Here is a 57,011-nt window from a genome sequence, read left to right as displayed (position 1 = left end):
AGACCGGCATGGCGTTCCCGGCGGCACTCACCGCCACGGTGCTCATCAGCTTCTTCGGCAGTTGTGCGATGGGGCTCTACGCCCGCAATCCGGTGCTGGTCGCGCCGGGCATGGGGCTCAACGCGCTATTCGCCTTCACGATGGTGCACGGCGTCGGCATGCCGTGGCAGACGGCACTGGGCTGCGTGTTCTGGTCGGGCATCCTCTTCGCGTTGCTCGCCGCGCTCAACGCCCGGCGCTTCGTCGTCGACGCCATTCCGGCGAACCTGCGTTATGCCATCTCATGCGGCATCGGCCTGTTCATCACGGTGATCGGCCTGGTCAATGCCAAGCTGGTGATCGGCGATCCGGTCACTGTCGTGCGTCTGGCGCACTTGTCGCCGCCGACCGTCACGTTCCTCATCGGGCTGGCGCTCACGACCGTGCTTGTCGCACGCCGCGTGAACGGTGCGTTGATGATCGGCATCGTGGTCACCACGCTCATGGCCATCCCCGTCGGCCGTTTGTGGGGCGACGGTACCGCATATTTCCCCAAGGAGATCGCCACCGCGACGCTGGTGAACTTCCACGGCTTCTTCGCCGCGCCCGACTTCTCGGGTATCGGCCAGCTCGACCTGCTGGGCGCGCTGAAGGTGGCTTACCTGCCGTTCGTCTTCGTGATGCTCTTCACAGCGTTCTTTGATACGCTCTCGACCTTCATGAGCATTGCCGAAGCCGGTAACATGAAGGATCGCGACGGCAATCCGCGCAACATGCGTCAGGCCATGATCGTCGATTCGTTCTCGGTGCTGATTTCCGGCCCGCTCGGCACGAGCCCGGCGAACGCCTATATCGAATCGGCCGCCGGCATCGCACAAGGCGGACGCACCGGACTGACCGCACTGGTCTGCGCGCTGTTGTTCCTGCCGTTCCTGTTTCTGTCGCCGATGCTCTCGCTGGTGCCCGCCATCGCGACGGCCCCGGCGCTGATTCTGGTCGGTGTGTTTATGATGGAATCCGTGGCGCGCATCGAATGGCACCGCCTGGACGAAGCCATCCCGAGCTTCATTGCGGTGGTGATGATTCCGATTTCGTACTCGATCACCGACGGTATCGCCTACAGCTTCCTCGCGTTCGTCGTGCTCAAGCTGTTCACCGGGCGGGTGAAAGAGATCAAGCCGGCGATGTGGATCGTCGCCGCGCTGGCAGTGCTGCTGCTCACGCAAATGTAACGATAGAAGGCTCCTGCACATGTCCATCACAAACCAAGCCCTGCAAGGCACACATGCGGTACGCGCTCAACTGGTCTACTTCACGCACGATCCCGCGCGGGCCTATCTCGACGGCGCGCCCGGCACCGTGCACCATACCGACGGCATCGTCGCCTTCGAGAACGGCCGCATCGCCGCCGTGGGCGACTACGCCAAGGTTGCCCCCACGCTGCCCGCCGGCACGCCTATCGAAGATTTACGCGACAAGCTCGTCACGCCCGGCTTCATCGACACGCACATTCACTATCCGCAGACGGACATGATCGCGTCGCCCGCACCGGGGCTGCTGCCGTGGCTGGAGAAGTACACTTTCCCGACCGAGCGGCGTTTCGAGAATCCGGAGTACGCGGCCGATGTCGCCCAGTTCTTCCTCGACGAACTGCTGCGCGGCGGCACCACGAGCGCGCTGGTGTACTGCACGGTGCATCCGGGCTCGGTCGACGCCTTCTTCAAGGCCAGCGACGCGCGCGACCTGCGCATGATCGCAGGCAAGGTGATGATGGATCGCAACTGCCCGGAATTCCTGCGCGACACGGCCGAAAGCGGCGCGCGCGACAGCGAGGCGCTGATTCAGCGCTGGCACAACAAGGGGCGCCAGCTCTACGCGCTCACACCGCGCTTCGCGCCGACATCGACCGAAGCGCAACTGGGCGTATGCGGCGAACTCGCCGGGCAATATCAGGACGTATTCATTCAAAGCCACGTGGCCGAGAACACCGACGAAGTCGAATGGGTGCGCTCGCTGTTCCCAGGCCATCGCAGCTATCTCGACGTGTACGACCACTACAAGCTGCTGCGCAAGCGTGCCGTGTATGGCCACTGCATCTGGCTCGACGAGCATGACCGCCGCCGCATGTTCGAAACGGGCAGCGTCGCCGCGCACTGCCCGACGTCGAATCAATTCCTGGGCAGCGGCCTGTTCGACTTTGCCGCCGCCGAAGCGACCCGCATGCCGGTGACGCTCGCGACCGACGTCGGTGGCGGCTCGACTTTCTCGATGTTGCAAACGATGAACGAAGCGCACAAGGTCGCGCGTCTGTCGGGCTATCACCTCTCGGCCGAACGCATGTTCTATCTGGCCACCGAAGGCGCTGCACACGCCCTTGATCTGCACGGCACCATCGGCACGCTGGCCGTGGGGGCCGAGGCCGATTTCGTGGTGCTCGACCCGAAGGCCACGCCGCTGCTCGCGCGCCGCACGGCACTGGCCGAATCGCTCGAAGAACTCCTGTTCGCGTTCGCCATGCTCGGCGACGATCGCGCCATCGCCACCACCTACGCCGCAGGCAAGCCGGTGCATCGCCGCGCAGCACACTAAGTCATCGAAGCATTGACCTGCTGTCTCAGCGCGGCAACGTGAGGCAGTGCTTTCGCGGGGAAATGGATGCCGTCGCTCCGGCACGGCGTACGTTCCCTCGCGATCACCGGCCGTGCGCAAGGGGCATGCGGCCGGGGATCTCCCTGGGCGGCCTGTCGGCTGCCCTTTTTTTGCCTGGCCATGTCCCACGAGCCCACTTCATTTCGACACGGCGAATATGCTATGATCCGTTTCCTCATTGGGGAGTAGCCGCCCTGTCATAGACATCAGTCTTCGGCAGGGGCGTACGTCAACAGACTTGGCCGGTTCCGGCTATGGCGTGCGCAGCCTTCAGGCCTGGCGAGACCGATGACGATGCTTCCGCCAACCGGGCCGGGATGCATTGTCATTGGTTCGCATCGACACGGCCCGGCGGAGAAATTACAAGGTGTCCCCATTCCTCATCTCGACCGGCGTCGTCGGTCTTGCCGAAATCGGCGACAAAACCCAACTGCTGGCCCTCATACTCGCTGCGCGCTTCAAGAAGCCCGTGCCGATCATTCTGGGCATTCTCGTCGCCACGCTGGTCAATCACGGCTTTGCCGGGGCACTCGGTGAATGGCTGTCCACGGCCATCAGCCCGGCAATCATGAAGTGGGCCATCGTCGCGTCGTTCCTCGGCATGGCGATCTGGATTCTGATCCCCGACAAGGTCGACGACGAAGACACCACCACGAAACGTAAGCTTGGCGTGTTCGCCACCACGGTGCTCACGTTCTTCATTGCCGAGATGGGCGACAAGACGCAGATCGCCACGGTCATGCTCGCCGCGCGCTATCAGGACTTATTCGGTGTGGTGGCAGGCACAACGCTCGGCATGATGCTCGCCAACGTGCCAGCCGTGCTCGTGGGCCACAAGTTCGCCGGCCGTCTGCCGACGAAGGCCGTGCATGCGGTCGCCGCCATCATCTTCGCCATCCTCGGCATCGTCACGCTGATGCAGTAAGCGAAAAAACGCCGGAGCGAAGCGCGCGTCCCGGTGACGCATCGCTTCGCTCCGGCGTGGTACGACGGCCGGCCGCGACTTGCCGCCCGCCCTACTGTCCGACCTTCTGCTGCACGTTGAACGTGCGTCCGCTCGGGAACGGCAACTGCTTGAGCGCGGCGTCGATCAGGAACGGCATCGCTGAGGCGAGCGACGTGCCGCCGTCACTGGTATTGGCCTGCACACGGTACACCTCCTTGCCGCTCGCGCGGTCCGTGAAGCGCAACTGCAAGCCGGCAAGCGCATACGGATAATCACGCTCGATGTAGGCCGGCGGCGCACCGTACGGATAACCGTACCAGCCCCACGGACGTCCCCACGGCCCCCACGGGCCCGGCGCGAACATCGGGTCATACGCCGGTTCCGCCACACGCATCATCTGTTGGGTGATGCCGTAATTCATGCCGATCAGGTAGTGCGCGCTCGACGGGCTTTGCTCGCTGAAACCGTCCCCGGCCAGACGCGTGCGCAGCCATCGCTCGTAAGTCGCGTGTTCCTGATTGTTCTGCTGTTCGGCAGTACGCGTGAGCGCATAGGTTCGCGGGCCTTCAAAGCCCGGCGAATCGCCGAACGCGGTCACCTGACTCGTGACCGTGCTGGCACAGCCTGCCAGCAAGACGCTGGCGACGGCCAACGTTGCCATTGCCCATCGTTTCCACATGATTGACTGCTCCCGAGAAAGGCTCGGCGCGCCGATGCGCACCGCTCGCGCCGATTTAAGCATAGGAGGGCGGCTTCGCGCACCTCCGACACGTTTGACGGATGCGTTGAAGCAAAATTCAGCAAATTTCTCGCAAGAACGCGAAGGTGCCGCCACTCCGTTACAATTTAGAGATTCTTGGCCGTCCGCAAAACACCGTCCATGCTCAGAACCGACCTCGCAGGTGTCATCCAACGCTCCGACTATACGCCCCCGGCGTATCTGATCGACACCGTCCAACTCGACTTCGACCTCGCCCCCGATGTCACCACGGTCACCAGCCGGCTGCGCGTACGCCGTAACCCGGCCGGCCCCGGCGGCAACCTGGAACTGGTGGGTCAGGGTCTGCAACTGGTGAGCCTCGAACTCGACGGCAAACCCTGGGCCGGTTACCGCGCGGGCGAAGAATCGCTCACCGTCGAAGCCCCGCCCGACGCCTTCGAACTCACGCTCGTCACCCGCTGCCGTCCGCAGGAGAACACGTCGCTCATGGGACTATACGTCTCGGGCGGCAACTTCTTCACGCAGTGCGAAGCCGAGGGGTTTCGCAAGATCACCTACTTCCTCGACCGTCCGGACGTGATGGCCACGTACACCGTTACGCTGCGCGCCGACCGCGAAGCGTATCCGGTGCTGCTGGCCAACGGCAACCTGATCGACAAGGGCGACCTGCCCGATGGCCGTCACTTCGCCATCTGGGACGACCCGTTCAAGAAGCCCAGCTACCTGTTCGCTCTGGTCGCCGGCCGTCTGGTGTGCCGTGAGGAACGCCTCGTCGCCGGCGATGGCCGCGAGAAGCTCCTTCAGGTCTGGGTACAGCCCCAGGATCTGGAAAAGACCGAACACGCCATGCACTCGCTCGTCAACTCGATCCGCTGGGACGAGGAACGCTTCGGACGCGTGCTCGATCTCGACCGTTTCATGATCGTGGCCGTAAGCGACTTCAACATGGGCGCCATGGAGAACAAGGGCCTGAACATTTTCAATACGAAATATGTGCTGGCCGACGCCGCCACCGCCACCGACGACGACTTCGGCAACATCGAAGCCGTGGTGGGGCACGAGTACTTCCACAACTGGACGGGCAATCGCGTGACCTGCCGCGACTGGTTCCAGTTGAGTCTGAAGGAAGGCCTGACGGTGTTCCGCGATCAGGAATTCTCTGCCGACATGATGGGCTCCGAGTCGGGCCGCGCGGTCAAACGCGTCGACGACGTGCGCGTGCTGCGTCAGGCACAGTTCCCCGAAGACGCTGGCCCGATGGCGCATCCGGTGCGCCCCGAGAGCTACGTCGAAATCAACAACTTCTACACGGTCACTGTCTACGAGAAAGGCGCCGAAGTCGTGCGCATGTATCAGACGCTGCTGGGACGTGAGGGCTTCCGCCGCGGCATGGACCTGTACTTCGAGCGCCACGACGGTCAGGCCGTGACGTGCGACGACTTCCGTGCCGCCATGGCCGATGCCAATCATCGCGACCTGACGCAGTTCGGCCGCTGGTACAGCCAGGCCGGCACGCCGCGCGTGACGGTCGACGCCGCCTACGACGAAGCCGCACGCACCTACACCCTCACGCTCACCCAGCGCTGCCCGAAGGTCGGCGTCGAGTTGCAGGACAACCAACTCGTCAAACAGCCGTTCCATATCCCGTTCGCCGTCGGCCTGCTCGATCGCGACGGCCGCGATCTGGCGCTGCGTCTGGCGGGGGAAGCCAGCGACGCGCCCGGCGCCACCACGCGAGTGCTCGACTTCACGCAGGAGCGTCAGAGCTTCACGTTCGTGGACGTGCCGCACAACCCGATGCCGTCGCTGTTGCGCGGTTTCTCGGCTCCGGTGATCGTCGAGCACGAGTACACCATCGACGAACTCGCGTTCCTGATGGCGCACGACAGCGACCCGTTCAACCGCTGGGAAGCCGGTCAGCGTCTGGCCACGCGTCAGTTGCTCGCGCTCGTCGAATCCATTCAGATGGGCCAGTTACCGAGCGTGGACAGCTACGTGCTCGAAGCCTTCCGGCAAGTGCTGCGTGACGAGACGCTCGACCCGGCGTTCCGCGCACAAGCGCTCACGTTGCCGGCCGAGTCGTATCTCGGCGAGCAGATGACGGAAATCGATCCGGCGGCCATTCACGCCGCGCGTCAGTATCTGCGCCAGCGTCTGGCAGCCTCGTTGCATACCGAATGGCTTGCTGCGTATCACAATCATCGCGTGCCGGGCGCGTACCGCCCGGACGCCGCCTCGGCAGGCGAGCGCGCGCTGAAGAACCTTGCGCTGTCGTATCTCATGGAGCTGTCGGATGCCGGCGTGGCGCAAACCGCCCGCACGCAGTACGACGCGTCCGACAACATGACGGATCGTTTCGCCGCGCTCACCGCGCTCGTGCAACGCGGCGGCGCCGCCCGCGAAGGCGGCACGGCGCACGGGCAGAACCACGCGGCCGAAGCGCTGGAGGACTTCTATCAACGCTTCGAGCACGAGCCGCTAGCCATCGACAAGTGGTTCGCGCTGCAAGCCATGCAACGCGGCGACGGCAGCCATTGCGTGATCGACGCCGTGCGTGCGCTCATGCGTCATCCCGCCTTCACGCTGAAGAACCCGAACCGCGCGCGCTCGCTGATTTTCAGCTTCTGTGGCGGCAACCCTGCGCAGTTCCACGCAACCGACGGCTCCGGCTACCGGTTCTGGGCCGAACAGGTGCTCGCGCTCGACGCGCTCAACCCTCAGGTCGCCGCGCGTCTGGCTCGCGTACTCGATCGCTGGCGCAAGTACACGCCGTCCTTGCGCGAGCACATGCACAGCGCATTGCAGAGCGTGGCGGAACACAAGGCACTGTCGAAGGACGTTCGCGAGATCGTCGAAAAAGCACTCGCCTGAACGATCTTTCGCCGCCCCGCGAAAACAAAACGCCGCCGATGCGCAAAAGCATCGGCGGCGTTCTTTCGTCGGCGCCTATCTATGCCAACGCACCGGCATGCGAGCGTCAGGCAGCCTGCGCCCGCACTCGCACGTGAGTGCCCGCGAGACGCTCACGCACGGCATTGGCGGCAGCGACCATGTTGGTCAGCGCACCGTCGACCTGCGCCCAGTCGCGCGTCTTCAACCCGCAGTCTGGGTTGACCCACAGACGCTCGGCCGGAATTCGCGCGAGCGCGGCCTCGATCAGATGCTCCATCTCTGCCTGCGACGGCACGCGCGGCGAGTGAATGTCGTACACGCCCGGGCCGATCTCGTTCGGATACTCGAAGGCTTCGAAGGCACCCAACAGTTCCATATCGGAGCGCGTGGTCTCGATCGAGATCACGTCGGCGTCGAGCGCGGCAATCGACGGCAGAATGTCGTGGAATTCCGAATAGCACATATGCGTGTGGATCTGCGTATCGTCGGCCACCCCCGACGAGCACACACGGAACGCGCGAACCGCCCAGTCGAGATACGACGGCCAATCCCCTTCACGCAACGGCAGCCCCTCACGCAGCGCAGGTTCGTCGATCTGAATCACCCGCACGCCCGCCTTCTCCAGCGCCGCCACTTCCTCGCGCAACGCCAGCGCAATCTGCAACGCCGTGAGTTCGCGCGGCTGATCGTCGCGCACGAACGACCATTGCAGCATCGTCACCGGGCCGGTCAGCATGCCCTTGACCGGCTTGTCGGTCAGTTGCTGCGCGTAGGCGCTCCATGTGACGGTCATCGGCTCGGGCAGATACACGTCGCCATAGATCACGGGCGGCTTTACGCAACGCGAGCCGTAGCTCTGCACCCAGCCATGCTCGGTAATCATGAAGCCCCAGAGCAGATCGCCGAAGTACTCGACCATATCGTTGCGCTCGGCCTCGCCATGCACCAGCACGTCGAGCCCATAGGCTTCCTGCTTTTCGATAGCCAGACGTATCTGTGCACGCATCGTCTCCAGATAGTCCAGATGTGACATGACGCGGCGTTTGAAGTCGGCGCGTGCCGTGCGAATGGCCGCCGTCTGGGGGAACGACCCAATGGTCGTGGTCGGCAGCGCAGGCAGCTTGAGCCACGCCCGCTGGGCGCGGGCACGCACCGAATACTCGGACGTACGGCGCGTGTCGGCGTCGGTGAGCGCCGCCAGACGCTTCTGCACTACGCGGTTGTGAATGCGCGCCGACGTATGGCGCGCGGCTTGTGCAGCGGCATCGGCAACGAAGGCGGCCTGCACGTCGGCCATGGCGAATCCGGCGGCGTCGAGCGAACGGCGAAGCAGCGCCACCTCGCCCAGCTTTTGCACGGCAAACGCGAGCCACGTGCGCACCTCCTTGTCCGGTCGCACCTCGCTTGCGAGATCGACCGGGCAATGCATCAGCGAGCAGCTCGACGCCACCCACAGCCGGTCGCCAAGCGTCTGCGCCAGCGGCATGAGCAACGCGCGGACGCGCGTCAGGTCGCAGCGCCAGACGTTGCGCCCATCGACCACGCCGGCAGACAGCACCTTGTCCTGCGGCCATTGCGCCGCGAACGCATCGAGTTGTTGCGGTGCACGCACACCGTCGACATGCACCCCGGCCACGGGCAGCGCCGCCAGCAGGGCCGCGTGCTCGCTGACGTCGCCAAAGTACGTGGCAAGCAGCACCGACGGCGCAACGAGCGCGAGACGCCGGTAGACAGGCGTGAAGGCATCGCGCCACCGCTCGGGCAGGTCGAGCGCGAGAATCGGCTCGTCGATCTGCACCCATGTCACGCCCTGCGCCTTTAGCCGCGCCAGCACGCGCTCATATTGGGCGAGCAGTTCGGGCAGCAACGAGAGACGGTCTGCGAGACCGCCCTTCTCCTTGCCGAGATACAACAGCGAGAGCGGCCCAAGCAACACCGGCTTGACCTTCACGCCCTCCGCCAGCGCTTCCGCGACATCGTCGAACAGCCATTGCGTGCCCGGGCCGAAGCGCGTCTGCGGCGAGTATTCCGGCACGAGATAGTGGTAGTTCGTGTCGAACCACTTCGTCATTTCCATAGCGCTTTGCTGCGCATTGCCACGCGCGGCGGCGAAGTAGTCCGCGAGCGTGAGAGCAGCGGGCGCCGCGCCGAAGCGTTCCGGCAGCCCGCCCACAAGCGCTAGCGTGGAGAGCACCTGATCGTACCAATGGAAGTCACCGACGGTGATCCAGTCGAGCCCTGCCTCGCGCTGCGCGAGGCGGTTGGCCGCACGAATGCGCCGGCCGGTGTCCTGCAAGGACTGCTCGTTCACGTCACCGCGCCAGAAGGCCTCGACGGCGAATTTGAGTTCACGTTGTGCGCCAATGCGCGGCAATCCGAGTACGTGGGCCTGAGCCATGAGCGTTGTCCTTTCGGGAGCTTGCGTAACCGCAAAGTCGTTGTCTGCGGACAATGTCCGCCCAGGCTGGCAGTATCCCGGCCACACGTGTATTATTCAAACGAAAGTTTTTGCTATTTATTATTAATTTTATTCATGCAACGCACACCTATAGAACTCCGCCATCTGCAAACGTTGCTCGCGCTGCGCGACACCGGCAGCGTTTCGCGCGCGGCGTTGTGGCTGCATTTGACGCAGTCCGCCCTGTCGCATCAGATCAAAGCGCTGGAAGATTTCTATGGCCTGCCATTGTTCGTGCGCAAGTCGTCGCCGCTGGTTTTCACTCCTGCGGGCAAGCGTTTGCTCGCGTTGGCCGAGGAAGTCGTGCCGGCGGTCGACGAAGCCGGCCGCGACCTCACACGGCTCGCGCAAGGCACGCAGGGCACGCTGCGCATCGCGGTGGAATGTCACACGTGTTTCGATTGGCTGATGCCGGCGATGGACGCCTTTCGCATCCGTTGGCCGGAAGTCGAACTCGATATCGTGTCGGGCTTTCACGCCGACCCCATTGGGCTGTTGCATCAGGACCGCGCCGATCTGGCGATCATTTCCGAACGTGAGGAAGGCGAGGCGGTCGACTTCCACCCGCTGTTCCGCTTCCAGATGATGGCGCTCATGGCGAACGATCATCCGCTCGCCGGCAAGCCGTATCTCGACGCCGAGGACTTCCGTGACGAAACGCTCATCACCTATCCCGTGCCCGACGACATGCTCGATATCGTGCGTCAGGTGCTGCGTCCCGCGGGAATCGAACCGACGCGCCGCACCACCGAGTTGACAGTGGCGATTCTGCAACTGGTCGCCAGCCGGCGCGGGCTGGCCGCCCTGCCGCTCTGGGCCGTCACGGGGTATCTCGAGCGACGCTATGTGAGCGCGCGCCCGATCACGCCGCAGGGGCTCACCGCCGAACTCTGGGCGGCGACGTTGCCGGCGATCACGGCGCGTCCCTATATCGGCGAATTCGTCTCGCTCATGCGCGAGACAAGCCTGCTCACGCTACCGGAAATCGAATTGCTCTGACGCGGCGTCGTGCAGTCGATGGCCATGCCCGGTGTCAGGCCGGGCGGCGCACGACCAGACGGCACACTCGCCTACCGGAACTGGCGCTGGTGACGTCCTCCTCGTGCAGGACAACGCCGTCGTGAAGCGCAGCGCGCACCACGTCGGGCGAGAAGGCGCTATAGAGGCGCCCGTCCTTATGGCGAAGATCGTCACCCTCGGTGACACGCCACGAGACGTAAAGCACGCCCCCCGGACGCACGAGCGTCCAGAGCCGGTCGGCCGCCTGCGGCACTTCGTCCGCGGGCAGATGCATCAGCACGGTCTCGCAAACCACGTTATCGAACTGCGCCTTCACGTCTTCCAGTCCCGGGAGGCGGCCGACGTGAAACGTCACCCACGGGAACGATTCACGCGCCAGTTCGACGAGTGCGGGCGAACTGTCGTAGCCGACCACATCGAAACCTTGCTGCGCGAGCCAGGCGGCATCGCGTCCGTTGCCGCAGCCCACATCGATCGTGCGTCCGCCGGGGACGAAATGGCGCATCAGCAGTGCGTACATGTCGTCCGGCGGCGGCTGGTTGCGCCAGTCCTCGTTGTAACGAACAGCGTTGGCCTCGTAGGCCGCTTCGGTTTGCAGATCTGCCATGATCGGAGTCTCCGGAAGAACGCGGGGAATGACCGCGTCGGCGCGCGGCCCTATGCCTTACTGCGAGATCTTCTCCAGCGCGATGTCGCGCGTACGCGGTCCCATCAGTCCAATGGCGAGCATGACGACCAGCATGGCGCACGAGATGAATGCGAACACGCCCGTCACCCCGAACTTGCGCAGCACCGACGCGATCAGGAACGCGGTGAAGATTGCCGAGAAACGGCTCCACGAATAGACGAAACCGACGGCGCGCGCCCGAATGCCCGTGGGGAACAGTTCCGTCTGATACGCGTGATAGCTGTACGACATGATGTTGTTCGCAAGGGTGAGGCCAATCCCCATGGCGATGAGCAGGAACGACGACGTGACCTGCGAGAACACCAGACCGCACACGATACCGACACCGGCCGTCCACACGATAGCGTGCTTGCGCTCGACCTTGTCGGCCATCCACAGACCGATGAGCGGGCCGACGGGCGCCGCGAGCGCAATTACGCTGGAATACGCGAGGCTCGTGGTCACGGTAACGCCCTGTTTGATGAGTAGCGTCGGCACCCAGTTGGCGAAGCCGTAGAAGCCGACCGTCTGAAAGATGTTGAACAAAATCATCATGATCGCGCGCTTGCGATACGGCGGCACCCACATCTCGCGAAACGCGCGCTTCGGCGCCATGGGCTCCGGCTCGCCCGGCGGCGGCAGCGGTTTGCCGTATTCGCGCGAGACCTTCGCCTCCAGTTCGCGCAGCACACGATCCGCCTCGTCGAGACGCCCCTTCTGGGCGAGCCAGCGCGGACTCTCAGGGAGTGCACGGCGAATCCACCAGACGAACACTGCGCCATGCGCGCCGATGAGCACCACCCAGCGCCAGCCCTCCAGACCGAGGAATTCGCGCGGCACGAGCCAATAGGCAAGCAATGCGACGACTGGCACAGCGGTGAAACCGACCGCCTGCTCACACGCGAACGCCCGGCCGCGAATCTGTTTGGGCACGAGTTCGGCGATATAGGTGCCGATCGTCACCAGTTCCACACCGATGCCGAGCCCCACCACGAAGCGCCAGAAGTTCACGCCCGTGGCCGTCTCCTGAAACGCCATGATGACGTTCGCCACTGTGTACCAGAGCAACGAGCCGGTGAACACGGCACGGCGGCCGAACCGGTCGGCAAGAAAGCCACACGCGATAGTGCCAATGAACAGCCCGGCGAACAACGCCGCGATGAAGCTCGCCACGCCGGTCGTGCCGAACAGGCCCGGTGTCGTCGGCGTCAGAATGCCGCTCTTCACCAGGCCCGGTGCGATGTATCCCGTGTAGAGCAGATCGTAGAGCTCGAAGAAGAAGCCGAGACTGAGGAGTACGACCAGTTTCCAGACAGTGCGGGTCGGAGGCAATCGGTCGAGGCGGGCGGAAATGTCGCCGGCGCTCAGGCGGGTTGCCGCAGCGCGGGCTTGAGTGGCCTGACTTGGGGAAGGCATGGAAGGCATTGAAACATCGGGGGATGGCATGGAAATCGTCTCCGGGCCGGTTCGGTCATGGCCGAACTGCTCATTTGCCGACGTCTCTTAAGCCACCTGCCAGCATTTGCCATGCATTTGCCATGCGGTAGCAGGATACGTCGGGTACACCATGAATCGACAGGCTCGGGGCCGAGATTATGCCACGAATGGCGCCGCACCTGTCACCTTTGCCACGTACTACGAAAAATTGCGATATTCGTCAATGACGGCACAGCATCGCTGCGAAACGTCTGCCCCACAGCATGGCGCGCCGCACAGCTCGCGCCTGTCGGCATCCTCAGTTTTCGCCAACATTGCCCGCGGGCTCCGGCGAGTGCGCGAGTTACCGCCCCTCTGCCGCGACAGACGCGCTTAGTTCGTCAAAACCGACGATGCGCCCCGCCAGTGCGCTCGCAGCCACCGTATACGGACTCGCGAGCCACACGCTGCCCGGCCCGGAACGTCCGGGGAAATTGCGGTTGATCGCGCTGATCGTGACCTGTTCGGCTGACGTCGACTGGCCCGGCCCACAGTTCGCGCAAGCGCCGCAGCCCGGCATGACGAGTGTCACGCCGGCCGCTTCGAACGTCTCGAGATAGCCCTTCTCCTCACAATAGGCACGCACATCCATCGTGCCGAACTGCAAGAACAACGAGCAGCGCTGCGCGACGCGCAGGCCATGCGCGACGCCCCAGGCAAGCACGTCGTGATAGGCGTCGAAGTCGTCGCGTTTGCCTGCCGTGCACGAGCCACCATAGGCGATATCGATGGCGACGGGAGACGCCAGGTCCGCGAGCGCCACGCCGTTGCCGGGGTCGCCGGGACGCGCCAGCATCGGCGTGAGCGAGCCCGCATCGATGCGGATCACGTCGCGATAACGCGCCCCCTCGTCGCTCGTCATCCAGGGTTCGACGACGAAGTCGACGCCGCGGCGCGTCTTCAGGAAAGCCACAGTTTTCTCGTCCGGCGCCACGATGCCGGTGAAGCCACCCAGCTCGGCGACCATGTTGGTGAGCGTTGCGCGCTCGTCGATCGACATCGCCCGCACCGCGCTGCCCGCATATTCGAAGACGAGGCCGATGGCGTCGCCGCGGCGAATCGTGTCGAGCCGCAGCAGATGGAGCACGACGTCCTTGGCCGTCACGCCGGGGGCGAGCGTCCCCTCGATCTCGATGCGCAGCGTCTGCGGCACCTTGCAGCGGACATAGCCGGTCACCCAACTGTTTGCGATGTCGGTCGCCCCCGCGCCGAACGCCAGGCAGCCGAGTGCGCCCGCGTGCGGCGTATGCGAGTCGGTGCCGATCACGATTTGCCCTGGCAACGCATAACGTTCGGCCATCAGCGCGTGGCAGATGCCGTCCGCGCCGTCGCCGCCCGTCGCCAGTTCACCGTGGGCGAGCACGGGATAACGCGACACGAAATCGCGATGTCCGGTCGTCAGATGGGCCACACCGGGCAGCAGCCCCTGCGAGACGTGCGGGTGGCTGTGCGCGGCGAGCACAAGATGATCCTGAAACGCGATGATGCGCGCCGGGTCGTGCAGCGCTGCCGGTTCGCCAAACGCGCGATGCATCAGATGCGCGCACATGCCCGTGAAGTAATCGTGCGAGAAGCGCCAGTCGACGCGCACGAACACGCCGTCGCCGTGCTCGACGCCGGGCGTGGCCGGATGCAGACGCCGCGCCATGATCTTCTCGACCAGCGTGCGCGGCGGCGTGGCGGTGGCATTCGGCCCGTCGGCGTGCGCCACGGGCGCCGGCCAATCGGCGAACTTGCTGAATGCAAGCAGACCGCCGCTGCGGATGATTTGCTGCGTGAGGGCGTCGCGTCCCTTGAGGAATTCCGTGATCGGGATGGCTTCGCCGGCTTGAATACGCCCGAGTACGCCAAAGTCAGTGGTCGTCAGAATGCCGATGTTGTCGCAGTTCTGCTGGTAGATGCGCTCGAAGCTCTCGGCGACGATCAGCCGGATGCCGGCCGAGCGTTCCGCGAGCGGGCTCGACTCGCGCGACGACCCTTTGCCGTAGCGCTTGCCTGCCACCGTGATCTGAAAGCCGCCGCGGCGCACGTCGTGCTCGCCAATGGGCGTTTCGTTTCCCGCCTTGAAACCGACGTAGGGATAGCGCCCGAGCCGCTCGTCGTAGGTGAGCATGACAGTGACGGGCGTGATTTCGTCAGTCGAAACGTTATCGCGCAACGCGCCGGCCTCGGCGCGGGTGACGGACTCGCCCGCCAACTGACGGCGCACGATGGCCGGGTCTTCGGACAGGAACAACATGCGGCCGTCGAAACGAATGGTGTCTTCCATGCGAGGGAACCTCCTCGCGAAGAGCATAGCCGTGGACACTCGGCCCCGTCGTGCCGTCTGAGCAAGGTCGCCGTGACAGATTGCGATGGCTGTCGCGAACCAATCCATGCCTGCCAGTCATACGCCCCGATCCAACGCACCCAACGTATTTTGGGAAAATTCCTAAATATCGATGTTACAAATCGCGCGAACGCGCATGCCACCGGGAAACGGCCACGCGCCCCACAACAGGGCACGTTGGGACAACTAAATTGCAAGGACGTCATCGGTGAGGGCAATCGAATGCCGATGACGTACGTGCGACATGCGGACTACCTGCCGACCACGGGGGGTAACAGATTCGCATTGCGTATGTGGTTGCCTCCATCTCGGCGCGTACGCTGCCCGCTAGCGGCGATTACGCGTCATTTCCAGAGGAGAAGTGCCATGGCGTTCAACAATGTAGGGCCGCTGACATTCCTAAACCCCAACCAGTCTGCTTACTGGTGGTATGTCCGCAACGGCGGTGAAGACTTCGGCACGCAGTTTGCAAGCGCCGACGTCAAAACGCCGAATTCCGGGGGTGTTCATCGCGCCGACAATCAGCGCAAGGAGAAGGACAACAACGGCCATACGACGTACTACGTCACTATCACGAATCTTGGGCCGGGCGGTGCCTGGCATAACTTGCAAGGTGGGGGGGTGGTATGAAAATGATCGTCATCGTCAACAAGCAAGGGGAGCTTGTCGCTGCGCAGCAGAGTGACGGCGGCAGACGCGGTCAAGTGGCCGGAATCGCTGCTGGTCCCGATCAGCAGGCGCATATCGTCGACGTACCGGATGACGTGATCAAACTGGCCGAGCCCGAGGCGTTCGCTGCACGCATCAGATCGCTCGTGCCACGCGTTTGAAGCAGCATCGCTAACGGCAACGCCTTGCCGCTCCTCGAGTATCAAGCAGCTTTTTCGGGGAGCGGCAGGTTGCGGATAGGCGAACCGGGCATTTCAGCGCCGGATCATTCCTTCTGCGCCAGGAAATTCACGACCGCCGACGCCGTGGCACTCAATTGCTCACGTGACGGGAACACGAGCCAGAGCTGGCGATGCGCCCATTCGTCCGTCAGCGGGCGCACAACCACGTCGAGCTTGCCGACATATAACTGGCCGACTTGCTCGGGCGCGATGGCAATGCCGAGACCCGCGTGCGCCATGCGGCACAGTGCGTCCAGACTGGACACGCGAATCTTGATCCGCAGCGACGCCCCCACCGCACTCGCCTGCTGGCGCAGCAACTGCGTAAGCGCGCTGTTTCCCTGAAGGCCCACCAGCGTCTCGCCGACACATGCAGAGAACGGGATCTCACCCGTACGCGCCGCCAGCGGATGACCGACGGGCAAAATCACGGCAAGCCGGTCGCGCCGGTACGGCACCATCGTGAAAGCCTCGATCCCCTCAACGGCGTTACAGATACCCACATCCACCGCCCGCTCGCTCACGCGCTGAAGCACTTCATTGCTGTGCTGTTCGTCGAGTTCGACGTCCACAGCGGAAAACACGCGGCCAAAGGCGGCGAGATCCTCCGGCAGGAACTGGACGATGGCCGACAGGTTCGCCGCCATGCGCACGCTGCCGCGCGCGCCTTCGTGGAACTGAGACAACTCTGCGCCCAACGATTCGATGGTGCCGAGAATGCGTTCGGCGTAGCGACGCACCGTCTCGCCGACCGGCGTGACGGTGATACCGCGCTGATGACGCTGAATAAGGGGGAGTCCGACGATCGCCTCGATGTCGGCAATGCGCCGGCTGATGGCCGAGGGCGCGATGAATTCACGCTCGGCGGCACGCGCCATGCTCCGCTCCTGGCACACGGCCACGAAAAGGCGCAAAGAGGTGAGATCTAGCTTGCGGAGAAGGTTTTCCATACCCGTACGGCAATACACCGGAAATGCCGGAAACGCCCGGCTGGCGCGGCCCCACGCGGGGCACGTCTTTTGCTGGACAAACAACGAATCGACGCCTATTATACGCATCGCGTACACAGCCCTGCCGACCCGACCATGAGTGCACAGCAGACTTTCCTGCGCGACGCGATGCGCCGCCTGAACATGACCCGCGACAGCTTCGCCGAGCGCATCGGCGTTCGCCGGCGCGCCCTTGACACCTGGCTGCTACCTGAAGATTCGAGCGAATATCGCACGATGCCGAGCATCGTGGAGAAATTCGTCGGTGAAATCCTCGGTCGCGAAGCACCGTCCGCAGAATCTACGCAAAGCGCACACAAACCGTTGCGCGAACGCATGGGCCTCGACGGCAAGCCGCATCTGATCTCGGTCGACCAGTTCTCGCGCGACTCGCTCGAAGAGCTGTTCCACATCGCCGATATCATGCAACCGATCGCTCGCCGCCAGAAGATCTCGCGCGTGCTCGAAGGCGCCGTGCTCGGCAATCTGTTCTTCGAAGCCAGCACCCGGACCCGCGTGAGCTTCGGCGCCGCCTTCTGCCGTCTTGGCGGTTCGGTGTGCGACACCACCGGCTTCACGTTCTCGTCGATGGCCAAGGGCGAATCGATCTACGACACGAGCCGCGTGATGAGCGGTTACGTCGACGCGCTCGTCGTGCGCCACCCGGAAAAGGGCTCTGTCGCGGAATTCGCGCGCGCCACGAACATTCCCGTCATCAACGGCGGCGACGGTCCGGGTGAGCACCCGAGCCAGGCGATTCTCGACCTGTACACCATCGGCCGCGAGTTCTCCCGGCTGGGCAAACTGGTCGACGGCGCCCACGTCGCGATGGTTGGCGATCTGCGCTACGGCCGCACGGTGCACTCGCTCATCAAACTGCTTGCGTTGTATCGCGGCCTGAAGTTCACGTTGATCTCGCCGCCGTCGCTCGAAATGCCGACGTACATTCTCGACCAGATCTCGCAGAACGGTCACGTGATCGTGCAGAGCAACTCGCTTGCCGATCTGGCCGGTGCCGATGTGGTCTACGCCACGCGCATTCAGAAAGAGCGTTTTGCCGACGAAGCCATCGAAGGTTATACGCCGGACTTCCAGATCAACGAAGCGCTCATCAATCAGTATTGCGACGCGCGCACGATCATCATGCATCCGCTGCCGCGAGACAGTCGGCCGGGCGCCAACGATCTGTCGACGGATCTGAATCACGACCCGCGACTGGCCATCTTCCGCCAGACGGACAATGGCATTCCAGTACGCATGGCGATCTTCTCGATTCTGCTGGGCGTGGACAAGCAGGTGCAGCACAGCATGCGCGACGCCACTTGGCGCGCACCGTCGCACATCGGTCCGGACGACGCGCTGTTCGACGGTCTCGACTGACCGGCTATCTCTCGGAAAACACCGAGACCTACCTCAGCCACACCTGAAATTGCGCTGCCCCCAGGGATTTTTCGCGGGGGCAGCGTGCCATTACGAGTAAAATTGCGACCAAATCGAATCGGTACGCTTTTTTTGCTTTCCCGGAGGCCCACATGCGGCGCAAGACCCTTACCCAATATCTCATCGAACAGCAGCGAGAGTTCAACAACATTCCTGCCGAGCTGCGCCTGCTGATCGAAGTTGTTGCTCGCGCGTGCAAGTCGATCAGCCATGCCGTGTCCAAGGGGGCGCTGGGTGGCGTGCTGGGCAGTGCGGGCAGTGAGAACGTGCAGGGGGAAGTCCAGAAGAAGCTTGACGTGATCTCCAACGAGATCATGCTCGAAGCGAACGAATGGGGGGGGCATCTGGCGGCCATGGCGTCTGAAGAGATGGAAGACGTCTTCCACATTCCGAACCGCTATCCCCAGGGCGAATATCTGTTGATGTTCGATCCGCTCGACGGTTCGTCGAACATTGACGTGAACGTGTCGATCGGCACGATCTTCTCGGTGCTGCGTTGCCCGGAAGGCGTGACGGACCCCACGGAGAAGGACTTCCTGCAACCGGGCACGCAACAGGTCGCGGCCGGTTATGCGGTGTATGGTCCGCAAACGGTGCTGGTGCTCACGACGGGGCATGGCGTGAACTGCTTCACGCTCGATCGCGAAATGGGTTCGTGGGTGCTCACGCAGGAAGGCATGCGCATCCCGGAGGACACGAAGGAGTTCGCGATCAACATGTCGAACGAGCGGCATTGGTATCCGCCGGTGCAACGCTATGTCAGCGAGCTGCTGCAAGGCAAGGAAGGCGTGCGCGGCAAGGACTTCAACATGCGCTGGATCGCCTCGATGGTGGCGGACGTGCATCGCATTCTCACGCGCGGCGGCGTGTTCATGTACCCGGCCGACAAGCGCGATCCGGACAAGCCGGGCAAGCTGCGCATCATGTATGAAGCCAACCCGATGAGCCTTCTGGTGGAACAGGCGGGCGGCGCGGCAACGAACGGCATGCAGCGCATTCTGGATGTCCAGCCGCAGAAGCTGCACGAGCGGGTGGCCGTGTTCCTCGGTTCGAAGAACGAAGTCGACCGTGTGACTGCCTATCATCGAGAAGACAGCGCGAAGTAAGATCACGAGAACGTCGTCGTGCCGGCGAATACGTCGCGACAACGAAAGCGCAGGATTTCTGCAATTTCAAGGATTTACGCGTAACTCACGCATAGACAGCAAAAAATCTTTGAAAAAATTCGTGACAAACGTGAAAATTCTGCTATTATCTCACTTCTTCGCAGCGCCGGAGTAGCTCAGTCGGTAGAGCAGCTCATTCGTAATGAGAAGGTCGGGGGTTCGATTCCTCTCTCCGGCACCAGCGACTTAAATCGTTGGGTATGACGAAGTCCTAAAAACCCGCATAAGCATTAGCTTTGCGGGTTTTTTGTTTTCTCGCGAGGTGCCATGCAATGTCCCCTAATCTCGACCAATCCGGGGGCATTTTGGGGGGCATAACCGCGACTCCCGCGACCGATGCCCTCAACAGGCATGGCGTCGCAATCATGGCACTTACGGACGCCGAAGTTCGCACAGCGAAACCAGAACATAAAACGTATCGACTTGCCAACGCCAATGGCATGTAGTTGCGCATTCCCGTGAACGACGCGTGGCCGGCCGATTGCGGCGTTGGAAGTCGTTGAAGTGCTGGATGCTCTACGTCGCGCGGAGAAGCGCAACAAGCAGGGCCTCACGATCCTGAACGAGCCGCACGCCTTCGCGCAGAACCTCACGCTTCGGACCGCGGCGTCCCGTCGCCACCCGCTCGGCGATGTAGCTCTGGGACGAGGCGGCGGGAGACATCAGGCGTGCCCATGTGTCCGACCCTGAGCACACCATTGACTTCGAGACGTTCGCGGAAGCGATGGTGGCAACGGATAGGTTGATGGGTCCTCGCGTTATCCTTCACACGTCGAAGCGAGGCGAGAAACCGCGATTGGTGCGGTAGGTTAGCCGTCAACAAAAAAGCCGCCCGAATAATGTCGTGCGGCTTTTTTTGTTTTGGCCTGGCATCGTCTCACTCCCCTGCCCGGCCTCGCGCCTCGTCCGCGCCATCCACGGCGTTGTCGTTCGCCCCCTCGTCATCTGCCGCAGGCTGCGCCATCCAGGCGTGATAACCCGCCACGCCCATCTTGCGCATCAGCGCCTCGTTACGTTCAAAGATCGTCTCGGCTTCCGGAAACGCCTCCACCGCGCGATCGAGGCTCGACTCACGCAGCAAATGCAGAATCGGATAGGGCGAGCGGTTCGTGTAGTTCTCCACGTCGTCTGGCGCCGTGCCTTCAAATTGGTATTCCGGGTGAAAGCTCGCAATCTGTAACTCGCCTTCGAGATGCAACTGCTTGAGCATGCGCTCTGCGAAAAACAGGGCGTCGTTGTACTCGTGAAAATCGAGCAACGCATGCGGCAAGATCAGTAGTGTGGTGTCGACGGCTTGCGGATCGGCCTCGGCCAGCCGCCGCAACTCGCGCTCCAGATCAAGCAACGCGCCTTCCATATCGCTGGCCGCGCTCACGGCATAGCGAATCTGATCCTTGACGTGCACCGCCTTCGCGAACGGGCAGAGATTCAGCCCGATCACCGCGCGCGTGAGCCAATGGCGCGTCGCCGCAATCACGGCCTCATGGTCCTGACGTGGCAACGATTGAGGCGTGGCATCAGTCACTGGGAAGGTTTTCTCCGGCATACGAAATGGGGCAGTCACTCATGAATACCGCATTGTAATTCCCCGTCGGCCCGCACCGGCATGCCCGCCTTCGAGAACCTCCATGTGCGAATACCAAAACCGGCTCGAAGTATCTGGGTAACCATGCGCCTTCCCTACCGCACGCACCCGACACCTCCAACGCCTATGCTCGGCTCAACCCCCGCCCTGTCTCCCGTAGCAAGTACCTCCGAGCGCCTATCACTCCGCCTCGCCCCCACCGGGACGGACCTGGGTCGCCGCGCCTACCGCACGCACACCGCTCCTTTGGAGGCGATGTCACTGCCCCAATTGCTCGACGCCCAGAATTCCCGCCTCTATCGCCCGCAAGATATCTGGCATGCACTGGTCAATGCGCAGACCTATGCGAGCCGTGAGTTGCGAGCGATCTGCGAGCGCGCCTCGCCAAACGGGCCGCTGTTCGGTGAAATGGTGACGCTGCTCACGACAAAGGAAGAAGATCGTTCGTTGGATCGATTGTCCGATGCCGGCATCTTTCTGGCCCCAACGCGCGCCCATCAGTTGCTCGCCGAAGACGCCGCGCTATTGCGAAGCAACGAGGGGCTGAAACTCTGGCTAGAGTACGCCGCAGCACCCGCGAGCTATCTGAACGTGTTCGACGGATCGGATATCTTCAGCGAAACTATCGCGGAAGACCGTTCACGCATCGACAGAATCCTCCGTGTGCTGGTCGCGTGCGGCCGCGACCGAACGGACGCGCCGCCATTGAATCCGAGCGACACGATGCCCCGAAATCCACTGGCGCATCTGTGCAGCCAGATCGCACCGCAATGGCTGCGCCGATTGCTCGAACTCGGCGCCAAACCGGAGCAGACCAACAGCCGTGGCATGCCGTTGACGGTCGTCGCCATGAGAGCGCAAGCGCTTCGCCTTTACGTAGCCGGTCACGATCCGCTGGCCCCGCACGACTCGCTACGTCAGCTCGCACGACTACTCAAGCGGCGAGGCGCAGACCTGATGCAACCGGACCGCGAAGGCATGCCGTCCGTCACATTACTCACGCTTCACGGTCTTTGTGGCGCAGCCGAAGCCCTGCTGGCGACAGGGGCCGATCCCAACACGCCCGATCGGGGCGGCAACACACTCATGCACCATCTTGCCTACGTCGTGCATTTGCGCGACGACCCGGCAAAGGCCGATTGCGCCCACCTCGCGTACCTCGCCCATTACGTTCTCATCATCGCTTCACGCTATGGCGGCGACCTGACCCGGGTCAACCATGCAGGTCAATCCCCTCGCGCATGGCTGCCTGAATCCTTCACCCCGGCCCCGCAAATCGGCCAGACGTTCCTCGACACGGTTCGCAAGACGGCACTTCGGCGCATTCGATCACTCGTGTGACGGCAAGGTTGCATGGCACCCGCCACCGACCGGTGGGGTGGAACCACTCGCTATCGCTCGACATGACCGGCGGCGATCATGCCATCCGCCTGCACCATCTCACGCGCACACGTGAATTTCCCTTCCTCGATTCCCCATGCCTCAATCTCCTATCACTGCACAACCCGCGCTCTCAAGCGTCGCCTCCTCCTTCCACCCGGCGCAGGCTTCCGGGCCAGAACCCCCTCCCCACACGTCTGCCGCCAGTCTTCCCCCCCTGTCCGACATGACACTCAGTCGGCTGCTCCTGGCAAAACGAGACGGGCAATGCGCGTCGAAAGACGTCTGGGAAATGCTGATAAACGTGAACACGACAGCGGGCCGCGAGCTACTCGACAGTTGCCGGATTGCGGCCGAAACGCATCACCAGGCCATGGCGTTTACCATGGCCACCCTGTTCTGCTCCCCCGCGCAAGAGAGAACCCTCGCCAGACTGGACGAGGCAGGTATCTTCATCGACCCGACGCGAAGGGAACATCTGCGTCCATCAGACGCCGCCCTCCTCATGAGCGATGAGGGATTGCAGCTTTGGCTTCGCTTCGCGGCGTCACCGTCGGCCTATCCCAGCGTCTTTGTCGACTCGATTCTGAACGAGACGACTTCCACGGAACCAGAAGGGCCGCTCGCTTCAGCCCTCAGGGTGCTGGTCGTCAGCGGCCGCGACAAGACCAACGATGTGGCCGTATCGGAAATCCCGGGGAATTTTCATCTCCCGCTTTCTCATTTGTGCTGTCGGGTCGCGCCACAATGGCTGCCTTCACTGCTCGAATTCGGCACCGACCCCAATCAGCTCACCGCAAACGGTGTTCCACTGGTGGCGACCGCAATGGCCGCACAAGCCGAACGTCTGCGTTTGACCGGCCACGATTTGCTGACCCCGCATGTGTCGCTTTATCAGCTCGCCTCAATGCTCCGATCGCATGGCGCCCGCCTCTCGCAATACGGTCGCACGCGGTCGCCGCCGGCCATGTTGCTCGCGCTCAATGGCTATTGTGCGGCGGCGGAAGCGCTTCTCTCGACCGGAGCGGACTGTAATGTGACGGCGGACAACATGAAAGGCAACACACTCATGCACTCTCTCGCCGCAGCAACCCATCTCGGGCCACATTCCTTCTCCGCATTCTTCCTGCTCACGCTGGCGCTGCGCTACGGCGGCGATCTCGACCGGCCGAACCACGATGGTGTCAAGGCACGCGCACTGGTCTCCAAAAGTCTCGCGCAGTACCTGCAGGTCAGCCAAACGATGGTCGCGTCTACGCGCGAACGGGCACGATGCTGCATATCCAACGCGCCAAGGCCCCTTTCACGCAACGCCAGCCGGGACGTTCCCCCTTTCATCGCCACCTTTGCAGCGGAAGCCGGTCGGCTGTGCGCGCGCGGCCACGACCCGCTGCTTCCCCACGAATCCCTGTTTCAATTGGGGATGTCGCTCCAGCGCAACGGTGCAGATCTCGGGCAACGGCATGCCGACGGCATTCCCCCGGTGTTGTGGCTGACCCGACGTGGATATTGCGGGGCCGCAGAGGTTCTGCTGGCGCTATGTCCGAATGCCAATGTCCCCGGACGAGAAGGCCATACGCTGATGCACGCGCTTGCTGCCGCGACCCGCGCGCCGGACGGTGCCACGCTCGCCGACTACATGCTGACGACGGCATTACGCTACGGTGGCGACCCAACCCTGACCAATCGGTCCGGAATAACCGCCCTGTCTTTCCTGTCGGCCGATCAAAGCCGCTTTGTACGTGCGGGCTTCGCCTTGATCACCGCCACCCGCAAAAGGGCGCACGAAACGGTCGCCCGCCGCCACCAGCCCATCGTCCAGCCAGCAGACGAACCCATGCGACATTCCGCCGCATTCATATAATATGCATTTAATTTGCATCTTATAATCCCCTCGCCGGTACCCCGAAGTTGTCGTCGTGTTGTGAGCCCATGGGGCACCGGCAACCGAATGCCGCACCGCGAATCTCCGTACACGGGGATCGCGCGGTGCCCACGAAATACCCACAAGTGCGCCCATAAAGATGCATTTTATTGGCATCTTATAAATTCAGGAGTCTTGCCATGCTTTCCGCCGCTTCCCGCCCCTATATCGACGCGAGCGTTCCTGTTCTGCGCGAACACGGTCTTGCGATCACGCGTCACTTCTACGCGAGCATGTTCGAAGCGCATCCGGAGTTGCGCAATCTCTTCAATATGGGAAATCAGGCCAGCGGCGCACAGCAACAATCGCTCGCCTCGGCCGTGTTCGCGTACGCCGCGAACATCGACAACGCTGCGACGCTCGGGCCGGTGCTCGAGCGTATCGTGCACAAGCACGTCTCGGTGGGCATTACACCGTCGCACTATCCGATCGTCGGCCGCCATCTGCTGCGCGCCATCAAGGACGTGCTGGGCGACGCCGCCACGCCTGAACTGATCGCCGCATGGGACGAAGCGTACTGGCTGCTCGCCGGCGAACTGATTGCGGCGGAAGCGCGTCTGTCCGAACGCACGCACGCGCCGCTGGGGTCGCTGCGCGAACTGGTCGTGGCCGACGTCGACCGCGAAACGGAGCACATCGTCTCGTACTACCTGCACACGCCCGAGGGCGGATCGCCCGGTGAATTCGCGCCCGGACAATACGTGAGCGTGTCGGTCACGCTGCCCGACGGTCTGGAACAACGCCGTCAATACAGCTTGTCCGACGCGCCCGACGCACCGCACTGGCGCATTACGGTCAAGCGTGAAGACGCAGCGGATGCCAAGCCTGCCGGTCAGATTTCGAACTGGCTGCATGCCAACCTGAAGGCCGGCGATCGCATTCTCGTGAGCCCGCCCTACGGTGAGTTCACGACCACGCTCGATGCAGCACGCCCGCTCGTGCTGCTTAGCGCAGGCGTCGGCATCACACCGATGATGTCGATGATCGCCGCACTGGCCGCCAAGGGGTCGCGCCGCGAGATCCTGTTCGCGCACGCAGCCCGCAACGGCTCGCACGTCGCGTTACGCCGCCATCTGGTCCATGCCACCACGCAGTTGCCGCACCTGCGTGTGGCGACGTTCCTCGAGACGCCGACAGGCGCCGAACGCGAAGGCACTGGCGAGACGTTCGCCGGCCGGATGGATATTTCGCGTCTGACACTGCCTGCTGACGCCGATTACCTGCTGTGCGGCCCCGTGCCGTTCATGCAGACCCAATGGCGCGCCCTGCGCGACGCCGGTGTGCCTGCCGAGCGTCTGCACCGTGAAGTCTTCGGCCCCGACGCACTCGACCACCTGCTCTGATCTGCAACCCGAGCGGTAAACAACACGAGGCCCCCAATCGGAGGCCTCGTCGCTTCTCGATGCTCAGTCGATCAAGGTGCCCGAAGCGTCGTAGAACGGGTGTGCGCCACCCGCATCGTCCACGAACGCGAGATGCGAGACGAGGCCCGTCTCCGGTGTGAAACGGTGCAGTTGGAACGACGGCGGATCGAGCACCCATGCCGACGGCCCGCCCTCGCGCAAATCCAGGGCCACCTGATGCGCCGGTGACGGACACACGCTCGCGACAGTACCGGCAAAGCGCGTATGAATGGGCCGGTGCACGTGCCCGCAAATCACTCGCTCGATATTGTCGAAACGACGCACGACGGCCGCGAGCTTCGCGGCACCGTTGGCGTCGAGCGCCTGAATGTCCATGTGCTCGATGCCGCAGGCAAACGGCGGATGATGCATGGCGATGACAGTCGGCGTCGCGGTATCGCTCGCGAGCGTCGCCTCCAGCCATTCGAGACGTGCGTCGCACAGCTTGCCGCCGCCATTGGGCGGGTCTTGCGTATCGAGCGCCACGAGTCGCAGCGCGCCGAACATTGCCGTGTACTGCACGAACCCGCCCGGTTTGCCGAGATACGTGTGCTCCGGAAACACGTCGCGCAGCGCGTCGCGCCCGTCGTGATTACCGATCACGAGGTAGTACGGAATTTGCAGCGGCGTGAGCAACCGGCGCAGGTGTTCATATTCCTCTCGTGCGCCGAAGTCAACGAGATCGCCCGTCAGGACAACGAAGTCGGGACGCGGCGCCAGCGTATTCAGGCGCGCCACGCAGCGCTCGAGATAGGCGGCGGTATCCACGCGCCGATAGGCCAGCTTGCCGGGCCGTTTGATGTGAAGGTCGCTGATTTGCGCGAACAGCATGAGCGGATTATCCGTGAAGCGAAAAGACATGGGCGGCGGGCAGCGACAGGCCCACCCGATCGCCGACGCGGCACTCGCGACGGCTGGAGACTTCGACCAGCACCGGGCCTGCGACGGACACGCCGCTGAGCGTCAGGCGCGTGCGGTCGCCGAGAAACTGCACGTCGTCGACATGGCCGACGAGCGGCGCGTCGCCGGCGGGCACCACGATGGCATCTTCCGGGCGGAAGTACAGCTCTTGCACGTCGGCACGCACCTCCGGGCAGGCAACGCGACCGCCCTCCAGATGGAAATGACCGTCGCGCCACACACCAGCCAGGCGGTTGAGCGTGCCGACGAAATTCGCCACATGGCGCGAAGCCGGTTGGTAGTAGATGTCGCGCGGCGCACCGATCTGCTCGATGCGGCCCGCACTCATCACCACGATGCGGTCGCCCAGCGCCATCGCTTCGCCCTGATCATGCGTGACATACACCGTCGTCACCCCGAGCCCGCGCAGCAGACGATCCATATCTGCACGCACCGTCTCGCGCAGCTTGGCGTCGAGCGCGGTGAGCGGCTCGTCGAGCAACAACACACGCGGCTCCGGCGCGAGCGCGCGCGCCAATGCCACGCGCTGCTTCTGACCGCCCGAGAGTTGTGCGATGGCGCGATCGGCGAAAGGCGTGAGATGCACGAGATCGAGCAGTTCGTTCACGCGCTTGTCGATCTGGGCCGATGGCAGTCCGCGCAGCTTCAGGCCGTACGCGACGTTGCCGCGCACGGTGAAGTTCGGAAACAGGGCGTAATTCTGGAACACCATGCCCACACGGCGCTTTTCGATGGGCAGGCGCGTGACGTCCTCGTCGCCGAAGCGCACACGGCCGCCCGCGTCAGGGCGTTCGAGGCCTGCGATCATGCGCAGGGTCGTGGTTTTGCCGCAACCGGACGGGCCGAGCAGCACCAACGTCTCGCCCGCGCCGATCGTCAGATCGAGCGGTTGCAGTACGGTGTTGCCGTGAAACGTCTTGGCACAGCGTTCGAGATGAATCGGGATGGAAGTCAGTTTCATCGTCATATCCTTGGCATTCGGTAGGCGTGCAATGCAGCCACTTGATCAGGTACGGCCTTTGGCATTGCGCACCTTCGCCCGCTGGGCCGTCATCTGCATGACGATGAGCAGCGGCACGATCAACACGAAAAACACCGCCGTGTACGCGCTGCCGATCTCCAGACGCAGCGACGCGTAGGCGTCCGCCAGCCCCACGGGCAGCGTCTTGGTATCGGGCGTGTGCAACATCCACGTCAGGTTGAATTCGCCGAGCGAGAGCGTTACCACGATGAGGGCGGCCGCCACGATCTCGCTGCGGATGTTGGGCAGCACCACGGTCGTGAAGCGTCGCAGGAAGTTCGCGCCGAGGCTCGCTGCGCCCTCCTCCATCAGCTTGATACGCGAGTCGGCGCACGCGGCCGCAACGGCACGCACCATGAACGGCAGCGTGAAGATCACGTGCCCGACCACGATGAACGCCAGGCTTTCGCGAAAACCGCGCATGCCGCCATACACGCTGATCAGCGCGAGCGCACTCGCCAGCCCCGGCAGCGCGATGGGCAACGTCAGCAACTCTTCGATCCAGCGCGCCATGCGGCTCTGCCAGCGCGCGAGCACGTAACCGGCCGGCACGCCGAGCAGCGCGACCAGCACCAGCGTGGCGCCGCCGACATACAGCGAATTCAGAATGGCGTCGTGATAGTCCTGCCAGACCTGAATCACCCACTTGAAGGTAAGGCCAGCCGACGGACCACGGAAGTAATTCACCGACAGCCCCGCGAGAACCGACATGCCCACGGGAATCAGCAGGAACGCACACATCAGCAGCGTGAGCAGCAGTTGCAGCGTGAAAAGGGTTTTCTTGAGCATGCGAATCAACCTCCGGCGGCGACGCCCTGCCCCGTGAAATTACGGGCGAGCATGAGCACCGCCCACGTCACGATGCCGAGAATTACCGAGAGCGCCGCCGCCGTCGCCACATTGGCATTGAGCGTGAACTCGGTGTAGATAGTCATCGGCAGCACATCGATGTCGGTAGCCAGCGTGAAGGCCGTGCCGAACGCACCGACCGAGGTCGCGAAACACATCGCTCCCGAAGCGATCAGCGCGGGAGCGAGCGCTGGCAACGTCACGTCACGGGCAATGGCGAACGGCCCCGCGCCGAGCGACGCCGCCGCTTCCGTGAGCGAATGATCGAGCGATTCCGCTGCCGCCATCACGGCGAGGATCACGCGCGGAATCGAGAAATACAGGTAGCCGAGGAACAGGCCCGCGAGCGAATACGCGAACACGAGCTTGTGGCCAATGAGCTTGGTCGACAAGTCGCCGATCAGGCCCTGACGTCCCGCGAGCATGATGACCATGAAACCGACCACCACGCCGGGGAACGCCAGCGGCAGGGTAAGCATCGACACGAGGATCGATTTACCCGGGAAGTCGTGACGGGTGAGGAAGAGGCCCGCCACAAGCGACAACGCCAGGGTGGCAAGGGTGACCAGCGCCGAGAGCACGACGGTCTGCCACAGGCTATCGAGATAACGTGCATTGGTGAGAATGGCGCGATAGGTCTCGAACGCGTGACCGTCGCCGCTCACTTGCACAAGGGCGGCCATCGGCAATAGCCAGAACGCCAGAAAAACCGCCAGCGCCGGTAGCAGAAGTGCCACGCGCCAGCCGCGCGGCAGGGTCAGGTCACGCATCGCTTGCTTTGCTCCTCTTCCTCGTTGGACGTGACCGTGCTTAGCGCACGTTCTTCAGATACTGCTGACCGAACGCGTCCTGCTGTGCGGCAAGCTTCTGCAGATCAACCGGCTTCACACGGGCATAGTCGGACGCGGGGAGGAATTTGGCAGCCACGTCGGCCGGCATCGTGCTCGCACGCACCGGACGCAGGAAGGCTTGCGCCCAATGCGCCTGGCCCTTGTCGGACAGCGTGTAGTCGATCACCTTCTTGCCGTTGTCGGCGTGCGGCGCGTTCTTCACGAGCGCGATCACATACGGCAGCGACACCGAGCCTTCCATCGGGATCACGAACTGCACGTTTGCGCGGTCCTTGTAGATGGCGCGATACGCATTGAAGTCGAAGTCGATCAGGATGGGAATCTCACCCGAGAGCACGCGGGCATACGCCGTTTGCTTGGGCACGATCGGCGCGTTGGCCTTGAGCTTCTGGAAGTAGCCGATGGCCGGGCCGAAGTTGTCCATCGAACCGCCGAGGGCCTGATTGGCGGCAATCGCGGCGGCATAGCCGGCGAATGCGCTGCTCGGGTCCAGATACCCCACCATGCCGCGGTATTCCGGCTTGAGCAGATCGGCCCACGAACGCGGCACCGGCTTGCCTTCCAGGGCGTCGCGATTCACGAAGAAACCGACCGTGCCCGAGTGGATCGTCGTCCACATGCCGTTCGGATCCTTCATGGTGGCCGGCACCTGATCCCAGTTCGCCGGCTTGTACGGGGCGAGCAGGCCCTTCTTGGCGGCTTCGATGGCCGAGGTAATGCCGAGGTACACGATGTCGGCCACCGGCGCCTTCTGTTCCGCGATCATCTGCGCGACAGCCTGGCCGGAGTTCTTGTTATCGAGCGGCACGCGAATGCCGGTGTCCTGTGCAATGGCCTTGACCTGACCGGCCCAGTCCGCCCATTCCGGCGGGCAGTTGTAACAGATGGCGGTCTGCTGGGCATGCGCGGCGCCAGCGCCGAGCAAGGTGAAAAGCGCCAGCGTGCGGGCGGCGCGGGTGATCCAAAGCTTCATTTCTGTGGGCTCCTGAATGTCTGAGCATTGGCGGCACGATGTGCTGCCGGATAAGTGCGGGCCTCACGCCCGGATGCCTGATTGCCTCGGCCGGCGCTGCACTCTCTTTTTCGGAGCCAGTCGTCAGCCAGTTTCCTTGCTACTGCTTTTCCTTCAAATCCGTTTCGACATCGCGTCAATGTCGATCTTTCTTTCGCGGCGGTGCCGCCACCGTGCCGCCGCGACGAATCTCGTGCGGCAAGATCAGAGCGTGGCCGAGCGATGCGTCGGCCGGCGCGGTCGCCGCACCGGTACGGCCATCACGTCCATCGATCTGTGCAAGCAAACGCTGCGCCGCGTGACGGCCGATCTCCACGCTAGGCTGTACGACAGTGGCGAGCGTCGGCGAGAGCAACTCGCCCACGGCCAGCCCGTCGAAGCCGAGCACCGACATGTCGTCGGGCACGCGCAAACCGGCTTCGCGCAGCGCACGCATCACGCCTAGGGCCAGCAGATCGTTGGAGCAGAACAGGGCCGTGGGACGTGCGCCGTCGCGCTCGCGCTGCGCCAACCATTCGCGAACTCGCTCGCCGCGAGCCCCGCTGTTGAAGTCGATTTCAAAGGCCGGCAGCGGCGTCAGGCCGGCGGCCTGCATGGCGTCGCAATAGCCGAGATAGCGGCGCTTGGCGCGGTCAGACGCGTGCAATGCCCCGGTCACCATGACGATGTCGCGGTGCCCCGCCTCGATTAGCATGGCCACACCCTGCGCGGCGGCGGCCCGGTTGTCCACCGACACGCAGGGACGCTGCGGCGCATCGTTGTAGACAAGCTGACACGCCACCCCCTCGGCTGCGAGATCGTCGACAAGCGCACTGTGCTCGGCGTCGGCCAGTGTCAGCAGCAGCCCGTCCACACGTTGTTGCAGCAAGGTCTCGATGGCGTTGCGCTCACGCTCCGGGTCGTATTGGGTGGTAACAAGCAGCAGGCGGCGTCCCGTGCCGTCGATGGCGGCTTCGATCCCCTCCAGACAATCGGCAAAGACCGGGTTGCCCAGCGTCGGCAGCATCACGCCAATCAGGCCCGTGCGCTCTCCGCGCAACTGACGGCCCAGCGCATTGGGACGGAATTTCAGCTCGGCGGCGGCCGCTTGCACGCGGGCAAGCGTCTCGGGGCGCACCAGTTGCGGCGAATTGAGTGCGCGCGACACTGTCGCAATCGAGCACCCCGCGCGCTGCGCCACGTCCCGTATGTCTGCCACGCCCCTCTCCTTGTTATGAGCCGTCAAAATTCGAAGTTGACGGATTTTACGCAAATGTAAACGTTTACGAAAACGTTTTCACTCCGGGATTCTATGGAGGCATTGTGATGAATTCATGACAGCGAGGAAAGTCCGGCCAATTCGCTATCCGATTCATCGGCAGCGCTGACGAAAGTCATCGAAGCGGGCGAGGTGTTCGGCGACCGCCGAAGGCCGGTATGCCGCCTATACTGAAATTCCCCCCTCGCGCCGGGGCATAACGGCACCCCTTCCTCGACTACCGACTACCGGGATCGGCCATGAACGAATATCACTTCCTCACCTTGTGGCGGCTGACCGCACCGCTGGACGAAGTCTGGGACACGATTCGCGACGTCGACCATTGGGCTCGCTGGTGGCCGTGCGTGCGCAACGTGCGCACCCTGGAACCGGGCGACGCCGATGGCGTGGGCACCGTGCGCGAACTGACCTGGCATGGTGCGTTGCCCTACTCGCTCACGTTCGAGACCCGCATCACGCACATCGATCCGATGCGCGAGGTGCGCGGCGTGGCGACGGGCGAGGTGGAAGGCACCGGCGTCTGGCGCTTCGACACGGAAGGCTCGATCACCGTCGTGCGCTACGCCTGGGACGTACACATGAAGCGCGGCTGGATGAACAAACTCTCCCCCATCGCCGAGCCACTGTTCCGCTGGAATCACAACTACGTCATGCGACGCGGCGGCGAAGGCCTGGCAGCAGTGCTCAACGCCCATCTGGTCGAGTGTCTCGATACCGACCTGCCGCCGGCGGCCATCGGCGAGGAACGCAACCCGCGCGACCTACGCGAAGCCCGCTCGCGAATGAGTCACCACTCCCATCACTGACCACCTCAGCTATTCCATTAAGGAATAGACAACCCGGTATATTTCATTATTTTTTATGGAGCCGGATGCTTAGACTCGAAGGCATCCGGCGGTGGACCTATGGCGTTCCAACGATCGCCGCCGCCCCCGCAGAACATACTGCTCCAGGAGACCCTCGTGAGCCTTGCGACTCCGCCGCTGCTGCGGCACTACGTGGACGGTGCATTTGTCGCCACCGATCGCCAGTTCGATAATGTGAGCCCCGTCGACGGACGGCTTGTCGCAAAAGTCTGCGAAGCCGACGCGGCGACGGTCGACCGGGCGGTGAGCGCCGCCCGTCGCGCCCTGCGCGATGGGCCGTGGGGCAAGACCACGCCCGCCGAGCGCGCCGCCGTGCTGCACCGCATTGCCGACGGCATTCAGGCGCGCTTCGACGAGTTCGTCGCGGCCGAAGTCGCCGACACCGGTCGTCCCGCCGAGCAGGCTCGCACGCTGGACATTGCGCGCGGCATCGCCAACTTCCGCATGTTCGCCGACCTCATCAAGACAGCGGGCAGCGAAATGTACGAAATGCGCGCGGCCGATGGCGGCGACGTGATGAACTACGTGACGCGCAAACCCCTCGGGGTGATCGGCATCATCTCGCCGTGGAACCTGCCGTTGCTGTTGTTCACGTGGAAGGTGGCGCCCGCGCTGGCGATGGGCAACTGCGTGGTCGCCAAGCCGTCGGAAGAAACACCCTCGTCCGCGACGCTGCTCGCCGAAGTGATGGACGCCGCCGGCGTACCGCCCGGCGTCTTCAACCTGATACACGGCTTCGGCCCCGGCTCGGCGGGGGAATTCCTGACGAAGCATCCTGACGTGGCCGCAATCACCTTTACGGGCGAGTCGCGCACCGGCAGCGCCATCATGAAAGCCGTGGCCGACGGCGTGAAGGAAATCTCGTTCGAACTTGGCGGCAAGAATGCCGCCGTGGTGTTCGCCGACGCCGACTTCGACAAGGCGCTCGACGGCGTGGTCCGCTCGTCGTTCACCAACGCCGGTCAAGTGTGCCTGTGCTCGGAGCGTGTCTACGTCGAGCGGCCGATTTTCGAGCGCTTCGTCGCCGCACTGGCCGAACGCGCCGCCGCGCTGCGCATCGACGCCCCCGATGCTCCCCGCGTGCAGATGGGTCCGCTCGTGTCGCGCAAGCATCGCGAGAAGGTGCTCTCGTACTATCGGCTGGCGGTCGAAGAAGGCGCAACGGTTGTTACCGGCGGTGGTGTACCCGCCTTCGGCGACGCGCGTGACGATGGCGCCTTCGTGCAACCGACGGTCTGGACCGGCCTGCCCGACACGGCACGCTGCGTGCGCGAGGAAATCTTCGGCCCGGTGTGTCACGTCGCCCCGTTCGACAGCGAAGACGAAGTGATCCGCCGCGTGAACGATAGCGACTATGGCCTCGCCGGCTGTGTCTGGACGACGAACCTGTCGCGCGCGCATCGCGTCGCACGTCAGTTCCAGACCGGGCTCGTATGGGTGAACACCTGGTTCCTGAGAGACCTGCGCACACCTTTCGGCGGCGTGAAACTCTCCGGGCTGGGCCGCGAAGGCGGACGCCATTCACTCGACTTCTATTCCGAAATCACCAATATCTGCATCAAACTGTGAGGCGACGGTGCGGCGATATCGATGGGGGTCGAGACGGCCGCACCCGTGCGCCATCCCATCAAAATAACAACGGAGACTGACGACACATGAGCGCATCGCAAGACACGCAGGCCCGCGTGGTGGCTGGCAAGGCCAAACCGCGCGGCAAGTTCCCGCACATCAAACGCGCCGGCGACTTCCTGTTCGTCTCGGGCACCAGTTCGCGCCGTCCGGACAACACATACGCAGGTGCGCAAGCCGATGCGCTGGGCGTGACGCAGCTCGACATCCGCGAACAGACGCGCGCCGTCATCGAGAACATTCGCGACATTCTCGCGAGCGAGGGCGCTACGCTGGCCGACGTGGTCGAAGTCGGCTCGTTCCTCGTGAACATGAACGACTTCGGCGGCTACAACGAGGTATACGGCGAGTACTTCGACGAGAACGGTCCGACGCGCACGACGGTGGCAGTGCACCAGTTGCCGCATCCGCTGTTGCTTATCGAAATCAAGTGTGTGGCCTACGCGCCACGTTCGCGCTGAAGACAGAGACCTCACCTGACGCGGCTGACGCTGCATGCCCCGGGAGACAGCATGTTGACATATGGCAAACCTTTCAATTTCCAGCGCTGGACCGACGATCACGCGCATCTGCTCAAGCCGCCTGTCGGCAACCAGCAGATCTGGCAGGACAGCGATTTCATCGTGACGGTCGTGGGTGGACCGAACCACCGCACCGACTACCACGACGATCCGCTCGAGGAGTTTTTCTATCAATTCAAGGGCAACGCGTGGATCAATCTCTGGATCGACGGCCGCCCCGAGCGCATCGACCTCAGGGAAGGCGACATCTTTCTGCTGCCGCCGCACGTGCGTCACTCGCCGCAACGGCCCGAAGCCGGAAGCCTGTGCCTTGTCGTCGAACGCCAGCGCCCGCCCGGTCTGCTCGACGGCTTCGAGTGGTACTGCCTCAAATGCGGCTCGCAGGTGCACCGCGTGGAAGTGCAACTCAAGAGCATCGTGACGGACCTGCCGCCGCTGTTCGAAGCGTTTTACGGCGCCGAATCGCTGCGCCGGTGTCCGAGTTGCGGCGAGATCCACCCGGGCCGCGCGGCAAAACCCAAGACCACCGCACCGGCGTCTGCCTGACCCGCGACACCGCTCACAGAACATCACACGTCACGTCATGAAGAAAATCGACATGCACGCCCACTTCTTCCCGCGCATCTCGCAGGAGGAAGCGGCCCGTCTCGACCCCGCCACCGCACCGTGGCTGCGCATCGACGCAAGCGGCGAGACCGGCAACATCATGCTCGACAACCGCGCTTTCCGTCCCGTCTACCGCGCGCTGTGGGACCCCGCGCTGCGCGTTGAAGAACTCGACCGTCATGGTATCGACCTGCAAGTGGTCTGCGCCACACCGATCATGTTCGGCTACCGCCACGACGGGCACGCGGTCATGGACTGGGTTCGGCGCATGAACGATCTGGCGCTGGCGCATTGCGCCTACGCCCCGACCCGGCTCAAGCCCATGGCGCAGGTACCGCTGCAGGACCTCGATCTGGCCTGCGCGGAAGCGTCGCGCGCCAAGGCCAGCGGTCATATCGGCGTGCAGATCGGCAATCACCTCGGCGACAAGGATCTGGACGACGAACCGCTCGTGGCGTTTTTGCGGCACTGCGGCAACGAACATATCCCCGTGCTCGTGCATCCGTGGGACATGATGACCGACGGCCGCATGAAGAAGTGGATGATGCCGTGGCTCGTGGCCATGCCCGCCGAGACGCAGCTCTCGATTCTCTCGCTGATCCTCTCGGGCGCATTCGAGCGTCTGCCCCGCTCACTCAAGCTGTGTTTTGCGCACGGCGGCGGCGCCTTTCCGTATCTGCTGGGCCGCGCCGAGAACGCGTGGCATTGCCGCGACATCGTGCGCGCCGACAGTCCGCACCCGCCGTCCCATTATCTGGACCGTTTCTATGTGGACAGCGCCGTGTTCGACCCGCGCGCCTTGCGCCTGCTGGTCGACACCATGGGCGTAGAGCGCATCATGCTCGGCTCGGACCACCCGTTCCCCCTCGGTGAGCAGGACATCGGCCGTCTGGTGGCCGAACAACCGGGGCTGGACGACGCCGCCCGGCACCGCATTCTGGCCGCGAACGCCCTCGAGTTCTTCGGTCTGTAACTGGTGCTTTCCCGAGGTGTTTTTGAAATTGCTTGCCTACGCAAAAGGCGTCGTTTAGGCTGGGCACTGAAATATTTGATGCTTAAACAATTTAGCTAGCCTGACGCGCCTGGGCCTGCCTTTGCTGCCTGCGGACGAGGTGAAGAAGCGGTCAAGTATTCCAGCGCGAGTCCTTCGGCTGACAATGTTTACCAGTACCGCCAACCTAGTTTGGAGACCATGATGACGGGAACGAAGACCATACAACGCAAAGCCATCGCTGTGTTGGGCGCCGTCGCTGCTGCGGCGGCGATGTTGGCATCGAACGGTGCACACGCCCAGGTGAAGATCGGCTTCATCGGCACACTCTCCGGCCCCGGCGGCGCGCTCGGCCAGGACCAGTACGACGCCTTCATGCTCGCCATCGAGCAAAAGGGCGGCAAGCTGGGCGGCGTGCCCGTGCAGGTCATCAAGGAAGACGATCAACTCAAGCCCGACGTGGGCGTGCAGGCTGCGCAAAAGCTGGTGGAGCGCGACAAGGTGTCGCTCATCACCGGCGTGACGTTCTCGAACGTGATGATGGCCATCCACAAGAACGTGACCAACGCGGGGGTGGTGATGGTCGGCTCGAACGCCGGCCCGACCCCGATTGCCGGGGCGCAATGCTCGCCGAACTTCTTCTCAACGTCATGGGATAACGACGAACTGCACGAAGCCGGCGGTCAGCTCTCGACCGATCTGGGCTACAAGAAGATGTATGTCATGGCCCCGAACTATCAGGCCGGGCGCGACGCCGTGAACGGTTTCAAGCGCGACTATAAAGGCCAGATCGTCGACGAGGTCTACACGCAGGTCAACCAGCCCGACTACTCGGCTGAAATCGCCCAGTTGCAAGCCGCCAAACCCGACGCCGTCTACGTCTTCTATCCGGGCGGCATGGGCGTGAACTTCGTCAAGCAATACCGTCAAGCCGGGCTGCTCGGCAAGATTCCGCTGATCTCCGTGTCGACCATCGACGGCTCGACCCTGCCCGCGCTCAAGGAACTGGCCGTCGGCGCCATCACCAGCGCGCCGTACTCGCCGGATCTCGACAACGCACAGAACAAGCAATTCGTCGCGGCCTTCCAGAAGAAATACAACCGTATGCCGTCGATGTATGCCGCCCAGTCGTACGACGCCGCCAACCTGATCGACTCGGCGCTCGCGAAGACCAAGGGCAGCGTGGCGGATCGTGAAGCCCTGCGCGCCGCCCTCAAGGCGGCCGACTTCTCGTCCGTGCGCGGGCCGTTCAAGTTCGCCAGCAACCAGTTCCCCGTGGCGCAGTTCTATCGCGTGGATGTCGTGAAGGACGCCAACGGCGCGGCGTTCGCGACCAAGGGACAAATTCAGATCAAGACACGTGCCGATCTGGCCGCGCAGTGCAAGATCAAGTCGTAACCTGACGCCCGTAACGCCCGTAAAGCACGTAAAGCCCCGGCATCGCGGCGCTCCCGCGATGCCGATGGACCGATTTACCGCAAGCCGCACACGCGCGCGAGGTCTCGCGTGTGCGCTGCCCGCTGTTGCTGACGTGCTCCGGTGTCCCGCACCGGCGGCACTGCCGTTGCACGACCCGAGCCGTACCTGAGCACTATCGAGGGTTTATGAAGCGCTACCGTAATTTCGACGAAGCCGAGCTGGACGTTCAGTACAATGCTCGCGCCACCACACCCAATGTTCTCGACATCCTGACGCAGTACGCCGCCGAGAGCGCACACGCCCGCGCGACCACGCCCTGCGTGCTCGATGTCGCCTACGGGGACCACCCCGACGAAACACTGGACATCTTCCCCGCCGCCGCGCCCGGCGCGCCCGTTTTCTTCTTCGTGCACGGGGGCTACTGGCGTGCGCTCAGCAAGAACGATTCGAGCAACATGGCGCCCGCCTTCACGCGCGCCGGCGCCACGGTCGTCACGATCAACTACTCGCTCGCGCCCGGCGCCTCGCTCGATACCATCGTCGACCAGACGCGCCGCGCGCTGGCCTGGGTGCATCGCCACATCGGCGAGCATCAGGGCGACGCGCGCCGCATTCATGTGTGCGGAAGCTCCGCCGGCGGCCACCTCGCGGGCATGCTGCTCGCGCAGGGCTGGCACGCCCGATACGGTGTGCCGGAAGACGTCGTCGCCGGCGCCGCGCCGCTCTCGGGCCTGTTCGATCTCACGCCGATTCCGTTCACGCACATCAACGAATGGATGAAGCTCTCGGAAGACGACGCACGCCGCAACAGCCCTCAATTTCATCTGCCCGCACGCGGCTGCCCGATCGTGGCGTCGTACGGCGAGACCGAGACGGCCGAGTTCAAGCGGCAGACCGACGACTATCTCGCGGCGTGGCGTGCGCGGGGCTTCGCGGGTGAGTACGTGCCGATGCCCGGCACCAATCACTTCGACATCGTGCTCACACTCAACGACGCCGCCAGCCCGCTCACGCAAGCCATCTTCCGCCAGATGGGTCTGCCCCGGGAGGCCGCATGAGCCTGACGCTCCTTATCATGCAGTGCCTGAACGGGCTGCAACTCGGGGTGCTGCTGTTCCTGATGGCGGCCGGCCTCACGCTGGTGTTCGGCATCATGAACTTCGTCAACCTCGCCCATGGCTCGCTCTACATGATGGGGGCGTTCATCGCCGCCACCGTGTACAACCACACGGGATCGTTCGCGCTCGCCGCGATTGCCATCGTCCCCGCGATGCTGCTGCTCGGTCTGATCGTCGAGTTCGTCGCGCTCAAGACGCTCTACGACCGCGACCACCTCGATCAGGTACTGGCTACCTTCGGCCTGATCCTGTTCTTCAACGAACTGGCGCGTATGATCTGGGGGCCCTCGCCGTACTACATGGAAGTGCCCGAGTGGCTTTCCGGCACGGTGGACCTGTTCGGGCTGGCGTACCCCGCCTATCGCTTCCTCATCATCGTGGTGGGGCTCGCGGTGGCGCTCGGCTGCTACTTGCTCATCCACCGCACGCGCATTGGCATGTTGATTCGCGCCGGATCGACACACCGCCAGATGGTCGGTGCGCTCGGCGTAAACATCGTGTTGCTCAACTCGCTGCTGTTCGGTCTCGGCGCGATTCTCGCGGGGATTGCCGGGCTCATGGCCGGCCCCATCCTCTCAGTGCAGCCGGGCATGGGGGAACCGATCCTGATTCTGACGATGGTCGTGATCGTGATCGGCGGCATCGGCTCGGTACGCGGCGCATTTCTCGCCGCACTGATCGTCGGTGTGGTCGATACGGTGGGACGCACCGCGTTGCCCACGCTGCTGCGCAGTCTGCTGGAGCGCAGCACCGCCGACACCGCCGGGCCTGCCCTCGCGTCGATGCTCATCTACCTTGTCATGGCCGCAGTGCTCGCTGTGCGTCCGCAAGGCCTCTTCCCGGTCAAACACGGTTGACGATGGAAATGAAACTCAATCTTCGCACCGCCGTGCCGTTGCTGTTGCTGGCCGTGCTGGCGCTGGTGCCCCTTTACGCGACGTTTGCCCAGCAACCGTTCTATCTCACCCTGTTCGGACGCATCGTGGTGTTCGCCATCGCGGCCGTCTCGCTCGATCTGATTCTCGGCTACGGTGGCATGGTCAGTTTCGGCCACGCGCTGTATCTGGGTCTCGGCGCGTATGCCGTTGGCATTCTCAGCTATCACGGCGTGGATAACGGCTTCGTGCATCTGGGCGCGACACTGCTGCTGTGCGCCATCGTCGGCGCCGTCACCGGCCTGCTCTCGCTGCGCACGACAGGCATCGCCTTCATTATGATTACGCTGGCGTTCGCCCAGATGTTCTACTTCCTCGCCGTCAGTCTGAAGCAATACGGCGGCGACGACGGTCTGCCCGTGTCTGCCGGCAGCCGCTTTGGCAGCGTAACGCTCGACGACCCGGCAACGCTGTACTACACGGCGTTCGCGGTGCTGTGCCTGTGCGTGTGGGCAGGCCGCCGGCTGGTCGACGCCCGCTTCGGCATGGTGATTCGCGGTGCGCGTCAGAACGACCGCCGCATGCGCGCGCTCGGCTACCCGACGCTGCGCTACAAGCTCGTGGCCTACATCATCAGCGCCATGACCTGCGGCGTAGCGGGCATGCTCTATGCCAATCTCACACACTTCGTCTCTCCGGCGTATATGGCATGGACGGCCTCGGGCGAACTGATCGTGATGGTCGTGCTCGGCGGGCTGGGATCGTTCTTCGGCCCGGTGCTGGGCAGCGCCGCCATGCTGCTGATCGAGGAATGGCTCAAGGGCATGACTGAGCACTGGATGATCATCTTCGGGCCGCTCATCGTCGTTGCGGTTCTCGTCTCGCGCCGCGGCCTGTACGGCCTGCTCGGCGACCTGCAAGTGCGGCTCTCCCGCCGCAGCCGCACCGCGGAGGGCAAAGCATGAGCCTGCTTCACGTCGACCAACTGGTCAAACGCTATGGCGGCCTGACCGCCACCGATCACTTCTGTCTCGATGTCGCGCCCGGCGAGCTGCATGCCATCATCGGCCCGAACGGCGCAGGCAAGAGCACGCTCATCGGCCAACTGGCAGGCGAGCTGCGCTCCGACGAAGGCAGCATTCGTTTCGACGGCCGCGACATCACGGCCGTACCGATCGAACAGCGCGCCCGCGCGGGACTCGCACGCTCTTACCAGATCACGTCCGTATTCCGCGAATTCACCGCGCTGGAAAACGTGCTCGTGGCCGTGCAGGCGATGCAGGGACATAGCTTCGGCTTCTGGCGGCCAGCCATTCGCGAGGCTGCGCTGGTCGAACCGGCACGCGAAATTCTGGCACGCACCGGTCTGGCCGCACGCATGAACGTACCCGCCAGCGCCCTCGCCCACGGCGAACATCGTCAGCTCGAACTGGCCATGGCGCTCGCGGGCCGTCCGAAGCTGCTGCTGCTCGACGAACCGATGGCCGGCATGTCGCAAGCCGAGTCCGAACAAATGACGCATCTGCTCGCCGACCTCAAGGGCGACTATGCCATCGTGCTCGTGGAACATGACATGGACGCCGTCTTTGCACTCGCCGACCGCATTACCGTGCTGGTCTATGGGCGCGCCATCGCCTGTGGCGACGCCGACACCATCCGAAACGACGCGGGGGTACGCGAAGCCTATCTCGGGGACGAAACCCGCAACGAAATGCTGGGAGCCACCGCATGAGCCCCTTGTTGTCTTTGTCTGGTGTCGAGTCGTACTACGGCGCAAGTCAGGCGCTGTTCGGGATGCATCTGGAAATCGAGCGCGGCGCGTTCGTCACGCTGCTCGGCCGCAACGGCATGGGCAAGTCGACCACGGTCAAATCGATGACCGGTCTCATGCGCCCGGCGCGCGGCGAGATCGTATTCGACGGACAACCGGTGCATGCCAGTCCGTCACATCGCATCGCGCGCGCCGGCATGGGACTTGTTCCCGAGGGACGCCAGATATTTCCCACGCTGACGGTGCGCGAGAACCTCGTGGCCACTGCAAGCAACCGTCATGGCGCCAGTTCGCCGTGGACGCTCGAGCGCATCTACGACCTGTTTCCGCGTCTGCGTGAACGGGAGAAAAATTTGGGAAGTAACCTCTCCGGCGGCGAACAACAGATGCTTGCGATCGGCCGCGCACTGATGACGAATCCGAAATTACTCATTCTTGACGAAGCGACCGAGGGGTTGGCGCCGCTCATTCGCGGTGAAATCTGGCAGTGCCTGAAGCAACTTAAAGGTAGCGGTTTGTCGATCCTTTGCATCGACAAGAACCTAGCCCCGATGCTCGAACTCGGCGACCGTCACTACATCGTCGACAAGGGCCGTGTGGCTTGGCAGGGCGACTCGCCGAGCCTGCGTCGGGCGCTGCCGGAATTGCAGACTTATCTGGGCGTTTAAGGCGTACGGCACACTGCGTACCTCACGTTTCTGCGTACACTCTACGGCACCTCTGACCATGAGGTGCGTAGTCCTCGATAGGTGTCAGACGCGAAAATCCGGTGTGTTTTGTGAAAGCACCCAGTGGAACTATGTGGTGCAATCGATTCCGCTTGATCGACTTCGCAAGCGCCTTCTTCTCACCACTTATCGACACCCGGGTAGGACTATGGCTTACTCCAATACGCCTTCGAATCCCTTCCGCTGGCTGCTATCGCAGGACACTGGTGCGCCGCAGCCCACCGAGCCGGCGCACGTCAAGAACGGCCTTCCCGCGGATCTTCCGCTCAACATCAAGGAGCTACCTCGCACGCCGCTCCCCAAACTGGAAATATTTCCTGATGAGTTGCTGGCGTTGCGCAAGCATCTGGGCATGTCGCGCAATGTCTTCGCCCATTACCTTCGTACCAATCCGCGTACGCTCGAGAACTGGGAACAGGGACGCGCGCGTCCCAACGCTCAGGCTGCCTGCCTGATTCGGCTCGTGCAACAGAACCCAGGGCTCGTCTCATCGCTCGCCCGCCTCTGAAACCCATGAAAAGGGCGGCTTGCCAGTACATCGGCATGCCGCCCTGATCGCATTCCGAATCACGCGAAAGCGTGGATAGCGGGTTACGGCTTGAGGCCGCAGACCTCGCGAAGACAGGCAACGAAACGCTCACACGCCGGACTCGGTTGCTTGTCGCTACGCAGTGAATACCCAACGTCGCCAAAGCTGCCCGGCATGGTATCGGCCAACACTCGCAGCAGTCCTGCCTCCACGAACGGCGTTGCGGCCACGCGCGGCATCAGCGCGACACGCGGTGTCTCCAGCATCAGTCCGATGTTGGTGAGCACAGAGAGCGATTCGACAACGTCTTCGGGCAACGCGAGCCCCGCGTCGTGGAACAGACGCTCGGCAGCCAGCCGCGACGGCGACTCGGGCACCGGCAGAATCCATGCCCCCTCACGTAACTCCGCAAGCGGCACGCGCTCGGGGGGCTGCGTCCAGTGGCGCTTGCCGCCGACCACGCACAGCGATTCGTTGAAGAGAATTTCGTGAGTCAGCGCAAAGGCCTTGGCAACCGGCAGCGCACGCTCGGGCAAACGGCCCACGACGATATCCAGGTCTCCGCTGGCCAGCGCCGGGAAGAGTTGCGCAGTGGTCGCTTCTCGCACGGTGACAAGCACACCCGGGGTTTGTGACTTCAGCAAGGCAATCGTGCGCGGCAGCAGATCGGCCGAAGCCGAAATGAGCGTGCCGACAATCACGTGTCCGCTGGTGCCCGCGCTGAACGCATTCACTTCGTCCGTCAGATAACGCAACTCCGCCATCAGCGATTTCACGCGATGGCCAAGCAGTTCTCCCAGCTCCGTGGGCTGCACGCCGCGATTACTGCGCACGAAGAGCGGCCCTTCAAAGCAGGCTTCCATCTCGTGCACGATCTTGCTCACGGCCGGCTGCGTGAGGCCGGTCTCGTTGGCGGCGCGCACGAGCGAACCCGTCTCGAGCACGCGATCAAACACCTGAAGTTGATGGAACTTGAGCTTTCGGCCGAGATTGAGGGCTGTCCAGGGAAGTGAGCGCATCGGCGTCCTGTTCAGGCCGCCGCCGCAGAGCCGGACGGTATGGCCGGCTCCGCTCCCTGCGGCATAGCTGCCGAGTCCGCCGGTTCCCCCGACAGGAAGGCCGCAACGAATTCTTCGAGCATGGCGACATCCGGCAGCGACGCCGGATTGACATGGTGATTGACGAGGCACCCGTCGAACGTCAGCACGAGTATGTCCACCAGGCGAGCGCGCCGCACGCCGTCACGCGCGAGGCTGGGCGCACAGGCCGCCAGCATGCTCGAGAGGCGTTCGCGAAACCACTGCAACAGTGACGAATCGTAAGGATCACCAGGGGTGACGGTGGCCAGCGCCTGCACCAGATTGTGCGAGAAGCCGTTGTCGAGTCTCGGTGTCTGAACCAAAAGGCCACCAAGCAGCGTGCGCATGCGCGCGTGAGCGCCATGGGCTGCCATCACGTCGGATTCCAGCACCGTGATGCGCGCCTTGAACCACTTCTCATAGACGCAGAAGAAAACCTGCAGCTTCGCGGTGAAGTAACTGTAAATGTTCGCGTGCGAAATACCTGCGCGCTTGGCGATCTGCACCATCGTCGTGTCGACGTAGCCCTTTTCCAAAAACAGGGCGTGCGACGCTTCGAGGATGGCCAGACGAATGTCTTCTTTCTTGACTTGTGGCATGTGTAAGCCTGCGCGGATAGGCCGAGCACCTCAATCGAATTTTCTCAACGGCCGCTGAATTCAATACCGAACATCAGCGGGCACAGTATGCCAGCGCAAACGCAGCTTGCGGCGAAAACTAAGCGCAAACACTCCCCCGGACTTTCCCGATATTTCAACGCATTCAACGTGGATTGCGATGACAGACATCGCGTAATGCGCCGTGTTGTCGCGCAATAGGCGCGGCAGCTTCCAGACGATGCGACGCGGTGCATGACCCACTAGATATTTCAAAAATGAACAATTTCGATGTCATGTTTTCAAGGCACGAGATGCGATAGGCATTGCAGAGGCATTCATATATGAGAGCGAATATGGGAACGCATACGAACGCAGTCAGGAGATGACGCATTTTGCGTACACACTGTCAGCGCATTCCTACATTATTTAGGACTACGTTATATACGTAGCCATCGATATGCACTGCAATAGCCACACAAGATCCCCACCGGCAAGCACTGCCTTGGAGGATTACAAAGTCTTACAAGATCTAGCGATCCAATTCCCGCAAATTGCGTCTAACGTAAGTCGATCCATGACGACGAACGGGGGCAATCACCGCTCTCACAAGGAGGTCATGTTGAGAACGAATGCTACGAACCGTACACCGGCAAGCCTCGCAAAGGCACGCACTGCCAAGGCAGCCGCCGCGACCGGGCTGGCTGCCGCGCTGCTGACGCTGGCCGGATGCGCCTATGAGCCGCCGCCGCAACCGCGTCTGCCGTACCGAGGCGACGAAACGACGAATCCGGCCTATCAGCCGAACTGTGGGCCGCCGCCCTATGCGGCCGGTACGCCATGCAGTCCGTACGCGGCACCGGCGACAGATGCCTATGGGCGTCCCTACCCGCCAACTGACCGCTACGGCCGGCCGTACCCGCCTGCGCCGCTTCCCCCGACGTATCAGGAGACGTATCCGGGCAATGGGGCTGGCGCACCGACACCGGGCGCCGAAACCGCCCATTAGTGCATATGCATAAGCATCGCGCAGTGCCCCCGAACCGGCGGCACTGCGCGCCAGTTTCGGAAGCCGCTGCTTTTGTCGAATAGCAGGCAGAGCCTCGATGCCCGGCCTGCGCATCCCTTGGGGCTTAACGCCCCCTTGAAGGAGCCATACGTCATGAAAACCACACAACGATGGATCTCGCCCATCTCACATCTCTCGCGTTCGGCAGCCCCGATTCTCGTTGGCGCAGCGCTGATCGGCACGCTGACGGGCTGCGGCGGCATGACGCCCCGCGAATCGCGTAATACGGCAGTCGGTGCCGGTGTCGGCGCGCTCGGCGGCGCCCTCATCTCCGGTGGTGACCTCGGCGCGACCGTGGGTGGCGCCGTTGTCGGCGGCGTGATCGGTAACGTCATTACCGACGACCGCCGCCACCGTCACTAATCGCGACGAATCGCCCTCGTCGCTCCCGGTATCGTTCTCGGGCGGCATTCGCCTCGCGTGGCATTGCGCACGCGGACCACGTGTCGCCGTCATTGCTCAAGGAATCAGGAGAAGCGCGACATGACACACCAAGACACACTCCGCGAACGGACGCTTCGAACCCTCACGACACGACGCCTCGGACGCCGGGCGCTCGCCGCGGCCGACAAGGATGGCGACGGCTATCTGAGCCGCGACGAAGTGGCCACCGCAGAACCGTTCCTCTATCAGCATTTCGATGAGATCGACGTCAATCACGACGGCAAGCTCTCGCCGGCCGAAATTCGCGCCTACTTCCGCCGCTACCATCAGGAACGTACACAGGCCGACGCCGCGGCCACCAAGCCCTGATTGAAGGATCTGGCCACACAAACAAATACGCCACGGCATGCCGTGGCGTATTTGTTTTCCGAGCCAGTGCGCTGCGTGTCACCGCCGCGCACACCGGACACGCGTTACACGTGGAAGAACTCGGCGATGATCGCGGCACCGAGGAACGTACCGGCGTTCGCGAGGAACGACACGATCACAATGCGCCAGCCGAGGCGGCGGAAGGCAGGAACGTCCTTGGCGACCGACAGACCCGCGTAGGTCAGCATCGGCGTGACCAGTGCGAGGAAGTTGATCTTGCCCGTGAACTGCTCGACGACCGGTGCGAACGGGAAGGCCGGCGACGTCAGGAACATGGCGATCAGCGAAACCCAGCACACCGCCGGCACCTTGCGACGCGTGACGTAGTACAGCGCTTCACCGACGAGCACGGCACCGATGATGATGAGCATGCCCGGTACACCGTCGAGGAACGGCGTCTTGAAGGCCAGGCTGTTACCGATAAGCGCCAACGCGCCCGAGAACACCCAGGCGAACAGACGCGCGCCGAAATTCATTTCGACGGTGTGCGCCTTGCTGGCTTGCTTCAGTTCCTTGGCGGCTTCGGCATCGGCCACGGCAGCGGCTTCCGCGTTGGCACGGCCGCGGCGGCTCATGCGGCCGAGCACCGGCTCCATCACGCGATAGCCCCACACGGCGAGCGGCAGCGAGATGAACAGCGTGAAATACGTGCCGATGGTCGTCGTGATCAGGTTCGATGCCGCCGCGAACGTGGCGACTTCCTTGGCGACTTCCGGCGTTTGCTGTGCCGCGATGGCACCGGCTGCGGCGGCCATCATCGAGCCCGAGCCCACGCCGGCGCCCATGGCGAGCGAATGCGGATGGAACAGGTTCAGGCTGGCGACGAAACCGGCAAACAGCGAAATGAACACAGCGCCAAAGATCGTGCCCGTCAGGTACTCGGCAAGCACGCCGCGGCCTTCCGGCGAGTCGAAGCCGTACTTTTCGCCGATGATGGCGAGGCTCGGCTCACGGCCGACCGAGAAGGTCGCGCCGATGGCTTCGCGCTTGATGCCGAGCATCAGCGCTACCGGCAGACCCAGGATGATCGTGCCCACGAAGTGGCCGAATTCCTGGAACACGAGCGCCCAACCCGCAGCGACGAGCTTGGGCAGCGAGCCACCCACGAGCAGCCCCAGCTTTGCCACGAAGAGCAGCAGCGCCGGTTGCAGAATGGCGGCAGCACGGTGCTGCATCGGCAGGTCGATCTGTGCGAAGCGCGGCAACCGCGCCTGCGACAGACCCAACGCCGCGCCGAGCAGCAACGCCCAGACCATCGGCAACAGCACGATCTTGCCGTGACCGGCCTTGATGCTGATCGCCCCGATCAGCTCCGCGATCACGAGAATCACGATCGCCCAAACATACAGGCGCACGCCATCGCTGAAGGCGCCCCCTTGCGGCTTGGCCGCGTTTTGTTCCATGACTGCCATCTGGGTCTCCACTGCATTTGCTATTGAACCGGTCCGGTGCCCTCCGGTGCCCCGGAAAAGACGCGAACATTTCGGTGGTTAAGGAAATTCGGCGCATTGCCCGCCCGGTCGCAAAACCCGCGGACTTCTCTCCCCATGATGCCCGAACGAGCGCCACGTTGACACGCCTCGGTGACAGCAACAGCTTTGCGCGCCGAACCACCCGAGGGCGGCATTATACGCGGTCAAAATAGCCGTTCCGGCCCCAGGTCTCGCAGGCTGAAACGGTTGCGTACCGGACGGGGTCTCACGACCTTCGTCCAGCACACAATTCACACGATTACGTCACGTTCCCTACGACAGAACGCTTGATGGCAGCACATTCGCGCGGATGGCTTCATCCGGCTCGCCGCACGATCAGACGTAGCCGAACGGCGTGGCCGGATTCGCTGCGGTCTCGACCCACACGCTCTTCGTCTGCGTGTACTCGTAGAGCGCTTCCACGCCGCTGGAGCGGCCGTAACCGCTGTGGTTGTACCCTCCGAACGGCGACGCCACGTTAATCGTCTTGTAACCGTTGATCCAGAACGTTCCGGCGTTGACCTGCGCGGCCACACGGTGAGCGCGCGCAACATCCCGCGTCCACACGGCCCCCGCCAGACCGAACTCGCTGTCGTTGGCGATCGCCAGCGCTTCCTCTTCCGTGTCGAAGGGAATCGCCACGACGACCGGGCCGAAGATTTCGGTGCGAGCCACGCCCATCGTGTTGTTCGCGTCGGCCAGTACGGTCGGACGCACAAAGAAGCCGCCGTCGCTGCGCTGCTGCGTGCCGGCCGCCAGACGCGCGCCGCCTTCCACGCCTGCGTCGATCATGTTCATCACGTGCTGATACTGCGTGCGGTTGCAGATCGGGCCGACTTCGGTGGTGTCGTCCAGCGGCGCGCCCACGCGAATCTTCTCCGCGCCGCGCGCCAGCATCTCGATCATCAGGTCGTACACGCCGCGCTGAACCAGCAGACGCGAGCCCGCCACGCAGCTTTGGCCTGCGCTCGAGAAGATGGCGGCCTGGGCGCCAAGGCAGGCGCGCTTCAGATCGGCATCGTCGAACACGATATTGGCGGACTTGCCGCCCAGTTCGAGCACGCTCGGCAGCAGACGCTGCGCGGCGGCCGTGGCGATCTTGCTGCCCGTGGCCGGCGAGCCGACAAACACGACCTTCTTGATGACCGGATGCGAGATCGCTGCCTGACCGGTGGTGTGACCGAAGCCGGCGAGCACGTTGACGAGGCCGCGCGGCACGCCCGCCTGCTCGGCCAGCGCGGCCACCACGAGCGAGCTGGCCGGCGTGAGTTCCGACGGCTTGAGCAGCACACCGTTACCCATCGCGATGGCCGGGGCGAGTTGCCAGCCGCAGGTGAAAACCGGGGCGTTCCACGGCGTGATCTGCAACACCACGCCCATCGCTTCGCGGCGCGTGTAGTTCAGGTGTGTGCTCGGCACCGGGATCACGTCGCCGAAGAACTTGTCGGTCCAGCCGGCGTAGTACTCGAACATCTCCGCCACCTTGCCGACTTCACCACGGCAATCGCGGATCGGCTTGCCTGCGCCGATCGATTCGAGTTGCGCGAGCGCTTCGGCGTTTTCGCGGATCTTGCTGCCAACGGCCTGCATCACGCGGCCTCGCGCCGCGTGGGTCAGCGCCCACCAGGTTTTCTGCGCCGTTTGCGCGGCTTCGGCGGCCCGCGCCACGACAGCGGCACCCGCGTCGCGGTAAGTCAGCACCGTCTGGCCAGTCGCCGGATTGACGATATCGATGGTTGCCTCCCCCGCGCCTTCGACCAGTTCGCCGTTCACGAACGAGCCAATCGTGGTGGCGTTGGGGAAGAACTTTGCGAATGCGCCGAGCAAGGCGGCGGCTTGTTGGTCTGCCATGAGAAAACTCCGTACGATGCGCCGTCCGGGGCGCATCCTGTCGTCAAACAAAATAGAAATATCGAATGCGAACGTGTGGGGCCAGCGGCCGCCCGGCAACGATTACGCGCGGCCCGGTTCGATGAACTGCACGATACGGTTGAAGTCCTCGTCATCGCCCACCGTTGCGGCGCTCGCCGCCCACAGACGGCCGACTTCGGCCGAGAGCGGTCCCGTGGCCAGCGTGCCCGTCTGCTCCGCGAGCGCCATCGCTAGGCGCACGTCCTTGCGCATGAGCTTCATCGTGAAGCCCGAGTCGAACGCGTTGTTCAGAATCCACGTCGGGTAATTGGTCTGCGTCACGCCGCTGCGGCCCGAACCGGCATTCAGGCCCTCGAGCACTTGCTCGGGCGCCACACCGGCGGCCTTCGCCAGACGCATCGCTTCGCCCGCCACGACCAGATGGGCCGCGCACATCAGGTTGTTGATGAGCTTGGTCACATGACCCGCGCCCACGTCGCCGATGTGAACGCGCTTGGCCGACATGGCAGCAAGCACCGGCTCGACACGGGCGATGTCGTCTGCCGAGCCGCCCAGCACCATCGTGAGCGCACCGTTCAGTGCGCCCTTCGGGCCGCCGGAGACCGGTGCGTCGACCAGTGCGATACCCTTCTCGCGCAGCGTGGCTGCGAGGGCGCGCGTGCTTTCCGGGTCGGCCGTTGACGTGTCGACGACGATCAACCCCTCACGGCCGTTCGCGGCAATGCCGTCGGCGCCGTTCACCACGGCCTCGACCACTTGCGACGTCGGCAGCGACAGCACCAGTGCGTCGGCTTCGCGGGCGAGTTCGCCGACCGAAGCCCGCAGGCCGATGCCGGCCTCGGCCAAGGCGCTACCGGCAGCCGGCGACGGATCGAACCCAAGCACCGTGAAACCGCCGCGCTGCAACGACAGCGCCATGCCGCGTCCCATATTGCCCAGTCCGACCACTCCGATGATTTTCATGTTGACTCCAGATTGACTGCGAAGATGACGCCACCGCCACGGGCGACGCCGCGTTGCTCCGCCGGCCGGATCGTCCGGCCGCCGTTTGGAAATTTCAGGGGACGTCAGTGCGGGTGGTTGACGAACTCCAGCACGACGTTGCCCGCAAACTCGGGCTCCACTACCAGCCCGTGCTCGTTGTAGCCGTAGGGCACGCCGTGTTCGCGCCACAACGCCTCGACGTGAGCCAGATCCGGGGCCAGCAGCGTGATCGCCACGGCATGCGTACGGGTGGCCTGCGCCATCGGCAAACCAACGGCCGCATAACGCACTTCGGCACGCTGCGGCGAGAGCACCCGCAAGTGGCCGCAGCCGGTGTCGGCCACGGCCCCGCCCTCATAGAGATCGACGTGACGCTCGCCATATATCTGCTGCCAGCGCGCGGCGAGCGCGCGCAGGGAAAGGGTGTCCGGCGCTACGTAAGTCACGCCGATGATGTTGCTCACGCCGTTCGCATGCCTCTGCCACTCGGGCGCCCGGATCAACTCGGGCCGATGCTGCTGACAGATGACATTCGACACATCGCCCAGCGAGTCGTCGATGAACAGGCCCAGCGAGACGACGGCCTGGCCGGACGAGCCGTTCGGTTTGCCCATCGTCCGGCGGAAATCGATGATGCCTTGTGTCTCGAGACCCGCCTGCACGAGGCGAGCGTGATCGGCGCGTACGTCCTTGCTGTGAAGGGCAATCAGCGAAACGCCTTCTTCGCGCGCCAGAAAACTGCCGAGATAACGTCCGAAACAGAAGTCTCCGATCGCATGCGTGCCGAACTTGCGGGCGTCGTCCACACCGATCAATTCGATGAAGTTGTCGCCGAACATCATGAGCGAGGTGAGCGTGCCCCATGGGTGATACGACACCGGCGACGGAGAAAAGCCCATGCGCTCGTAATGCGTCAAGCGCCGCGGGTGGTCATGCACCGTGACGAGCGGATGATCGACGCCAAATCGCGTGTTGCGCGGAGGAATCATCTGGTGTCTCCGATCTGACCCGGTGCCAATCCTGGCGGCCCGAGGACGCTCGCCCCCATTATCCCTGTGCGGGCCGGTGGCGATGAAACTGGCGCGGAATCGGACCACCTCCACCAGGCCTCGCCTGGGTTCGTTGCCCAGCAGAGGGGCCGATCCGCATGCTTCGCAGTGTGGATTGAAAAAAAACGACGCTCAATGACAACGCTTGAAGATTTTTGTTCTAAAAATTAGTCTTTAGGGTATGACACCTGCCATCACTGAAAGCCGCTTGGCGTATCTGTTCGAAGCCGTCCAATGCGGTACCGTGCGCGCCGCCGCCGACAGACTCGACATCGCCCCCTCCGCCGTCAGCCGCCAGATCGCCTTACTGGAGGCCGAACTGGCGCTACCGCTCATCGAACGCCACAAGCGCGGCGTCCACCTGACGCAGGCCGGACGGCTGCTCATGGAGTACTACCGGGAGCAGCGTGCGCACCAGGAGGACTTGCTTGCCAAGTTGCAGGAAGTCCGCGGGCTGCGGCGCGGCCATATCCGGCTGGCTGTCGGCGAGGGATTCGTCAGCGACCTGATGGGCGCGCCGCTACAGTACTTCTGCAAGCGCTATCCCGGCATCACGCTAACGCTCGATCTGGCGGGCACCAACGAGGTCATGCGACGCGTGGCCGAGGACGATGCGGACATCGGGCTCGTCTACAACCCGCCGGCCGAACCCAAGATCGTGTCGCGCGCGCAGATGCGTCAGCCGGTGCACGCCATCGTCGCGCCCGACTCCCCACTGGTCGAGCAGGTGGACGAGGCGGGAGCGCTTCGGCTCGACGCGCTCTACGACGTGCCACTCGCCCTCATGCACGGGGCTTACGGCACGCGCCAACTGATGGAGCTGGCCGAGCAGTCGGAAAAGCATCGGCTCACGCCCACGGTTACGACCAACTCGATTTCCGTCCTCAAGCACTTCGTGCGTGCGGGACTGGGCGCGACATTCCTGCCCGCGTTTGCCGTGTCGCAGGAGATCGAGGCCGGCCTGTTGCGTGCGCTGCCTGTCGATCACCCGATTCTCAATAGGGCAGAGGCGCACCTCGTCACCCGCGCTGGCCGGCGGCTGTCGGGTGCCGCCAACCGGTTGCTGACACACCTGGCGAGCAAGATGGAAGCGTTCGGCACACCGGACTGAAATGGCCTTCTGAAGTGGCGCAACTCGAACTTGTCTCGTCGTTCAAGCCGTTTCGGTTGCGGTTAAGCAACAATCGGGCGACTAAGCCTTTCCCCGATGTTGCATGCCGGGGAAATCGGATATAACGGGAGCCATCCGGGTGATGGGTGCCCGTTGCGTCACACTACGGCATATGCGACGCTGCGCCGGCCCCTCGCCAGCCGATCCCGGTCGCACGGCCGCGCGCAAGACAGTCTGTGTTTGCGCCACGCTGTCGCAGCCCCTACGCCGGTGGACTGCCATGACAACGATCTCTGAAGACCAGAGCGTGACGGCATCACTCGCAACCGCCCGCACTTCCTCATGCGGCGCCCGTTGCCCAGGCGTTCCCGCTTGCCTATTCCTCGCCACTCGTAACGAGATTTCAGGTTTTCCCGCCGGCCTCTCGCATCGCCCCCGCTTGGGCACCGCGCGACGACGACGGACATAACCACGCAAGGAAGGGGCGGGGCGAAACGCAATCTGGGAGTAGACCATGAAAATGAAGCTCATAGCAGCAAGCTTGCTTTGCGGCATCGGCACGTTTGCGCACGCGCAATCGAGTGTGCAGCTTTATGGCCGCGTCGATGGCGGCTTTCAGTTCATGAACAACCTGCAGGACGGTAAGGGCGGCACCGCATCGCGCTGGAGTGCGCAAGGCGGTGACTACGGCACCAGCCTGTTCGGCCTGCGCGGCTATGAAGATCTCGGGCAGGGATTGCATGCCGTATTCAATCTGGAAGGTGGGTTCCAGTTGATGAACGGCTTCAACAACAACGGCTCGGGATCGATCTTCGACCGGCGAGCACTGGTCGGCCTCAACTCCCGCTCATGGGGGCAACTGACGCTCGGCCGCAATCTGTTCATCAGCAACGGGGTCTGGGACTTCGATCCGTTCCAACAGCAGGCGTTCTCCTCAGCGTCGCTCGTGCGAGGACGTAATTGGCCGCAGGCGAGCAATACCGTCAACTATCAAAGCCCGAACTGGTATGGCTTCGATGTCGCGGGTCAGTACGCGTTCTCGAACATCGCCGGGCAGTTCAATAACGGCCGAGGCATGGGAGCACAGTTGACGTACACGCATGACCGGTTCCAGTTGCGGGCGTTGTACGACGAAATTCGCGACACCAACGGACGCTTCACCGATGTCTTCGCCACGTCGCGCGAATACTTCGCGGGCGCGAACGTGTTCCTGAACCGCTTCACGATTTCGCTGGGCTACACCCATATGTCCGCCCCGGACGCCCCGGCCCCCGACTTCGCGACGCGCGCCGATCACTATTGGGCGGGCGTGAAATATCAGGCGACCCAGGCGTGGGCCGCAAATGCGGCGGTGTATCACGTGAATGTGCCGGGGGGCTTCGGACACGCCACGATGTTCGAGCTGGGCACGACGTATAACCTGTCGAAGCGCACGTTCCTGTACGGCACGGTCGCTTATGTCAAGAACAGCGCGAATCAGAGCTTCTCCGTCGCGGCTATTCCGAGCGACTCGCTCGATAACCCGCCCGCAGGCAAGAGCCAGACCGGTGCTTATATCGGGGTGTCGCACTCGTTCTGATCGCCTATGAGGTAAGCGCGCATCGCAGAGACGGAAAAAAGCCGTCCGGCATATTGCCGGACGGCTTTTCCTTTACTGCGACTGCGGTCACTGCTGCCGTGACTGCTACTGCTACTGCTGTTACTGCTACTGCAACTCCCTCGCGAAGTTGGCGCCGGCGCAAGCCGGCGCCTCTCACACCTGGATTACCAGACGTACTTGAGCGAACCGGCCACACCAGCTTGCGTTTGACCTTGGCGCACACTGCCGTTCACGCCACCGCGAAGCGAGAGCTTCTTGCCGAGCTTCACGTCGACGGCGGCTTCCGCGCCCACGATGTCGCGGCCCAACTTGTTGCCCGTGACGGTCATCGTGCCGGCATTCGCGGCGTTGGCGAGTGCCACGTCCATCGACGGTGCGGCATGCGCCAGTTCGCGCTCATAAGAAATACGCAGCGACGGCGTGACGCTGTGCGCCTCGTCGCCGAACGCTTTCCACAGACGTGCGCCCATGCCCACACGTGCCGAGTTGAAGTTGCTGCCGTCGACCTTGAGACCGGCATCGCCGTTTTCGGTGAAGCCCTTCACCGAGGTGTTTGACACCTTGAGGGTGATGCTCGGATCGATGTTCACGGCACGCGTGACAATGTGCTTGCCGAACTGCGCAAAGCCGCCCACGGTCGTGGCGTTCGTCTTGCCGCTCAGGCCATAGACTTCGCCACCCAGTTTCGCCGCACGCTGGCTCTTGATGCTGTGCGCGCTATACGACACGCCACCGTTAGCGAACCAGCCATCGACTTCGTGGGCGCCATACAGACCAACGCTATACGTGCTCACCTTCGACGAGGCCTTCTGGCTGCTCTCGCCGTTCGCATCGACGCTCGCATCGCCGTAACCGACGGCAATACCGACACGCGTGTTGTTCTTCTTGGCGTCAACGCCCACCACCATGCCCGCACCGCGCAGCGAAAAACCGGGAACAGCGTCACGCCCCCTGCCGGTCGTCTGAGCGCCCATCGCCTGCGCCCAGGTGGAGATACCGGCCGTCGTCGAGCCGATGTCCGTCGGTTGCATGAAGGCGTCGTCACCCGACAGACGGTCTTGCATGCCCTTGCGGAACAGTTCCGCGTTCTGTTGCGCGGCGTTGGCCATTTGGGTCAGGACGACGCCCGACGCCATGGCTTGTTCGGCCGAGAGAGTGGGCTGCGTTACCTCTTCTGCATCTGTTTCCGTTTCCGTCAACTCCACTGGCGGCTCAACAGCGGCAGGCTCTTCGGCGTCGCCGTCACTGACTTCATCGAGATTGCCATCATCGCCCTTGTCACCATCGTCACCCTCGTTACGCTTCGCCCGGTCAGATTCCTTACCGAGATTTTCGATGACCCCGCTCAGGACTTCGCGAGTCGTCTCCTTTTCCTTGTCAGTCGCGTGCTCGCTCAACTCGACAATTTCCGCGATCTTCTCTGCACCATCCTTGATCTCGCGTGTCTTGTCGTTGAGCCACTTCCGCCAGTCTTCGCCCGAGGCGTCGGCAAGAACAACCGCGTGCGTTTCCTTGCCAACCGATTTGGCAACGGCGCTCGGCACCTTGCTGACCTTGGCGATCGCGGGTGCCATCGTGGCGCTGCCAGGGTTCGCGCGTGCCTTGTCGAGGTTCTTCGCAGCCTGACCGGGCCCGCGGTCAAACGACAATACCGCCGGATTCGCGGCCGCATCGGCAATTCGCTTCCAGTTCCTTTCCGCCGCGCTCGTCTCCGACACCATTTCCGATGCCGCGTTGGCGCTCACCATACCGCCGCCCGTCAGCGCAAGAGCGGCAGCCCCGGCGATGGCCGTGCGGCGCACGCGTGCAGCCAGCGTGTCGTTGGTCGATTGGATAGCCGTGCCGGCGTCGATATGGGGGGTATTCATGCGCTATGTCCTCTTCAATTCGTGATTGGCAAATATCGAATCTAGATCCGCAAATTGCGTTGCATTCGATGAGTGACACGAATCGTAGGACGTGATTAACGTATTAATGATCTTTAGGGGGTGGCATTGGGAAATCACCCACCAAGAACACCGATCTTGGGACATATCCCACGAAAATCATGGCGCAAATCACCACGAAATTGACTGCACTTCGAGACATCCACTTAGCAAGCTCGAAAATCATCGGTTTTAGCACCGAAATCCCCCTCGATAGCAGGAAGGACCTCCGCGACGCCGAATGTGCGGCCTCCGGACTGAAATCGGTCACTCGACAGTAATTTGTCGGTAATTCGGTTCACCTCGCGATTCAAATGCAAAAGCCCCCGTTACCAATAAGTAACGGGGGCTTCAACCCAATGGTATTGAACCGATGACGCATCGATCATGACTGTCCGATGCGTCACTCGGATCTCATTGGGGAAGATCCGCGCTTTCCCCTCACGAGGAAAGCGTCCTGCCGACTACCTTAGAAGCGATACTTCGCCGAGATACCACCGCCCAGCGCGCTCTCGCCCTTACGCACGCTGACGTTTCCGCCCACGCGCACTTCCAGTTGCTT

Annotated in this window: 50 protein-coding genes, 1 tRNA gene and 1 riboswitch (1 of these 52 running past the window's edge); of the genes, 30 read left to right on the top strand and 21 right to left on the bottom strand. The window is 63.4% G+C overall.

The features are described from left to right. From PHO31112_RS20330 to PHO31112_RS20320, 3 genes are all read left to right on the top strand, one after another. On the top strand, positions 1-1,211 hold the 3' portion of the coding sequence (locus tag PHO31112_RS20330) for an NCS2 family permease (RefSeq protein WP_246178425.1). The gene continues 214 nt to the left of window position 1, outside the view; the window shows 1,211 of its 1,425 coding nt (coding positions 215-1,425); its start codon lies beyond the left edge, outside the window; its stop codon occupies positions 1,209-1,211. A gap of 19 nt (positions 1,212-1,230) precedes the next feature. After that, positions 1,231-2,568 carry a guanine deaminase gene (gene guaD, locus PHO31112_RS20325; protein WP_150622476.1) on the top strand — a complete coding sequence of 446 codons (1,338 nt, stop codon included), beginning with the start codon at positions 1,231-1,233 and terminating at the stop codon, positions 2,566-2,568. A gap of 228 nt (positions 2,569-2,796) precedes the next feature. Next, positions 2,797-2,981, top strand: a riboswitch (yybP-ykoY riboswitch). A 14-nt stretch (positions 2,982-2,995) separates the two neighbouring features. Beyond that, positions 2,996-3,553 carry a TMEM165/GDT1 family protein gene (locus tag PHO31112_RS20320; protein WP_150622474.1) on the top strand — a complete coding sequence of 186 codons (558 nt, stop codon included), beginning with the start codon at positions 2,996-2,998 and terminating at the stop codon, positions 3,551-3,553. 91 nt (positions 3,554-3,644) lie between these two features. On the opposite strand, the gene PHO31112_RS20315 is transcribed toward PHO31112_RS20320, so the two are convergent. Beyond that, entirely contained in the window at positions 3,645-4,235 is a 591-nt protein-coding gene (locus PHO31112_RS20315; RefSeq protein WP_174995809.1) for a DUF4136 domain-containing protein, read from the bottom strand. A 219-nt stretch (positions 4,236-4,454) separates the two neighbouring features. Between PHO31112_RS20315 and pepN the strand changes: the two genes are divergently transcribed. Continuing rightward, positions 4,455-7,166, top strand: a complete 2,712-nt coding sequence (gene pepN / locus PHO31112_RS20310) for an aminopeptidase N (RefSeq protein WP_150622470.1) — start codon at positions 4,455-4,457, stop codon at positions 7,164-7,166. A gap of 106 nt (positions 7,167-7,272) precedes the next feature. On the opposite strand, the gene metE is transcribed toward pepN, so the two are convergent. Then, positions 7,273-9,585 (bottom strand): 5-methyltetrahydropteroyltriglutamate--homocysteine S-methyltransferase, encoded by a 2,313-nt coding sequence (metE, locus tag PHO31112_RS20305; RefSeq protein ID WP_150622468.1) that lies wholly within the window; start codon positions 9,583-9,585, stop codon positions 7,273-7,275. Between the two features lie 135 nt (positions 9,586-9,720). Between metE and PHO31112_RS20300 the strand changes: the two genes are divergently transcribed. After that, complete coding sequence (locus PHO31112_RS20300) at positions 9,721-10,644, top strand: LysR family transcriptional regulator (protein ID WP_150622466.1); 924 nt, start codon at positions 9,721-9,723, stop codon at positions 10,642-10,644. A gap of 34 nt (positions 10,645-10,678) precedes the next feature. Here PHO31112_RS20300 and PHO31112_RS20295 read toward each other — a convergent pair whose 3' ends face one another. From PHO31112_RS20295 to PHO31112_RS20285, 3 genes are all read right to left on the bottom strand, one after another. Next, on the bottom strand, positions 10,679-11,272 hold the full coding sequence (locus tag PHO31112_RS20295; RefSeq protein ID WP_150622464.1) for a class I SAM-dependent methyltransferase: 594 nt from the start codon (positions 11,270-11,272) through the stop codon (positions 10,679-10,681). Between the two features lie 57 nt (positions 11,273-11,329). Continuing rightward, positions 11,330-12,748, bottom strand: a complete 1,419-nt coding sequence (locus PHO31112_RS20290) for an MFS transporter (protein WP_246178423.1) — start codon at positions 12,746-12,748, stop codon at positions 11,330-11,332. Between the two features lie 364 nt (positions 12,749-13,112). Continuing rightward, on the bottom strand, positions 13,113-15,077 hold the full coding sequence (locus tag PHO31112_RS20285) for an aconitase family protein (RefSeq protein ID WP_150622460.1): 1,965 nt from the start codon (positions 15,075-15,077) through the stop codon (positions 13,113-13,115). Between the two features lie 426 nt (positions 15,078-15,503). On the opposite strand from PHO31112_RS20285, the gene PHO31112_RS20280 reads away from it, so the two are divergent. After that, positions 15,504-15,767, top strand: a complete 264-nt coding sequence (locus PHO31112_RS20280; protein ID WP_150586297.1) for a hypothetical protein — start codon at positions 15,504-15,506, stop codon at positions 15,765-15,767. A gap of 2 nt (positions 15,768-15,769) precedes the next feature. Continuing rightward, entirely contained in the window at positions 15,770-15,967 is a 198-nt protein-coding gene (locus PHO31112_RS20275; RefSeq protein ID WP_150622458.1) for a hypothetical protein, read from the top strand. Between the two features lie 104 nt (positions 15,968-16,071). Here the strand turns inward: PHO31112_RS20275 and PHO31112_RS20270 are convergent, their stop codons facing one another. Next, positions 16,072-16,977: a LysR substrate-binding domain-containing protein gene (locus PHO31112_RS20270; protein WP_150622456.1), complete on the bottom strand. Its 906-nt coding sequence runs from the start codon at positions 16,975-16,977 to the stop codon at positions 16,072-16,074. Positions 16,978-17,112: 135 nt separating this feature from the next. On the opposite strand from PHO31112_RS20270, the gene PHO31112_RS20265 reads away from it, so the two are divergent. The 3 genes from PHO31112_RS20265 to PHO31112_RS20255 all read left to right on the top strand — a co-directional run bounded on the left by PHO31112_RS20265 (position 17,113) and on the right by PHO31112_RS20255 (position 19,803). Beyond that, complete coding sequence (locus tag PHO31112_RS20265; protein WP_150622454.1) at positions 17,113-18,396, top strand: aspartate carbamoyltransferase; 1,284 nt, start codon at positions 17,113-17,115, stop codon at positions 18,394-18,396. Positions 18,397-18,548: 152 nt separating this feature from the next. Continuing rightward, positions 18,549-19,562, top strand: a complete 1,014-nt coding sequence (locus PHO31112_RS20260) for a class 1 fructose-bisphosphatase (RefSeq protein ID WP_150622452.1) — start codon at positions 18,549-18,551, stop codon at positions 19,560-19,562. Positions 19,563-19,727: 165 nt separating this feature from the next. Next, positions 19,728-19,803, top strand: a tRNA-Thr gene (locus PHO31112_RS20255). 335 nt (positions 19,804-20,138) lie between these two features. On the opposite strand, the gene PHO31112_RS20250 is transcribed toward PHO31112_RS20255, so the two are convergent. Further along, complete coding sequence (locus PHO31112_RS20250; RefSeq protein WP_150622450.1) at positions 20,139-20,285, bottom strand: type II toxin-antitoxin system ParD family antitoxin; 147 nt, start codon at positions 20,283-20,285, stop codon at positions 20,139-20,141. Positions 20,286-20,499: 214 nt separating this feature from the next. Next, positions 20,500-21,168 (bottom strand): DUF1415 domain-containing protein, encoded by a 669-nt coding sequence (locus PHO31112_RS20245; RefSeq protein WP_150622614.1) that lies wholly within the window; start codon positions 21,166-21,168, stop codon positions 20,500-20,502. Positions 21,169-21,462: 294 nt separating this feature from the next. Here PHO31112_RS20245 and PHO31112_RS20240 point away from each other — a divergent pair, with 294 nt between their 5' ends. The 3 genes from PHO31112_RS20240 to hmpA all read left to right on the top strand — a co-directional run bounded on the left by PHO31112_RS20240 (position 21,463) and on the right by hmpA (position 25,854). Beyond that, on the top strand, positions 21,463-22,548 hold the full coding sequence (locus PHO31112_RS20240; RefSeq protein ID WP_150622447.1) for an ankyrin repeat domain-containing protein: 1,086 nt from the start codon (positions 21,463-21,465) through the stop codon (positions 22,546-22,548). A 265-nt stretch (positions 22,549-22,813) separates the two neighbouring features. After that, positions 22,814-24,451, top strand: coding sequence for an ankyrin repeat domain-containing protein (locus tag PHO31112_RS20235; protein WP_150622445.1), 1,638 nt, complete (start codon positions 22,814-22,816; stop codon positions 24,449-24,451). Between the two features lie 200 nt (positions 24,452-24,651). Then, entirely contained in the window at positions 24,652-25,854 is a 1,203-nt protein-coding gene (hmpA, locus tag PHO31112_RS20230) for an NO-inducible flavohemoprotein (RefSeq protein ID WP_150622443.1), read from the top strand. A 63-nt stretch (positions 25,855-25,917) separates the two neighbouring features. Here hmpA and PHO31112_RS20225 read toward each other — a convergent pair whose 3' ends face one another. From PHO31112_RS20225 to PHO31112_RS20200, 6 genes are all read right to left on the bottom strand, one after another. Then, positions 25,918-26,745 (bottom strand): phosphodiesterase, encoded by an 828-nt coding sequence (locus tag PHO31112_RS20225; RefSeq protein ID WP_150622441.1) that lies wholly within the window; start codon positions 26,743-26,745, stop codon positions 25,918-25,920. 7 nt (positions 26,746-26,752) lie between these two features. Next, the gene (locus PHO31112_RS20220; RefSeq protein WP_150622439.1) at positions 26,753-27,796 is read right to left on the bottom strand and encodes an ABC transporter ATP-binding protein; all 1,044 of its coding nucleotides are present in this window, start codon (positions 27,794-27,796) and stop codon (positions 26,753-26,755) included. Positions 27,797-27,841: 45 nt separating this feature from the next. Further along, entirely contained in the window at positions 27,842-28,654 is an 813-nt protein-coding gene (locus tag PHO31112_RS20215; RefSeq protein WP_425495222.1) for an ABC transporter permease, read from the bottom strand. Then, positions 28,651-29,475 (bottom strand): ABC transporter permease, encoded by an 825-nt coding sequence (locus PHO31112_RS20210; protein ID WP_010805847.1) that lies wholly within the window; start codon positions 29,473-29,475, stop codon positions 28,651-28,653. The genes PHO31112_RS20215 and PHO31112_RS20210 overlap by 4 nt, the downstream gene beginning before the upstream one ends. A 40-nt stretch (positions 29,476-29,515) precedes the next feature. Beyond that, positions 29,516-30,529, bottom strand: coding sequence for an extracellular solute-binding protein (locus PHO31112_RS20205; protein WP_010805846.1), 1,014 nt, complete (start codon positions 30,527-30,529; stop codon positions 29,516-29,518). A 175-nt stretch (positions 30,530-30,704) separates the two neighbouring features. Beyond that, positions 30,705-31,766 (bottom strand): LacI family DNA-binding transcriptional regulator, encoded by a 1,062-nt coding sequence (locus PHO31112_RS20200; protein ID WP_010805845.1) that lies wholly within the window; start codon positions 31,764-31,766, stop codon positions 30,705-30,707. 299 nt (positions 31,767-32,065) lie between these two features. On the opposite strand from PHO31112_RS20200, the gene PHO31112_RS20195 reads away from it, so the two are divergent. From PHO31112_RS20195 to PHO31112_RS20140, 12 genes are all read left to right on the top strand, one after another. Next, entirely contained in the window at positions 32,066-32,632 is a 567-nt protein-coding gene (locus PHO31112_RS20195) for an SRPBCC family protein (RefSeq protein ID WP_150622435.1), read from the top strand. Between the two features lie 156 nt (positions 32,633-32,788). Then, positions 32,789-34,261: a 2-hydroxymuconic semialdehyde dehydrogenase gene (locus PHO31112_RS20190; protein ID WP_150622433.1), complete on the top strand. Its 1,473-nt coding sequence runs from the start codon at positions 32,789-32,791 to the stop codon at positions 34,259-34,261. An 86-nt stretch (positions 34,262-34,347) separates the two neighbouring features. Beyond that, positions 34,348-34,782: a RidA family protein gene (locus tag PHO31112_RS20185; protein ID WP_150622431.1), complete on the top strand. Its 435-nt coding sequence runs from the start codon at positions 34,348-34,350 to the stop codon at positions 34,780-34,782. A gap of 51 nt (positions 34,783-34,833) precedes the next feature. Further along, positions 34,834-35,388, top strand: coding sequence for a 3-hydroxyanthranilate 3,4-dioxygenase (locus PHO31112_RS20180; protein WP_150622429.1), 555 nt, complete (start codon positions 34,834-34,836; stop codon positions 35,386-35,388). A gap of 37 nt (positions 35,389-35,425) precedes the next feature. Continuing rightward, on the top strand, positions 35,426-36,421 hold the full coding sequence (locus PHO31112_RS20175; RefSeq protein WP_150622427.1) for an amidohydrolase family protein: 996 nt from the start codon (positions 35,426-35,428) through the stop codon (positions 36,419-36,421). Positions 36,422-36,643: 222 nt separating this feature from the next. After that, positions 36,644-37,837, top strand: coding sequence for an ABC transporter substrate-binding protein (locus PHO31112_RS20170; protein ID WP_150622612.1), 1,194 nt, complete (start codon positions 36,644-36,646; stop codon positions 37,835-37,837). Positions 37,838-38,043: 206 nt separating this feature from the next. Continuing rightward, entirely contained in the window at positions 38,044-38,916 is an 873-nt protein-coding gene (locus tag PHO31112_RS20165; protein WP_150622425.1) for an alpha/beta hydrolase, read from the top strand. Further along, the gene (locus PHO31112_RS20160; protein ID WP_150622423.1) at positions 38,913-39,833 is read left to right on the top strand and encodes a branched-chain amino acid ABC transporter permease; all 921 of its coding nucleotides are present in this window, start codon (positions 38,913-38,915) and stop codon (positions 39,831-39,833) included. Before PHO31112_RS20165 ends, PHO31112_RS20160 begins: the two co-directional genes overlap by 4 nt. 8 nt (positions 39,834-39,841) lie before the next feature. Beyond that, entirely contained in the window at positions 39,842-40,816 is a 975-nt protein-coding gene (locus PHO31112_RS20155; protein WP_150622421.1) for a branched-chain amino acid ABC transporter permease, read from the top strand. Next, positions 40,813-41,583, top strand: a complete 771-nt coding sequence (locus PHO31112_RS20150) for an ABC transporter ATP-binding protein (RefSeq protein ID WP_150622419.1) — start codon at positions 40,813-40,815, stop codon at positions 41,581-41,583. The genes PHO31112_RS20155 and PHO31112_RS20150 overlap by 4 nt, the downstream gene beginning before the upstream one ends. Further along, complete coding sequence (locus PHO31112_RS20145) at positions 41,580-42,290, top strand: ABC transporter ATP-binding protein (RefSeq protein WP_150622417.1); 711 nt, start codon at positions 41,580-41,582, stop codon at positions 42,288-42,290. Before PHO31112_RS20150 ends, PHO31112_RS20145 begins: the two co-directional genes overlap by 4 nt. 208 nt (positions 42,291-42,498) lie before the next feature. Continuing rightward, on the top strand, positions 42,499-42,858 hold the full coding sequence (locus PHO31112_RS20140) for a helix-turn-helix domain-containing protein (protein WP_010805833.1): 360 nt from the start codon (positions 42,499-42,501) through the stop codon (positions 42,856-42,858). An 83-nt stretch (positions 42,859-42,941) separates the two neighbouring features. On the opposite strand, the gene PHO31112_RS20135 is transcribed toward PHO31112_RS20140, so the two are convergent. Both PHO31112_RS20135 and PHO31112_RS20130 read right to left on the bottom strand, forming a co-directional pair. Continuing rightward, on the bottom strand, positions 42,942-43,898 hold the full coding sequence (locus tag PHO31112_RS20135; RefSeq protein WP_150622415.1) for a LysR family transcriptional regulator: 957 nt from the start codon (positions 43,896-43,898) through the stop codon (positions 42,942-42,944). A gap of 11 nt (positions 43,899-43,909) precedes the next feature. After that, positions 43,910-44,557 carry a TetR/AcrR family transcriptional regulator gene (locus PHO31112_RS20130; protein WP_150622413.1) on the bottom strand — a complete coding sequence of 216 codons (648 nt, stop codon included), beginning with the start codon at positions 44,555-44,557 and terminating at the stop codon, positions 43,910-43,912. Positions 44,558-45,173: 616 nt separating this feature from the next. Between PHO31112_RS20130 and PHO31112_RS20125 the strand changes: the two genes are divergently transcribed. From PHO31112_RS20125 to PHO31112_RS20115, 3 genes are all read left to right on the top strand, one after another. Then, on the top strand, positions 45,174-45,563 hold the full coding sequence (locus PHO31112_RS20125; RefSeq protein ID WP_150622411.1) for a hypothetical protein: 390 nt from the start codon (positions 45,174-45,176) through the stop codon (positions 45,561-45,563). Between the two features lie 153 nt (positions 45,564-45,716). After that, positions 45,717-45,986 carry a glycine zipper 2TM domain-containing protein gene (locus PHO31112_RS20120; protein ID WP_150622409.1) on the top strand — a complete coding sequence of 90 codons (270 nt, stop codon included), beginning with the start codon at positions 45,717-45,719 and terminating at the stop codon, positions 45,984-45,986. Positions 45,987-46,106: 120 nt separating this feature from the next. Further along, the gene (locus PHO31112_RS20115) at positions 46,107-46,376 is read left to right on the top strand and encodes an EF-hand domain-containing protein (protein ID WP_150622407.1); all 270 of its coding nucleotides are present in this window, start codon (positions 46,107-46,109) and stop codon (positions 46,374-46,376) included. A 104-nt stretch (positions 46,377-46,480) separates the two neighbouring features. Here the strand turns inward: PHO31112_RS20115 and PHO31112_RS20110 are convergent, their stop codons facing one another. The 4 genes from PHO31112_RS20110 to PHO31112_RS20095 form a co-directional block, all read right to left on the bottom strand. Then, positions 46,481-47,848, bottom strand: a complete 1,368-nt coding sequence (locus PHO31112_RS20110; RefSeq protein WP_150622405.1) for a DUF3100 domain-containing protein — start codon at positions 47,846-47,848, stop codon at positions 46,481-46,483. 396 nt (positions 47,849-48,244) lie between these two features. Then, positions 48,245-49,759, bottom strand: a complete 1,515-nt coding sequence (locus PHO31112_RS20105) for an aldehyde dehydrogenase family protein (RefSeq protein ID WP_150622403.1) — start codon at positions 49,757-49,759, stop codon at positions 48,245-48,247. 102 nt (positions 49,760-49,861) lie between these two features. Continuing rightward, positions 49,862-50,953, bottom strand: a complete 1,092-nt coding sequence (locus tag PHO31112_RS20100) for an NAD(P)-dependent oxidoreductase (protein WP_281355113.1) — start codon at positions 50,951-50,953, stop codon at positions 49,862-49,864. Further along, positions 50,848-51,753, bottom strand: coding sequence for a VOC family protein (locus PHO31112_RS20095; protein ID WP_150622400.1), 906 nt, complete (start codon positions 51,751-51,753; stop codon positions 50,848-50,850). The genes PHO31112_RS20100 and PHO31112_RS20095 overlap by 106 nt, the downstream gene beginning before the upstream one ends. A gap of 241 nt (positions 51,754-51,994) precedes the next feature. Between PHO31112_RS20095 and PHO31112_RS20090 the strand changes: the two genes are divergently transcribed. Next, a complete protein-coding gene (locus tag PHO31112_RS20090; protein ID WP_150622398.1) occupies positions 51,995-52,924 on the top strand; it encodes a LysR family transcriptional regulator in 930 nt (309 codons plus the stop codon). A gap of 514 nt (positions 52,925-53,438) precedes the next feature. Next, positions 53,439-54,503: a porin gene (locus PHO31112_RS20085; protein ID WP_150622396.1), complete on the top strand. Its 1,065-nt coding sequence runs from the start codon at positions 53,439-53,441 to the stop codon at positions 54,501-54,503. Positions 54,504-54,688: 185 nt separating this feature from the next. On the opposite strand, the gene PHO31112_RS20080 is transcribed toward PHO31112_RS20085, so the two are convergent. Beyond that, positions 54,689-56,392 carry an autotransporter outer membrane beta-barrel domain-containing protein gene (locus PHO31112_RS20080; RefSeq protein WP_150622394.1) on the bottom strand — a complete coding sequence of 568 codons (1,704 nt, stop codon included), beginning with the start codon at positions 56,390-56,392 and terminating at the stop codon, positions 54,689-54,691. Positions 56,393-57,011 lie beyond the last annotated feature (619 nt).

Origin of the sequence: Pandoraea horticolens (genome assembly GCF_902459555.1) — a bacterium.
Taxonomy (GTDB): Bacteria; Pseudomonadota; Gammaproteobacteria; order Burkholderiales; family Burkholderiaceae; genus Pandoraea; species Pandoraea horticolens.
This window is presented reverse-complemented; position numbering and strand designations above follow the sequence as displayed.

What these genes read in the sequence shown, in the direction of transcription:
- pepN (WP_150622470.1), top strand. Translation starts at nt 4,455, where the DNA reads ATGCTCAGAACCGACCTCGCAGGTGTCATCCAACGCTCCGACTATACG.
- PHO31112_RS20265 (WP_150622454.1), top strand. Translation starts at nt 17,113, where the DNA reads ATGAGTGCACAGCAGACTTTCCTGCGCGACGCGATGCGCCGCCTGAAC.
- PHO31112_RS20245 (WP_150622614.1), bottom strand. Translation starts at nt 21,168, where the DNA reads ATGCCGGAGAAAACCTTCCCAGTGACTGATGCCACGCCTCAATCGTTG.
- PHO31112_RS20275 (WP_150622458.1), top strand. Translation starts at nt 15,770, where the DNA reads ATGATCGTCATCGTCAACAAGCAAGGGGAGCTTGTCGCTGCGCAGCAG.
- PHO31112_RS20260 (WP_150622452.1), top strand. Translation starts at nt 18,549, where the DNA reads ATGCGGCGCAAGACCCTTACCCAATATCTCATCGAACAGCAGCGAGAG.
- PHO31112_RS20125 (WP_150622411.1), top strand. Translation starts at nt 45,174, where the DNA reads ATGTTGAGAACGAATGCTACGAACCGTACACCGGCAAGCCTCGCAAAG.
- PHO31112_RS20105 (WP_150622403.1), bottom strand. Translation starts at nt 49,759, where the DNA reads ATGGCAGACCAACAAGCCGCCGCCTTGCTCGGCGCATTCGCAAAGTTC.
- PHO31112_RS20080 (WP_150622394.1), bottom strand. Translation starts at nt 56,392, where the DNA reads ATGAATACCCCCCATATCGACGCCGGCACGGCTATCCAATCGACCAAC.
- PHO31112_RS20115 (WP_150622407.1), top strand. Translation starts at nt 46,107, where the DNA reads ATGACACACCAAGACACACTCCGCGAACGGACGCTTCGAACCCTCACG.
- PHO31112_RS20140 (WP_010805833.1), top strand. Translation starts at nt 42,499, where the DNA reads ATGGCTTACTCCAATACGCCTTCGAATCCCTTCCGCTGGCTGCTATCG.
- guaD (WP_150622476.1), top strand. Translation starts at nt 1,231, where the DNA reads ATGTCCATCACAAACCAAGCCCTGCAAGGCACACATGCGGTACGCGCT.
- PHO31112_RS20235 (WP_150622445.1), top strand. Translation starts at nt 22,814, where the DNA reads ATGACACTCAGTCGGCTGCTCCTGGCAAAACGAGACGGGCAATGCGCG.
- PHO31112_RS20295 (WP_150622464.1), bottom strand. Translation starts at nt 11,272, where the DNA reads ATGGCAGATCTGCAAACCGAAGCGGCCTACGAGGCCAACGCTGTTCGT.
- metE (WP_150622468.1), bottom strand. Translation starts at nt 9,585, where the DNA reads ATGGCTCAGGCCCACGTACTCGGATTGCCGCGCATTGGCGCACAACGT.
- PHO31112_RS20145 (WP_150622417.1), top strand. Translation starts at nt 41,580, where the DNA reads ATGAGCCCCTTGTTGTCTTTGTCTGGTGTCGAGTCGTACTACGGCGCA.
- PHO31112_RS20135 (WP_150622415.1), bottom strand. Translation starts at nt 43,898, where the DNA reads ATGCGCTCACTTCCCTGGACAGCCCTCAATCTCGGCCGAAAGCTCAAG.
- PHO31112_RS20130 (WP_150622413.1), bottom strand. Translation starts at nt 44,557, where the DNA reads ATGCCACAAGTCAAGAAAGAAGACATTCGTCTGGCCATCCTCGAAGCG.
- PHO31112_RS20110 (WP_150622405.1), bottom strand. Translation starts at nt 47,848, where the DNA reads ATGGCAGTCATGGAACAAAACGCGGCCAAGCCGCAAGGGGGCGCCTTC.
- PHO31112_RS20250 (WP_150622450.1), bottom strand. Translation starts at nt 20,285, where the DNA reads ATGTCTCCCGCCGCCTCGTCCCAGAGCTACATCGCCGAGCGGGTGGCG.
- PHO31112_RS20195 (WP_150622435.1), top strand. Translation starts at nt 32,066, where the DNA reads ATGAACGAATATCACTTCCTCACCTTGTGGCGGCTGACCGCACCGCTG.
- PHO31112_RS20150 (WP_150622419.1), top strand. Translation starts at nt 40,813, where the DNA reads ATGAGCCTGCTTCACGTCGACCAACTGGTCAAACGCTATGGCGGCCTG.
- hmpA (WP_150622443.1), top strand. Translation starts at nt 24,652, where the DNA reads ATGCTTTCCGCCGCTTCCCGCCCCTATATCGACGCGAGCGTTCCTGTT.
- PHO31112_RS20315 (WP_174995809.1), bottom strand. Translation starts at nt 4,235, where the DNA reads ATGGCAACGTTGGCCGTCGCCAGCGTCTTGCTGGCAGGCTGTGCCAGC.
- PHO31112_RS20270 (WP_150622456.1), bottom strand. Translation starts at nt 16,977, where the DNA reads ATGGAAAACCTTCTCCGCAAGCTAGATCTCACCTCTTTGCGCCTTTTC.
- PHO31112_RS20225 (WP_150622441.1), bottom strand. Translation starts at nt 26,745, where the DNA reads ATGCTGTTCGCGCAAATCAGCGACCTTCACATCAAACGGCCCGGCAAG.
- PHO31112_RS20095 (WP_150622400.1), bottom strand. Translation starts at nt 51,753, where the DNA reads ATGATTCCTCCGCGCAACACGCGATTTGGCGTCGATCATCCGCTCGTC.
- PHO31112_RS20180 (WP_150622429.1), top strand. Translation starts at nt 34,834, where the DNA reads ATGTTGACATATGGCAAACCTTTCAATTTCCAGCGCTGGACCGACGAT.
- PHO31112_RS20185 (WP_150622431.1), top strand. Translation starts at nt 34,348, where the DNA reads ATGAGCGCATCGCAAGACACGCAGGCCCGCGTGGTGGCTGGCAAGGCC.
- PHO31112_RS20290 (WP_246178423.1), bottom strand. Translation starts at nt 12,748, where the DNA reads ATGCCTTCCCCAAGTCAGGCCACTCAAGCCCGCGCTGCGGCAACCCGC.
- PHO31112_RS20090 (WP_150622398.1), top strand. Translation starts at nt 51,995, where the DNA reads ATGACACCTGCCATCACTGAAAGCCGCTTGGCGTATCTGTTCGAAGCC.
- PHO31112_RS20175 (WP_150622427.1), top strand. Translation starts at nt 35,426, where the DNA reads ATGAAGAAAATCGACATGCACGCCCACTTCTTCCCGCGCATCTCGCAG.
- PHO31112_RS20205 (WP_010805846.1), bottom strand. Translation starts at nt 30,529, where the DNA reads ATGAAGCTTTGGATCACCCGCGCCGCCCGCACGCTGGCGCTTTTCACC.
- PHO31112_RS20165 (WP_150622425.1), top strand. Translation starts at nt 38,044, where the DNA reads ATGAAGCGCTACCGTAATTTCGACGAAGCCGAGCTGGACGTTCAGTAC.
- PHO31112_RS20120 (WP_150622409.1), top strand. Translation starts at nt 45,717, where the DNA reads ATGAAAACCACACAACGATGGATCTCGCCCATCTCACATCTCTCGCGT.
- PHO31112_RS20210 (WP_010805847.1), bottom strand. Translation starts at nt 29,475, where the DNA reads ATGCGTGACCTGACCCTGCCGCGCGGCTGGCGCGTGGCACTTCTGCTA.
- PHO31112_RS20085 (WP_150622396.1), top strand. Translation starts at nt 53,439, where the DNA reads ATGAAAATGAAGCTCATAGCAGCAAGCTTGCTTTGCGGCATCGGCACG.
- PHO31112_RS20285 (WP_150622460.1), bottom strand. Translation starts at nt 15,077, where the DNA reads ATGGAAGACACCATTCGTTTCGACGGCCGCATGTTGTTCCTGTCCGAA.
- PHO31112_RS20155 (WP_150622421.1), top strand. Translation starts at nt 39,842, where the DNA reads ATGAAACTCAATCTTCGCACCGCCGTGCCGTTGCTGTTGCTGGCCGTG.
- PHO31112_RS20300 (WP_150622466.1), top strand. Translation starts at nt 9,721, where the DNA reads ATGCAACGCACACCTATAGAACTCCGCCATCTGCAAACGTTGCTCGCG.
- PHO31112_RS20220 (WP_150622439.1), bottom strand. Translation starts at nt 27,796, where the DNA reads ATGAAACTGACTTCCATCCCGATTCATCTCGAACGCTGTGCCAAGACG.
- PHO31112_RS20280 (WP_150586297.1), top strand. Translation starts at nt 15,504, where the DNA reads ATGGCGTTCAACAATGTAGGGCCGCTGACATTCCTAAACCCCAACCAG.
- PHO31112_RS20170 (WP_150622612.1), top strand. Translation starts at nt 36,644, where the DNA reads ATGACGGGAACGAAGACCATACAACGCAAAGCCATCGCTGTGTTGGGC.
- PHO31112_RS20160 (WP_150622423.1), top strand. Translation starts at nt 38,913, where the DNA reads ATGAGCCTGACGCTCCTTATCATGCAGTGCCTGAACGGGCTGCAACTC.
- PHO31112_RS20240 (WP_150622447.1), top strand. Translation starts at nt 21,463, where the DNA reads ATGTCACTGCCCCAATTGCTCGACGCCCAGAATTCCCGCCTCTATCGC.